The sequence below is a fragment of the Amycolatopsis sp. NPDC049691 genome (assembly GCF_040675005.1).
Taxonomy (GTDB): domain Bacteria; phylum Actinomycetota; class Actinomycetes; order Mycobacteriales; family Pseudonocardiaceae; genus Amycolatopsis.
Genome location: NZ_JBFANX010000033.1, coordinates 1 through 56,243 on the forward strand (window position 1 = coordinate 1; position 56,243 = coordinate 56,243).

Consider the following 56,243-nt stretch of genomic DNA (forward strand, 5'->3'; position numbering starts at 1 on the left):
GCCCGGTCCCATTCCGAACCCGGAAGCTAAGCCTGACAGCGCCGATGGTACTGCAACCGAAGGGTTGTGGGAGAGTAGGACACCGCCGAACTTACTTAGGGAAAGAGCCCCGGTTGAGACGGAAACGTCTCCCGGGGCTTTTTCGCATGCCCGCGGCAAGCGAGACGTCCAGGGGAGGGCACAGATCGCCGCGGCCCGGCGAGGTGCGGGTATGGCTGCCGCCCGGCAAGACTCGAGCATGGCGGTCGGCCGCGGCGGCGCCCTCGCCGCGGCTACTCCGCCGGGCGGCGCAGCAGGTACGTGTCCATGATCCAGCCGTGCCGTTCCCTCGCCTCGGCGCGAACGCGGCGGATCTCGCCGGCCAGCTCCGGCGTGAGCGGGCCCGACACCAGCACCTCGTCCGGCGTTCCCACATACGCGCCCCAGAAGATGTGCAACCCCGAATCCGTGAACCGGTCGAACGTCGTGTGCGCGTCCAGCAGCACGAACACGTCGTCCACCTCCGAAGGCCAGCCCTCGGCCAGGCGGCGGCCCGTCGTCAGCTGGACCGGCCGGCCGATCTGGTTCATCGTCGTCCGGTGGCGGGCCACCAGCGCCGAAATGCTGCTGATCCCCGGCACCACCTCGTAGTCGAACTCGACGTTCCCCCGTGCCAGCACCGCCTCGATCAACGCGATCGTGCTGTCGTACAGCGACGGGTCGCCCCACACCAGGAACGCTCCCACCGAGTCGGGCCCGAGTTCCGACAGCAGCAGCTGCTCGTACACCGCGGCCCGTGCCGCGTGCCAGTCCGCCACCGCCGCTCGGTAGTCGGCGGGCGTGCGGTCGCGCGGCGGGTCCGAAGCCAGCACCACGCGGTAGTCCGGCCGCGTCACGAACCGGTCGAGGATCTCCTGGCGCAACCGGACCAGGTCCGCTTTCTCCGCGCCCTTGTCGAGCACGAAGAACACGTCGACGCGGTTGAGGCGGTCGATCGCCTGGACCGTCAGGTGCTCCGGGTCGCCGGCGCCGATCCCGATTGCGTAGAGCTTGCGCATACCGCGAGTCTGCTGGGGGCCGCGAGTGAACCCCTACCCCCGATGGGTATAAAGGAAGGAGAACGAAAGGACCCCGAAATGACCGAAGCGAGCTACACCGTCGAGGGCATGACCTGCGGACATTGCGCCACGTCGGTCCGCGAGGAGGTCTCCGAACTCGAAGGCGTCCAGAGCGTGGACGTCGACGTCGAGAGCGGCCGCGTGACCGTGACCAGCGACACGCCGCTGACGACCGACGCCGTCGCCGCGGCCGTCACCGAGGCCGGATACCGCCTGGTCGCCTGAGCCATGACCACCGCGACCCGCGTCGAACTCGCCATCGGCGGCATGACGTGCGCGTCCTGCGCCGCCCGGGTCGAGCGCAAGCTCAACAAGGTCGACGGCGTGACCGCGACGGTCAACTACGCCACCGAGAAAGCGCAGGTCAGCTACCCGAGTGAGCTCTCCGTCGACGACCTCAAGGCCGTCGTCGAGGCCGCCGGGTACTCCGCGAAGCTGCCCGAGCCCGAAGCCCCCGACGAGACACCCACGCTGCGCAAGCGTTTGCTCCTTTCGGTGGCCCTGACCGTCCCCCTGGTCGTCCTCGCGATGCTCCCGGCCTGGCGGGTGGACCCGTGGATCATGCTGGTCCTCGCCGCCCCGGTCGTGACCTGGGGCGCGTGGCCGTTCCACCGCGCCGCCGCGGTCAACCTGCGGCACGCGACCGCCACCATGGACACGCTGATCTCGCTGGGCGTCATCGCGTCGGTGGGCTGGTCGCTTTACGCGCTCTTCTTCGGGATGGCGGAGCACGGCCTCTACTTCGAGGTCGCCGCCGCGATCACCACGTTCATCCTGGCCGGCCGCTACTTCGAGGCCCGCGCCAAGCGCCGCGCCGGAGCTGCCCTCCGCGCGCTGATGGACCTCGGCGCGAAGGACGTCACCGTCCTGCGCGACGGCGAAGAGCACCTGATCCCCGTCGAAGAACTGCAGGTGAACGACGTCTTCGTGGCCCGGCCCGGCGAGAAGATCGCCACCGACGGCGTCGTCACCGAAGGCGGCTCCGCGGTCGACACCAGCATGCTCACCGGCGAGCCGGTGCCGGTCGAGGTCGGGCCGGGGGACGCCGTCACCGGCGCCACCGTCAACGTCGGCGGGCGGCTGTTCGTGCGCGCCACCCGCGTCGGCGACGGCACCCGGCTGGCGCAGATGGCCCGGCTCGTCGAGGCCGCGCAGAACGGCAAGGCCGAGGTCCAGCGGCTCGCCGACCGGGTCTCCGCGGTGTTCGTCCCGCTGGTCGTCCTCGCCTCGCTCGCCACGCTGGTGGTCTGGCTCGCGACCGGCGGCCGGCCCGACCAGGCGTTCACCGCCGCCGTCGCGGTGCTGATCATCGCCTGCCCGTGCGCGCTCGGCCTCGCGACGCCGACGGCGCTGCTCGTCGGCACCGGCCGCGGCGCGCAGCTCGGCATCCTCATCAAGGGCCCCGAGGTGCTCGAGAACACGCGCCGCGTCGACACCGTCGTCCTGGACAAGACCGGCACCGTCACCACCGGCCGGATGACGCTGGTCGAGGGTGACGGCGAGCCGCTGCGGCTGGCGGGCGCCGTCGAGGCCGCGTCCGAGCACCCGATCGGCCGTGCCATCGCGGACGCGGCGAAAGAGCGCTTCGGCACGCTCCCGGCCGTCACGGAGTTCCGCAGCACCCCGGGCGTCGGCGTGACCGGCGTGGTCGAAGGACGCACCGTCAGCGTCGGGCGAGCCGACGGCGCCATCGGCGTCACCTGGGACGGCGAGGTCCGCGGGCACCTGGTCGTCGCCGACACGATCAAGCCGACGTCCGCGCGGGCGGTCGCCGAGCTGCGCGAACTCGGCCTGACGCCGATCCTGCTGACCGGCGACCACGCCGCCGCGGCCCGGGCGATCGCGGCCGAAGCGGGGATCGACGAGGTCGTCGCCGAGGTGCTGCCGGAGGGCAAGGTCGACGTCGTCAAGCGGCTGCAGGCCGAGGGCCGCGTGGTCGCGATGGTCGGCGACGGCGTCAACGACGCGGCCGCCCTCGCCCAGGCCGACCTGGGCCTGGCCATGGGCACCGGCACCGACGCGGCCATCGAGGCGAGCGACCTGACGCTGGTGCGCGGCGACCTGCGCGTGGCCGCCGACGCGATCCGCCTCGCCCGCCGGACGCTGGCCACCATCAAGGGCAACCTGTTCTGGGCGTTCGCGTACAACGTCGCGGCGCTGCCGCTGGCCGCGCTCGGCCTGCTCAACCCGATGATCGCGGGCGCGGCGATGGCGTGCTCGTCGGCCTTCGTGGTGAGCAACAGCCTCCGGTTGCGCCGCTTCCGCTAACCCCCGGAGGGTATAGTCGGTGGTCAGGGACGGGCGACGACGGGGACAGGTGGGCGATGACGGGTTACGGCACCGAGCGGGAGGCGTACCTCAAGCGCCTGCGCCGGATCGAGGGGCAGATCCGCGGGCTGCAGCGGATGGTCGAGCAGGACAAGTACTGCATCGACATCCTGACGCAGGTCTCGGCGGCGACGAAGGCCCTGCAGTCGTTCTCGCTCGAGCTGCTCGACGAGCACCTGGCGACCTGCGTGGTCCAGGCCGCCGCAGCCGGCGGTGAAGAGGCCGACCTGAAGGTGCGAGAAGCCTCGGACGCGATCGCGCGGCTGGTGCGTTCCTAGCGCACCAGCACCGCCAGGGTGAGGCCGCCGGCGTTGGTCGTGAAGTGCACGATGACCGACGCCGGCACGCCCCGGCCCGCGTGCCGCCACCAGTGCAGGAAGATCCCCGCGACGCCCGCCGCGGCCATCGCCAGCACCTGCAGCACCACCACCGGCGTCGCGCCGAACACCGCGTGGACCGCCGCGTTGCGCCCGATCGCGAGCGCCGGGAGCGCGTGCCACAGCCCGAACAGCGCCGCCGCCCCGAGGATCGGCGGCCAGCGCCAGCGGTCGTCCGTCGCGCCCAGCAGAGCCGGCAGCACGCCGCGGAACGCCACCTCCTCGATCAGCACCGTGCCGAACAGGATGCGGCCGCACGTCAGCCAGAGCAGCTGCCCGAAGTCGGGGTCGCCGACGCGGCCGTCCTGGTACACCGTGCGCAGCGCCGGCACCGCCAGCGCGATCCCGAAGACCACCGCGATCAGCGCGGCCCCGGCCAGGCCGACCAGCGCGGGACGGCGGAGGGTGCCCAGCCCGAGTTCCGTCCACGTGCACCCGGCGGCCCGGCCCAGCGCGACCAGGATCGCCGCCGCGACCAGACCGCACACCGGGTAGGCCCAGCCCGGCAGCACGCGGTTGGCGAGCGTCGTGGACGCGGCCAGCACGACGACCGACGTGACCAGGGCGAACGTCCGCGTCAAGGGATGATGTCCCGCGGGTACGTGCTGACCGAGAAGGTGAAGCCTGCTTGGCGGACCTCGTCCTCCTCCTGCGCGAGTTTCGGGGGCTTCACCCGACGATCATCGGGGCTGGCCGGCCGGCGGGCAAGCGTCAGCCCACGGCGTCGGTGAGGTCGGCGGGTGAGCGCCGCTGGACGGGCACTCTCTTCGACATCGGCAGGGTGGCCTCGGGGTCGAACGGCGCGGGCCGGTCGTCGAGAGCGACGGCCGCGTCGGCGAGCAGGGACCGGCAGCCGGTGAGGCTCGCCTGGAGCCGGTCGCGGACCTCGGTGAGGGCGGTGACCCGGCGTTGCGCCGCTTCGACCAGGCGTTCCGCTTCGGCTTCCGCGGTGGCGACCTGCTTCTTCGCTTTGGCTTCGGCGGTCATGACCAGCCGTTCGGCCTTGCTTTCGGCGGTCGTGACCAGGCGTTCGGACTTGGTCCTGGCCGTCTTGACCAGCTTGGCCGCCTTGGCCTCCGCCGTCTCGACCTGCGTCTTCGCCTCCGCTCGCGCGGTGCTGAGCAGCCGTTCGACCTTCGCCCTCGCCGCCGCTTCTTCCTCGGCCAGCGCGCGCATCGCGTCGGCGCGGCGGACCGTCATCGCGCGGGTGTGATCCTCTTCCTGCTGGGCACGGCGGTGCGCCGCGGCTTCGTCGAGCTCGCGGCGGCGCTGCTCGGCCGCCCGGAGGAATTCCTCGTGCTCGACGCGCCGGCGTTCCGCCTCGGCCTCGGCTTCGGCGACCAGGCGGCGTTCCTTCTCGGTGAGCCGGACCGCCTCCTGCTCGGCTTCGCGGACCAGGCGCTCGGCCGTTTCCGTTGCCCGAGCGGTGATTTCGGCCGCTTCCTCGCGGGTCAGCTCGATCATCCGGCGGGACCGCTCCTGCAGCGCGTCCGGCTCGATCGGGGTGCGGCTGATCCGGTCGATCTTCAGCCGGAGCTCGCGGTTGTCCTCGGCGAGCGCGGCCACGCGCTGCCGGGCCGAGTCGCGTTCGGCGGCGATTCTGCGCAGCTCTTCTTCGGCCCACGCGACGTACTCCGCGACTTGCGCGCGGTGAAAACCGCGCCACGCCAGGTCGAATCCGGGCTGCGTGCGCTCCACGTCCTCGCCACCGCCGGGGGCCATGCCTCACCTCCGAATTGGATGGTTTCTCCTCGGCCGCACGTTTTCCTTGCGGTACCGGGAATTTCCGCGTCCACCCCAGTGTGCCGCAAACCCGCCCCCGCGCGCCGCCCGGGCGGGCGATCATTCGTCGAGCGGTTCTCCGGGACCGGTGGACGTGCTCCGGACGCCGGGCAGCTCGGCGAGTTCGGCGGCCAGGTCGTAGAGATCACCGCGGCCGTCGAGGCGCAGCGTCACGACCGCGATCCGTTGCCCCTCCTCGGAAAGCGACTCGTGGTCGACGTCGACGTGGTGCACGCTCCAGCCCCGCCCGGTGCAGACCGCGAGCGCCGCGCGCAGCACGCCGTGGCCGTCGAGGTAGCTCAGCCGCACGACCGGGGGTTCGCGCCGGTGCCGCGCGACGAACCGCTGCAGCGGCGGGAAGCCGCGGGTCACCACGAAGTGCCCGATCGTCGTGCCGACGGCGAGCACCGGCAGCCCGGCACCGCACGCCGTGCCGACCGCGGCGGTGAGCCAGATCGTCGCCGCCGTGGTCAGGCCGCGCACGGCGTCGCGGCGGACGAAGATCAGGCCGCCGCCGATGAAGCCGATGCCGGAGACGATCTGCGCGGCGATCCGCGACGGGTCGAGCGCGACGTGGTCGGTGCCCAGCAGGTCCGCGAAGCCGTACTTCGACACGAGCATGAACACCGCCGAGCCGACGCCGACCAGGCTGTGCGTCCGCAGGCCCGCGGCCTTCATGCCGGCTTCGCGTTCGAGCCCGATCGCGACACTGAGCACCAGCGCCAGCAGGACCGGCGGCAGCAGGTCCCACTGCGCCGGCGTGGACCACAGAGTGGGCAAGGTCACTACCTCCCGGGGTCGTCGGTGTCGGCACGCGAGGAGACTCGCCGAGGCCGTCACCTGGGGATACTGGGCCGGAAGCCCCGATAGTGCCAGGTGAGGTGGGACCCGTGACAGCGAGCCGGCCGGCCCCCGACTACGTGGGCTACCCGGAGGTGCGCCGCGGCGTCCGCGCCCTGCTCGGTGCCCGCGCCGACGTCCACCGGCGGCGGGTGCCGGCGTGTCCGGAGTGGACCGTCGCCGACCTGCTGGGCCACCTCACCGGGATCGCCGAGCGGGTGCTCGAGCGCCACGGCGGCGCGGTGCCGGTCTCGGCGGCGGCGACGGTGCCGGAGCTGCTCGACCACTGGGACGACGTCGGCGAGGACCTCGACCGGCGCCTCGCGCAGGCGGGCGGCCGCAGCGGCGAGGTCATGGTGATGGACGCCTACACCCACGAGCTGGACCTGCGCGCGGCGCTGGGCGTGCCGCCGCCGGTCGAGCACGCGGCCTGGGCGCCGAGCTTCGAGGTGCTGGTCCGCGGGTTCTCGGGCTCGGTCGCGGGCCGCGGCCTCCCGGCGCTGCGCCTGCGCACCGCGGGTGGCTCGCAGTGGACGGCGGGCGCGGGCCGTCCGGCGGCGACGCTGACGGCCCCGGCGCACGAGCTGTACCGGGCGCTGGCCGGCCGCCGGTCGCTCGCCCAGCTGGCGGCGCTGGAGTGGGACGCGGCGCCGTCGACGTGGCTGCCCGCGTTCACCTGGGGCCCGTTCAGTCCGCCCCGGTCACCCGGCGGCTGAAGGTCAGCCGCCGGGCGGGGTGGCCGACAGCACCGCCGCCAGGGCCAGGACCACCGAGGCCAGCGCGACCTCGGTCGTCACGGCCAGCCGCAGCCGGCGCAGCTCCGTCGTCAGCACCGCCGTGCCGCCCTCGCCGCCCGCAACGCCCTTCAGCACCGCCCGGCGCGCCACGTTCGCCACCAGGAGCAGCACCGCGAAGCCCGCGATCTTGCCCAGCAGGAGGAGCCCGTAGGTCGTCGTCCACAGCGCGGGCACCGACGGCACGATCCGCAACGCCAGCACCCCGCCGCTGATCGCGATCAGCGCCACGCAGTTCATCGCGAGCCGGGAGAACCTCGTCACCACCGGTCCGAGGTCCGGCGTCCGCCGGACCAGGCACAGCGCCAGCTGGACCAGCCCGCCCGCCCACACCGCGATCGCACCCCAGTGGACCAGGTCGGCCGCCACCGAGAAGTACATCACCCGGTCGGTCACCGGGTGCCCGCTCGCCGAGAAGCTCAGCAGCACGGCGAACCCGGTGATCATCGCCAGGTTCTCCAGCCGGCCACGGCGGGCCGACGACGGCGGCGCCGCCAGCACGCGCGGGAGCACCACCGCCAGCACCCCGGCCGCGACCAGCCGGACCAGCAGCAGCTTGCCGTAGGACAGCCGGAACGTGTCGGCGAGCAGGCCGGGCTCCGGCAGCGCGCCCAGGCCGCGCCCGGCGGCGTACGGGCCCTGCAGCAGGAACGTCGCCACCGCCGTGCCCGCCGTCAGCCAGACGCCCGCCTTCAGCAGCCGCCGGGCCCGCGGGTCCGCCCGCCCGGCCGGGTGGCACGTCAGCAGGAAGACCAGGCCGCCGAGCAGGACGACGCCGGCGAAGGACAGCCAGCGCACGACCGTGGACACGACGTCGACCACCGGGTCCGTGCCGGTGGCCGCCGCGACCGCGCCCGCCGAGGTGATCAGCGGGCCGGCGCCGACGACGAAGGCGAACGTGCCGCGCACCGGGTGGGAGTCGGTCGAGATGAACGCGTACTCGACGAGGTAGCTGCCGTCGGGCAGGTCCGGTTTCAACCGGACGGCCACCTGCTCCGCGACGTCGCCGGGCTGGAACACCGGGCCGGTGTCGACGGCGGTGCCCTGCGTGTCGACGACCTTGAGCGAGCCGGGCTGGATGCCGACGTTCTCCGACAGCGTCACCGACACCTGCGCCGGCGCCGCCGTCAGCCGCGAGCCGTCGCCGGGGGTGGTGGAGACGATCTCGACGTGCGCCGACGCCGGTGCGGCGGTGAGCACCAGCCAGCCGGCCAGGAAGGCCAGCAGGGCCAGTGCCCGCCGCGCGGCCCGGCGGCTCACGACGCGGCGAGCGCGGGTGGGCGCAGCCCGCAGGTGCAGCCGGTCAGCTCGTGCTCGGCCACCGACGCGCGCCGGTGCAGCACGACCGCGACGATCATCGGGATGGTGACGATCGTGTTGTAGAACAGGTGCAGCTCGACCCGGGGCACGAGCAGCTGGATGATGCTCGTCGGCACCTTCTGCCCGGCCAGCCGCCAGCCGCTCTGCGCCTGGATGAACAGCAGCAGGTGCTCGATGTGGTGCCAGAACTGGATGGCCAGCGCGAGGTTCCACCACTGCCGCGAGCGGCCGGCGAACCCGTGCCGCAGGGTCCACAGGAACACCAGCATCACGAGCGCGTAGCCGTAGTGCAGCCACTCCTGCGAAATCAGCCACGGGAACGGCATCCCGAGGACGCCGCGGGCCCGTGACGTGGGCCAGCCGAACCCGTAGATCTGGACGGCCTGGACGATGTGCTCGGCCCAGTGGCCGAGCACGATCACCATGAACACCGCGAGCGCGCGGTGGTGCCAGCGGCTGTTGAGCGGGCCGAGGAACCCGGACGGACGGGCGAGTTCGGACGTCGACATGCAGACCCCAGTTCACCAAGACGACGATGTGCGTCGACGATAACCGTTCCCGGAGCGCCTTCCGTTACTCCGGATTGCCGATCCCGCAAGGGGAGTTGCGACGCCCGGCGGATTGCGTACCGCCGGGTGCCGGGTTCAGCGCATGGTGAGCCCGGTCGGGCGCTCCGGGGCCGGCGGGATCTGGAAGAGCCGGGCGAACAGCTCGAAGTGCGCCGGGTCGCCCTCGACCCGGACCTTGCCGGAGGAGAGGGCGTCCTGGGCGGACAGCTTCCCCCGGAGCACGTCGAACAGCGCCGGTCCCTGCGGGTGGATCACCAGGTCGGGCGCGGGCAGCGCACCGGTGGACACCTTGAGCGAGCCGTCGTCGACCAGGGCGTGCACGATCATCTCGCCGTCGAGGTGGTGCAGCTCGTAGTTGACGTGCACGCCCGCGGCGGCCTCCTCCTTGAAGGTCGTGTAGAGCGAGAGGATCGCGATGTCGACGGTGATGATCTGGTCCGGCTGCGGGTAGTTCAGCGAGCGGGAGCCCCACAGGCCGAGGTCGAGCACGATCTGGTCGAGCTCGGCGCCGTACTCGGTGAGCTCGTAGACGACGCCGGCGTCCAGCTGCGACAGCACGCGGCGGCGGACCACGCCGGCCTCCTCGAGCTCGTTGAGCCGGGAAGTGAGGATGCTGACCGGGATCCGCGGCAGGGTCTGCTGCAGGTCGGTGAACCGCTTCGGGCCGAGCATGAGGTCCCGGACGACCAGCATCGACCAGCGCTCGCCGACGATCTCGAGTGCCCGGGCCAGGCCGCAGAACTGTCCGTAGGTGCGAGTAGAGGTAGGCATACTCGGGTCCTCACTTGTCTCGGGTGCCAGGCCGGGCACCGCCGGGGTTCGCGCGCGAGGCGCGAGTTCGGTTACGGTGCCCCCGACGCACCGTGCTGCCCGGGCGTCGCTGTCTACGGTGACGGTTCCCCGTGGCGTGCGGCCAGTGAGCGACGCACCGGTGCCCCATGCGTTTTCCACGTCGGACCATGCGTTTCGCACGACTTGCCCGTGCTTACCGCACTGGCTGAGTAGACCGCCCGTGGAGCAGGATTTCCTTCTCTCGTCCCGCCCAGCCCGAGACCGGCAGGAGGGCCCATGCGCACGACAGCGGTGGACGCGCACGGCGGTGGCACCACGGACGCCCCGGTGCCGGCGCGCGCTCCGGCGTTCCGGCGGCACCTGCGCGCGGAGGTCCGGAAAGGCAAGGGCGCGTACCTGTTCTCCGAGCAGGGCGTGATCGCGATGCGCGGCGCGAAGATCGAGTCGCTCGCCGCGTTGCTCGACGGCACCCACGACCTCGACCGGCTGCTGCGCGGCCGGCCCGGCGGGATGGCGCCGGAGGAGGTCGCGGCGCTGCTGACCCAGCTCGTCGACGCCGGGCTCGTGACACTGCGCAGCCCCGGCACCGACGAGGTGCCGGGCGACGAACGCGCGCTGGCCTACTGGGACGCCTGCGGGGTGGACGCCGACGTGGTCGCCGCGCGGCGGGGCACCGTGCGGCTGACCGCGGTCGGCGACAGCGCCGACGGCGTCGACCCCGGCGCCGTCGAACGGGCGCTGGCCGGCGCCGGGCTCGAGGTGGTCCGCACGGACACCGGCACCGCCGACCTGTCGGTCGTGCTGTGCGCCGACTACCTCGACCCGCGGCTGGCCGTGATCGACGCGGAGCACCGGCGCGCCGGGCGGCCGTGGCTGCTGGCCCGTCCGTCCGGGGCCCAGGTGTGGATCGGCCCGGTGCTGCAGCCCGACGGTGCCTGCTGGCACTGCCTGACCCACCGGCTGTGGGGCCACCGCCACGCCGAGGCGTGCGTGCAGGAGGAGCTGGGCCACGCCGGCCCGGCACGCCGCCCGGTGCCCGCGCTGCCGCCGCTCACCTCGGCCGCGGCGCACCTGGTCGCGCTGGAGGCGGCCAAGTGGGTGGCCGGGTACCGCCACCACGGCCAGCAGTGCGTGTGGACGCTCGACACGCTCGACCTGCAGGGCAGGCTGCACGAGCTGCACCGCCGCCCGCAGTGCCCCCGCTGCGGCGACCGGTGGCTGGTGACGTGGCGCTCGGTGCGCCCGGTCGAGCTCCGGCCCGCGAAGAAGGCGACCACCGGGGGCGGCGGGCACCGCACGGCGACGCCGTCGCAGATGCTCGAGCGGCACCGCCACCTGGTCAGCCCGGTCACCGGCATCATCAAGGAGATCCGGCGGGACCCGGACGCGCCCTGGTTCGCCAACGCCTACCGCTCCGGGCCCAACGTCGCCCGCGGCATCACCGCGATGGCGGCGCTGCGGGCCGGCCTGCGCTGCGAGAACGGCGGCAAGGGCGTCAGCCCGCTCGACGCCGAGGTCAGCGCTCTCTGCGAGGCGGCGGAACGGTTTTCCGGCAACTTCCAGGGCGACGAGCTGCGCATCCGCGCCTCCTTCGCCGAGCTGGGCGAGGAAGCCGTCCACCCCAACGCGTGCATGCTCTTCGCCGACCGCCAGTACGCCGTCCGCGCGGAGTGGAACGCCGAGCACGCGGCCTTCCAGCACGTCCCGGAGCCGTTCGACCCGGCCGCGGTCGTCGACTGGACGCCGGTGTGGACGCCGGCCGGGCGCCGCCGCCTGCTGCCGACCTCCTACCTGTACTACGGGATCCCGCGCGAGAGCACGGCCCGCGGGGTGCGCGCGGACTCGAACGGCACCGCGGCGGGCAGCAGCCTGGAGGACGCGATCCTGCAGGGCGCGCTGGAGCTCGTCGAGCGCGACGCCGTGGCGCTGTGGTGGTACAACCGCACGCCGGTGCCGGGCGTGGACCTCGCGTCCTTCGCCGACCCGTGGCTGGACGAGATGGCCGCCGGGTACGCCGGGATCGGCCGCGAGATGTGGGTCCTCGACGTGACATCGGACCTGGGGATCCCGGTGACCGTCGCGGTTTCGCGGCGAACCGACGGTCCGCACGAGGACGTCATGATGGGCTTCGGCGCGCACCTCGACCCGCGGATCGCGGTGCGCCGCGCGGTGACCGAGCTCAACCAGATGCTGCCCGCCGTGCGGGCCGCGGGCCACGAGGTCGACGACCCGGACGCGCGGCGCTGGCTCACCTGCGCCACCGTCGCGAACCAGCCGTACCTGCGGCCGGTGGCGGGCGAGCGGATGCGGGCCGCCGCGGACTTCCGGTTCGTCAACCGCGCCGACGTCCGGGACGACGTCGAGGCGCTGACCCGGGTGTTCGACCACGCCGGCGTGGAACTGCTGGTGCTCGACCAGACCCGGCCGGACGTCGGGATCCCGGTGGCCAAGGTGCTCGCGCCCGGCCTGCGGCCGTTCTGGGCCCGGTTCGCGCCCGGCCGGCTCTTCGACGTCCCGGTCCGGCTGGGCAGGCTCGCCGAGCCGACCCCGTACGAACGGCTCAACCCGTTCCCGATGTTCCTCTGAGCGCCGCCACGGGCTCGGTTTCGCTGTTCGCTTGAGGAGTTGGCCGTGCCTGCTTACCCACCGGAGGGGATCCCGGAGACCGTCCGGCTCTGGTCCCTCACCGAAGACACCCTGCTGGAGGCGGGGGACGACGACACGCTCGTCGCGATCACGTGGTGGGGTGAGTACGAACTGGCGGACGTCCCCCGGCCGGTTCGCGAATCGCTGGGCCGGATGGCGCTCGGCCCGATCTCGATGGGGAACCTCGCGACCTCCGCGGGCAACGGCGCCGAGGCGTGGGCCGGAACGCTGCGCAAGGTCCTCAACCAGCTGTCCGGCTCGGTCGTCCACTCGCTGGCGCTCAACGACGGCCGCGGGCCGCTGCTCTCGGCCATCCCGGTGACCCAGGCGCCGGTCTTCCCGGCCGACGCCGTGCCGCCGGGCAGACTGATCAAGCTGTCGCGGTACTCGGCGATGCGCCCGGACGACGACGGCGGCCTGCTGCTGGAGTCGCCGCGCGCCCGGTACCGCGTCGCGCTGCTGCGGCCGCCCGCGGTGACCGTGGCCTCGTCGCTGGCCGGGCCGGTGACCGTCGCGCGGGTCGCCGAGACCAGCGGGCTGACCGAAGCGGTCGTGGCCGACGTCGTCGCGTTCCTGGTGGCCGCGGGCGTCGTGCTGATGGCCGACGACTGGGCCGGGTTCGCCGAGGACACCGACGCCGACCTCGCCGTCTGGTCCCCGGACGACCTGATGTTCCACGCCCGCAGCCGGACGTGGCTGAAAAGCCGCCCGCCCGCCCACCCACCGGACCCCGAGGCGCACCGGACGGGCCCCGAGCCGCCGGTGGTCAAGCAGATCACCGCCGGCCCGACCTTCCCGCTGCACCGCCCCGACCCGGCGGTGCTGAAGGCGACCGACCCGACGCTCGCGACGCTGCTCGAACACGACCACGCCTGCCCCGAGGTCACCGAGCGCGCGCTGTCGGCCGAGCAGGTCGGGGAGTTCCTCTTCCGCGCCGCGCGGGTGCGGTCGATCGGGCCGGCGTACCTGCCCGGCGGGCCGGGCCACGAAGCGTCGCAGCGGCCGTACTTCAGCGTCGCCTGCCTGTACGAGCTGGAGATCTACGTCGGGATCAACCGGTGCGCGGACCTCGCGCGGGGGATCTACCACTACGACCCGCTGTGGCACACGCTGACGTTGATCAACGACGACCCCGGCGTCCTGGACGGCATGCTGGACCTGGCGATGGTCGGGGCGGGCAGCCACCGGCGGCCCTCGGTGCTGCTGACGATGACCGCGCGGATGTCGCGGATCGCGTGGGTGCTCGGCAGCGCGGCGTACGCGACGACGCTGGTGCACGTCGGCGCGCTGCAGCAGGTGCTCTACCTGGCGGCGAAGGCGATGGGGCTCGCCGCGCACGCCGTGCCGGTCGACGCGGGCGACCGGGTGGACCGGTCGCTGAAGCTGGAGTGGCCCGCCGAGGTCAGCGTCGGCGAGTGCGTGCTCGACTTCCCGCTCGGCAACGGCGTCGGCTGACCGGGCGAAGCCGCCAACGCGGCTGTTCCCCCTGTTACCGTTGGGGATCTGGGGTGCGGCTGAGGTGGGAGGCGCCGTGGCAGATCCGGTTCGGCTGCGGGGGAAGTTCCGAATGCGGGCAGGGGTGCCGGCGAAGGGTCGGCCGGACTTCCACGCGCTCGTCGCGGCCGGCCCGGCGGCGGCCGCCGCCGCGGTCGCGCTGACGGCGTTGCTGCCCGTGCTGGCCGAGCGGGAATCCTGGGCTCCGCGGCTGCTCGCGCTGGCCTGCGCGGCGGCGCTGGCGGGCGTGCACCTGACCGCGTTCGCGCACGGCCGCGTCCGCCGTCCCGGTCTGGCGCTGGTCGCGCAGGCCCTGCTGGGGTATGGGCCGATGGTGCAGCTGGGTGCCCTGTGGAGCGCGGCGGGCGGGTTCCTCGCCGGCGGGCTGCTGCTGGTCGTCCGGCCGGCCAGGGCGGTGCCCGCGGCGGGGCTCGTGTCCGTCGGCGCGGGGCTCCTCGCCGCCTGGGCGGCGGGTTCGGTGGACGCCGGGCTGGCGGGTGCGGTGTCCGCCGCGATCGCCGCGCTGGCGCTGTCCGGGGCGGGCGCGGCCGTGCGGCTGACCGCCGAGCGCGACGAGGAACGCCGTGAGCTGAAGCGGAGCGCGATCGCCGAGGAGCGCGAGCGGTTCTCCCGCGACGTCCACGACCTGCTCGGCCTCAGCCTGTCGGCGATCACCCTCAAGGGTGAACTCGTGGACCGGTTGGTGATCGGCCAGCCGGACCGCGCGAAGGAGGAGCTGGCCGAGCTGCTGATCATGTCGCGGCGCGCGCTGGCCGACGTCCGCGCGGTCGCCGCGGGTTACCGCGAGCTGTCGCTGGACGACGAGTGCCGGGCCGCGGCCGCGGTGCTGAGCGCGGCCGGAACCCGGGTGACCGTCGCCCGTTCGGGTACTTCGGACCTGCCTCCGGAGGTGGCGACCGCGCTGGCGGCGGTGCTGCGCGAAGGGGTGACGAACGTGGTGCGGCACAGCACCGCGAGCTGGTGCGCGTTCTCGGTGAGCCAGGAGGACGGCACGGCCTGGCTGGAGATCGTCAACGACGGCGCGGGCGGGCCCGCGGACAGCGGTGCGGGTTCGGGATCGGGGCTGCGCAACCTGGTCGACCGCGTGGAGTCGCTGGGCGGGACGCTGGCGGCGGAGTCCGGCGCGGACGGCACGCACCGGCTGCTGGCGGCGGTCCCGGTCGGGTGCGCCGGAGTGCGCCGGCGCCGGGCGGCGGACGAGCTGACGGCGTAAGCGCTTTCCGGCGCGGGTCACCCGTTGGGGCTAAAGCCATTCCGCTTCGGTCGCGATGCGGATCGCGTGGACCCGGTTGCGGGCGTTGAGCTTCGTGACCACGGCGGCCAGGTAGTTGCGGACGGTGCCGGCCGAGAGGAACAGCTCCGCCGCGATGTCGGCGACGTTGCGGCCGCGCGCGGCCAGCGACAGGATCTCGATTTCGCGCGGCGTGAGCGGGCAGTCGTCGGTTTCCCAGGCGGCCAGCGCCAGCTCGCTGTCGATGACGCGGCGGCCGATCGCGACCGAGCGGACGGCGTTCGCCAGCTTGTCCGACGGCGAATCCTTGAGCAGGAAGCCGTTCACCTTCGCGTCCAGCGCGCGGCGGACCGTGCCCGGGCGGCCGAGGCTGGTCAGGATCAGCGTGTGCACGTCCGGGAGGCTCTCGTGGATCTCGACCGCCGCCGACAGCCCGTCCTTGCCCGGCAGGTCGATGTCGATGACCGCGACGTCGGGCTGGGCCGCCTTCGCGGCGGGCAGGATCTGGTCGCCGCTGGACACCTCGGCGACCACTTCGATGTCGGACTCCAGGTTGAGGAGGGCGACCAGGGCGCCGCGGACCATGTGCATGTCCTCGGCCAGCAACACCTTGATCACGACGGTACCTCGCACCCCAGTCCGTTGACTCCGAACCGCAATTGTACGCCATTGCCCGGCCGCAACGGTGTTTCGTGACAAGCGTTCCGCAGTGAATGGTCCGCCGCCCGCAGATACTGTGCCGTTCGTTACCAATCCGGCTACAGTCACGGCCGATGGCCTTTGCAGCAACGGTTCAGCGCCGCTCGGGGGCCGGCCTACTTCCGGCCGGATTGGTAACAGACGACGGATTCGGTGCCGTGGAATTGCACGCTCTCAGACCGCCATCGGGCGGGCCACCGCGGGACGGCGCAGGTCGGGCAGCGCGAGCAGGACCGGCGGGTCGAAGCCGTGGCGCGGGCGCAGCCGGACGTCGGCCAGGCTGGCCGTGACGCCGCGGTGGACGGTCACCGGCCCGGTCAGGCCGGTGTAGGGCCGCAGGGTGTGGCCGTCGATCTCGCCGCAGCCGTAGGCGTGGGTGAGCACGTACCACGAGCCCAGCGGGACGTCTGCCAGCGCGTATGGCCCCGGGCCGGGCAGGACGGCGAACCGGGCCGGCGCGCCCTCGGCGATCCGGGCCGCGAACAGCCCGACGAACACCGGCCCGACCTCGGCCGACGGCGCGGCGCGCAGCTGGCCGCGCACGGTCGTCCCGGAGCCCGGCTGGGCCTGCAGGCCGGCGATCCGCGGTGCCATCCCGCGCAGCTGCCGGTAGCCCGAAGGCGAAACGCCCACGCTGCCGCTGAACCGCGCGCTGAACGTGCCGACGCTGTTGTAGCCGACCTGGTGGCTGATGTCGGCCACCGAGACGACCGTCGTCGCGAGCAGGCGTTTCGCCTCCGCGAGCCGCAGGGCCGACAGGAACCGGCCCGGCGACAGCCCGGTGACCCGCAGGAACACCCGGGTGAAGTGGAACTTGCTGAACATGGCCGCGCGGGCGAGGTCGTCGATCGTGAGCCGCTCGCCCAGGTTGTCTCGCATGGTCACGATGGCGCGTGCCACGGCTTGCCGGACGATCTCATCCATGGTGGCCGTCCCTCCCGGTCGACAATGCGGATGTGATTTCGACCAAAACTGTAGGTCCGCGGGCGTCTACTTCTTAAGTGCTCTGTGCACTGGTCTGCGTGGATTTCACCGGCCCCGGACATGCGTTTTGCACATCGGGTGTGAACCGGGCCGGGAACGGGAACTCCGCCGGTGGAAGCACATGCGTTTCTCACACCCGCGGTAGCGCGCGGGATGTGTGCGAGTGCGCAAAGTGACGAAAACCGGGGTGTTCGACGGGTTTCGACACCCTTGCTAGCCCGTTCGGACTCTTCTCCGAAACCGCACGGACCATGTGTAAGCCACATCACGCCGATGATGCGAACACTGGTTGATGTTGCGTCCGTTGGCGACGATTTATGGCACGTGAAGCATTCATCTTCGCCACTGGGAGCAGAGCATGTCCGCACAGGTTTCCGCCGACGTCCGCGCGCTTTTCACCGATTTGGGGATCGAGTTCGAAAAGGTGGGGTCGGACCTTGTGATCGACCGTTTCGAACAATTCAGCATCGAGGCCGGCGTGGGGACCGTCCGGGGCTGCGGGACCAGCTGCTACTGCCGGGCCGACGTCCTCGAAGCGGCCTGATGCGCGTTTGCGCAGTTCTCGCCGTCGACGAGCCGGCCACGCCGGGCGCTCCGCGCGCCCGCCGCGGCCGGCTCGTCGCGCGTGGACCGGCGGGACCGGCCACGAATGGCGTGGCCGGAAAATTTCCGACACGAGTGACGAGAACTCCGCGGCGCTCGTGACGGCTGGTAGCCGCCCGGGCGCGACTGGGCGTTTTTAACCTGGTCCTAACCTGTGCATGTGCATTTCGTGGCATCGCCGCAAAGTGGTGCCCGAATGGTGCAACCGATTCGTCAAGCAGAATGTTTAACTGAGCTTCTGGGGAATCGTGAGTGCGGAGGCACCCGTGATCAGAGTGCTGGTGGCCGAGGACATGCACATCGTGCGGGGAGCACTGGTGGCGCTGCTGCGCCTCGAACCCGACATCGAAGTGGTCGCGGAGGTCGCCTCCGGGCTCGAGATCCTGCCCGCCGCGCGCGCCAAGCAGGCGCAGGTGGCCGTCATCGACATCGACCTGCCCGGCAAGGACGGCCTCACCGCGGCCGGTGAGCTGCACGAACACCTGCCGGACTGCCGAACGCTCATCCTGACCAGCCTGGGCCGCCCCGGCACGCTGAGGCGGGCGCTGGACGCCAAGGTGGGCGGGTTCCTGCTCAAGGACGCGCCGCCCGACAAGCTGGCGAACGCGGTGCGCGGCGTGCTCGCCGGCCGCCGCATGGTCGACGGCGACCTGGCGCTGGCCGCGTGGGACACGGTCGACTGCCCGCTGACCGCCCGCGAGCTGGACGTGCTGCGGATGACCGCGCAGGGCTACGGGACGGTCGAAGTCGCGGCCCGGCTGTACCTTTCCGCCGGGACAGTACGGAACTATCTCACGACGGTGGTGGCGAAACTCAACGCCCGCAACCGGGTCGACGCGATCCGGATCGCGGAGGAGGCCGGCTGGCTGTGAGCCACCGGCAGAGGTTCAGACCAGAGTGGTCCGGACCTCGTCAGGCGGGGACGACCGCGCGCAGCCGGAAGCGGCCGTCCGGCTCGACTCCCGCCGTCAGCTCGCCCCCGAGGTCGGCGACCCGGTGCGACAGGTTGCCGATCCCGCTGCCGGGCGAGGAATCCCGCGGCACCGCGACCGCCCGCGGTTCCGGGACCACCGGCTCCGCTTCCCCGTCGCGCTCCACGCCGTCGTTCACGATGTCGAGGCAGATGCCACCGTCCGTGCGGCGCATCGCGATCTCGCAGCTCTCCACCTTGCTGTGCCGCAGCACGTTCGTGACGCCCTCGCGCAGGACCACCGCCAGCACCGTGCGCACCGGGGTCGGCAGCTCATCGCCGAGCATCTCCATGCGGACGCGGACGTCGGCGGCCGCCAGCACCGACTTCGCCGTGCGGGACTCGCTGTCCAGCGACAGCTCGCGGTAGCCGCTCGCCACGGAGCGGACGTCCGACAGCGCCTGGCGGGTCAGGCCGAGGACCTCGTTCAGCTCCTCCGCCGCGCGGTCGCGGTCGAGGGGCAGCACCCGGGCGGTCAGTTCGCTCTTCAGCGCGATCGCCGACAGGCTCATGCCGAGCAGGTCGTGCAGGTCACGGGCGAACCGCAGGCGCTCCTCGGCCAGCGCCATCTCGGCCAGCCGGCGGCGGGTGCTGGCGAGCTCGGTGACCAGCCGGACCAGCCACAGCAGCCCGAACACCGCCAGGCTGGTCATCACGGTCGCGGCGGTGTAGAAGATCGTGGACGTGAGGTCCGCGCCCGACAGCCGCTGGATCTCCGCGAAGGCGGCGATGTTGAGGACGAAGAACGCCCAGCCCGCGACCGGCGGCAGCACCAGCAGCGCGTTGCCGATCAGCAGGCCGGGCAAGCTGACCCAGTTGGCCCCGAGCGGCAGCAGCGGCAGGTAGATCAGGCAGACCTGGACCAGGAGCATCCCGTAGCTCTGGGCGGACCGCAGCTGGGTCGAGGGCCGGTTGAAGTACGAGAACTGCAGCGCCAGCAGCGCCACGATCGAGCCGATGGCCAGCGCGATCTCCCACGGCCGCGGGGCCAGCTGCACCAGGTGCGCCGTCGCGCCGATGCCCATCAGCACCATGACCACCGGCAGCAGGCGGCGGATCTCTTTCGACGCGCTCTCCGAGCGCTCGCCGGTGTCCTCCGCCGCCGCGGCGCCCAGGCCGCTGGGCAGGGGGAGCTCGACGTGCAGCCGGAACCGGCCGTCCCCGCCGGTCTTCGCCGTGGCCGCGCCGCCGAGCGCGGCGACCTCGTCGGGCAGCGCCGTCAGCGCGCTGCCCGGGGCGAGCGCCGGGTCGTCCGCCGCGACGCCGTCGTTCACGATCTCGAGGACGACCTTGCCGTCCTGGTGCCGGACGTCGATCTCGCAGTGCTCGACGTCGCTGTAGCGCAGGACGTTCGTGACGCCTTCGCGCAGCACCTTGGCCAGCAGCGTCCGGACCTGGACCGGCAGGTCGCCCTGGTCGAGGTGGATCCGCACGGCGATCTCGGACGCCGACAGCAGCGATTCGGCGGTCCGGGACTCCTTCTCCAGCGAGAGGTCGCGGTAGCCGTGGGACACGGCGCGCACGTCGGAAAGCGTGCGCTGGGCGGTGGCGGTGATCTCGCCGAGCTCGGCCTTGGCGCGCTCGGCGGACTTGCGCATCAGGCGCGACACGAGCTCGCCCTTCAGCGCGATCGCCGACAGGCTCAGCCCGAGCAGGTCGTGCAAGTCGCGGGCGAACGCCAGGCGCTGCTCGGCGACCGCCCGCTGGGCCAGCTCGGTGCGCGCCGCGTGCAGCTCGTGGACCATCCGGGCAAGCCGCGACAGCAGGTAGAAGACCAGGATGTAGAAGAGCGTCCCGAACACGTTGTAAAAGGTGTTCGTCGGCTTCACCCCGAACACCTGGTAGATCCCGGCGGTGCTGAGCAGGGCCACGACGACCGCCACCCAGCCGTAGCGCCGGGGGAAGACCAGGAGGCCGGCGCTGCCGACGTACACGAGCATGGACACCCACGGCAGCCCGAAGGTCAGCAGCGGCACGTAAGCGAGCGCGGCCATGACCGCGAACAGCGCCCGGCCGGCCGGGGAGTGGAGGCGGGTCGACGGGCGGCTGAACCACAGCAGCTGGATCGCCAGCAGCGCGGCGGCGGCCAGAACGGCGTACCCGGCGTGGAAGGCGTCGACCGACCTCGGCAGCAGGTTGACGACGCCGATCACGCTGAACCCGCTGATGACCACGACGATGATGGCCGCGGAGAGGTACGCGGCCAGCCGCGGGCGCCGGTCCGCCGCGGTGGTGCCGCGGGGTTCGGCCGTGGCGGACAGCTCCGCGGCCGGCTCGAGCGCGGCGACCGGCGACATCAGTGCGGAACCCCCGGGGTCTCGGCGGTGGCCGGAGCGCCCCAGGTAGCCCGGCCAGGGCGCGGTGTGCAATCTGCAGCCACCTGATCGTAACCCACCCGACGTCCGATTCCCCGCTCCGAAAGAACGGGATGCGGGGACCCGGGAGGGCGGCACGACGGCGGCGGGGCGGGCTCAGCGCCTGCCGGACGCGGACCGCAGGCGGTCCGGGACGCCGAGCAGGCTCAGGAAGTCCAGCCGGGACAGGGCGACCGACCCGGTGTGCAGCACGCACCCGCGCTCGTACCGGAAGAAGCCCAGTGCCGACTCGAGGTCGTCCCAGAACTCGCCGCCCGTGGTCTCCGGCAGGCGCCGGGTCACCGGGAAGTCGGCGGTGAACGCGCGGCCAGCCGAGTAGGTGGGCAGGTCCCGGCCGAAGTGCCGCCGGTACCGCTCGAGCTCGGTGTAGGGCGCGGTGGAGACCAGCACCAGCCGCAGGTCGGGGTCGTGCAGCGCGGCGGCGACGTCGGCGGCGGAGGCGTCGGCGAAGGGGCCGCTGTGGCCCGGCATGGTGTGGTGCACCGCGAGCCGCGGGCGCCCGTCGAAGAGGTCGGCCAGCGAGATCCGGCCCTGCGGGCCTTCGAACAGGTACTTCGCCGCGTTGACGGCCTGGGGCCGGTCCAGCTCCGGCACGATCGGCTTCGTCATGGCTCGCCCTCCCTGGATGTGGTCCCCGATCGGAGTGTGGCCCGGGGGCACGGGCGGGTCCCAGCGTTCGGGCCGGGAACCGCAAGCTGGGAGACGCGGCCGCCCTCGCCGCGCCCGCCGGCGGCCCGGACCCTAGGCTCTGCGGGCATGGCACGTTATTTCGACCTGCACCCGGAGAACCCGCAGCGCCGGTCGCTGGGCCAGGTCGTCGAGCTCCTCCGCGCCGACGGGCTGATCGCGTACCCGACCGACTCGTGCTTCGCGCTCGGGTGCCGGCCGGGCAACCGCGACGGGCTCGACCGGATCCGCTCGATCCGCAAGCTGGACCACCGGCACCACTTCACGCTGGTGTGCCAGGACTTCGCCCAGCTGGGCCAGTTCGTCCACATCGACAACGCGGTGTTCCGCGCGATCAAGGCGGCCACGCCGGGCAGCTACACGTTCATCCTGCCCGCCACCAAGGAGGTGCCGCGGCGGCTGATGCACGAAAAGAAGAAGACGGTCGGCGTGCGCATCCCCGACCACCGCGTCACCCAGGCGCTGCTGGCCGAACTCGGCGAGCCGCTGCTGTCGAGCACGTTGCTGCTGCCGGACCAGGCGGAGCCGATGACGCAGGGCTGGGAGATCAAGGAGGAGCTGGACCACCAGCTCGACGCGGTCCTGGACTCCGGCGACTGCGGGGTCGAGCCGACGACCGTCGTCGACTTCTCTTCCGGGGAACCGGAGATCCTGCGGGTCGGCGCGGGTGATCCTGCGCCGTTCGAGTGACGCCGGTCAGCTCTCGAGCAGTTCCAGCCATTCGGCGGTGTGGCCGCCGCTGAACGTCAGGGCGAGCTCCTCCGCGTGGCGGCGCCCGGTCACCAGCAGGCAGAAGTCCTCGGCCGGGCCCGCGATCCGGCCGGCGGCCTCCGCCGGCCCGAAGTCCCACCGGGTCCCGGACGGTGCCCGCAGCTCGAAGCGGAACGGCCCCGGCGGCGTCCGCTGGTGCCGTCGGTACGCGCGGTCCCTGGTCCGGACGCCGTAGTAGGCCACGTGCCCGATCGCGTCGCCGCGCCGGGGGCGGACGCCGAGCGCGTCGGCGATGTCCTGGCCGCAGGCGAACAGCTCGGTCAGCGCCGCCGCGGCCAGCACCGACGGGCGCAGCGGTCCGTCGCTCCAGGGCAGTTCCGCCTTCGCGGCGGCCGACTCGAGCAGGGCGTTGGCCTTCCGCTGCTCGATCAGCCACGTCACGATCGCCTCTTCGAGCGAGTCGTAGGAGATCTGCGGGGTGACGCCGAAGGCCTCCGGGTTCTCGGCGCTCAGCCGGACCAGCCGCGCGGTCGACGTCAGCCGGGCGAAGGGCCCGGTGATGTCGGGGCCGGGGCCGTACCCGTGGCGCTCGGCCAGCTCGGCCAGCGCCTCGGTCTCGGTCCGCAGGTCCGTGAACACGTCGGCCATCGGTGCCACCCTCCTGGGTCCGGGTAACCGGGACTGCCCGGGGATCCAGGCTGGCAGCCGGCCCCGCGGCGGCTCCACTCCGCGCGTGCGACGTCGCGCCCACGAGCGGCGGCGGGGTCGGCTATGTTCATGCCCACCGACGATGGGAGGGCGGGCGTGAAGTACCTGCTGGCGATGTACCTCAACCCCGACGTGATGGCCGGCCTGTCCCAGCAGGACATGGACGCCATCATGAGCGGGCACCAGGACTTCATCCGCACGATCCGGGAGTCCGGCGAGATGATCGGCACGCAGGCGCTCGCCCCGGTCGCCGACACCACCGTCGTGCGGGTGCGCGGCGGACTGCCCGCCGTCACCGACGGCCCGTTCCTCGAGTCGAAGGAGTTCCTGGCCGGCTACTACCTCGTGGACTGCGCGAGCAAGGAGCGCGCGGTCGAGCTGGCCGCGATGATCCCGGACGCCGCGTACGACGGCATGGGCGTCGAGGTGCGGGAGATCGTCTTCTTCGCCGACGCCGAAACCGAGATCCCCGGTTCGTGACGTGACCGCGCCCGCCCCGGTCGCCGAGGTCCTGCGCCCGCTGGTGCCGCAGGTGCTGGGCGTGCTGGTGCGCCGGTACGGCCAGTTCGACGCGTGCGAGGACGCCGTCCAGGAGGCCCTGCTGGCGGCGAGCGAGCAGTGGCCCGCCGAAGGCGTCCCGGACAACCCGCGCAGCTGGCTGGTCACGGTCGCCACCCGGCGGCTCACCGACCACTGGCGCAGCGAGAGCGCGCGGCGGCGGCGCGAGGAGTCGGTCGCCGTGCGGGAACCGGTGAGCGTCGTGGCCGGGCCGGGCGAGGACCAGCCCCCGGACTCCGACGACACGCTGAAGCTGCTGTTCCTGTGCTGCCACCCGGCGGTGTCACCGCCTTCGCAGGTCGCGCTGACGCTGCGCGCGGTCGGCGGCCTGACCACGGCGCAGATCGCGAGCGCGTTCCTGGTGCCCGAGGCGACGATGACCCGGCGCATCACCCGCGCGAAGGAAAGCATCGCCGCCGCGGGATCGACGTTCAGCGAGCCGTCACCGGCCGACTTCGGCGACCGGCTGCGCGTGGTCCTCCAGGTGCTGTACCTGATCTTCAACGAGGGGTACACGGCGACGTCGGGGGAGAACCTGCTGCGCGACGAGCTGGCCGCGGAGGCGATCCGGCTGACCCGCGCGGTGCACGCGCTGATCCCGGACGAGGGCGAGGTGGCGGGCCTGCTCGCGCTGATGCTCCTGACCGACGCGCGGCGCGAGGCGCGCACGGGCCCGGACGGCGAGCTGGTGCCGCTGCCGGACCAGGACCGCGGCCGCTGGGACGCGGCGCTGATCGCCGAGGGCGAAGCGCTGGTGGACGCGACGATCGGCCACGCGGCGCTCGGGCCGTACCAGGTCCAGGCCGCGATCGCGGCGTTGCACGCGACCGCGCCGAGCACGGAGGAGACGGACTGGCCGCAGATCGTCGAGCTGTACCACGTGCTGCAGGCGCTGATGCCGAGCCCGGTGGTGACGATCAACCAGGCGGTGGCGGTGGCCCAGGCTTCCGGCCCGGCACGCGGCCTCGAGCTGCTGGACACGGTCGACGCGAAGCTGGACGTCGGCCGCCGGCTGGATGCGGTTCGCGCGCATCTGCTGGAGCTGGCGGGGGATCTGCCGGGAGCGCGTGAGCATTATCTGAAGGCGGCGCGGCGGACGGCGAGTTTGCCCGAGCGGCGGTATTTGCTGCAGCGGGCGGGGCGGATCGCGCCGGCGGATTCCGCGCAGAACTGACCGGGGCCCGCCCGGGACCGAGCCGGGCGGGCCCTCGGGAACTCAGCGGACCACGATGCCCGACGGGGGCTCCGGTGCCGCCGGGACGTGGAACAGCCGGGCGAACAGCTCCAGGTCGGCCAGCTCGCCCTCGATCGCCAGCTTGCCCGTGCGGATCGACTCGGGGGCCGTCACGTGGCCGCTCATCAGGTCCAGCAGCCCCGAGCCGCTCGCGGCCTTGATCACCAGGTCCGCGCCCGCGAAACGGCCTTCGCCGACCTTGACCGCGCCGTCCTCGACCAGCGCGTGGACGATCATGCGGTCGTCGTAGCGGATCTCGTAGGTGATCTGGACGCCGTCGGCGACGTCCGGGCGGAACGTCGTGTACAGCGAGAGGATCGCCGAGTCGAGGGTGAACACGTCGTCCGGGTTCGGCTGGTGCAGCGAGCGCGCGCCCCACAGCCCGAGGTCGAGCAGGATCTGGTCGAGCTCGCTGCCGTACTGGGTCAGCTCGTAGACCAGGCCCGCGTCGAGCTCGGCGCGGACGCGGCGGCGCAGCACGCCGGTCGCCTCGAGCTCGTTGAGGCGGGCCGACAGGATCGACGGCGGGATCTTGGGCAGGCCGGCCTGCAGCTCGTCGTAGCGCTTCGGGCCGAGCACCAGGTCACGGACGATCAGCAGCGACCAGCGCTCGCCGACGATCTCGAGCGCGCGGGCGAGGCCGCAGAACTGGCCGTAGGCGCGGGTGATGGGAGCGGGCATCGAACTTCCTCACTTCTTTCTCGGGCGGAGCGGGGTGGTCGGCCGGAGCCGGGGAAGCAGTTGATCAGCGGTGGTCCCCTTCGGAGATCAGCTCGCGGTGCAGCACCTGGAGGTCGTCGCACGGTTCGACGCCCAGCTCGCCCGCCAGCCGCGACCGGAGCCTGCGGTAGACGGCCATCGCGTCGGAGCGCCGTCCGCTGCGGCCGAGCACGCGCATCAGCTGACCGTGCAGGGCTTCGTCGAGCGGGCTGCCGGTGGCCAGCGAACGCAGCTCGCCGATCAGCTCGCGGTGCTTGCCGCTGGTGATCTCGGCTTCGATCCGCAGGTGCAGCACGCTGCGGCGCTGCTCCAGCAGCTCGGTGCGGTACGCGGACAGCACCGGTCCACAGTGGACGTTCGCGAGCGGCGGGCCGGACCAGAGGTCGAGCGCCGCGCGGTAGGCGTCGGCGGCCCCGGCGTTGTCGCCGGCGTCCTGGTGCTCGTGGCCTCGCTGCTGCAGCCGGACGAACCGGTGGACGTCCACTTGGGACGGATCGATGTAGAAGGTGTAGCCGGACTGCTTGGTGGCCAGCATCTTCTCACCGTCGGCGGCCAGCCGGTTCTGGTCGATGCACCGGCGCAGGTGGTAGACGTAGGTGTGCAACGTCGTCCGCACCGTCCGGGGCGGGTTGTCCGACCACAGCTCCCGGATCAGGGTGTCGATGTGTACCATCTTGCCCGGGCGCATCACCAGGACGGCGAGCAGCTGGAGCACCTTCGGCGTGGTCGGCGCGTAGTCGACCCCGGCGCGCAGCACTTCCAGCGGGCCCAGGACGGTGAACGTCACACCGCCCTCGTCGGGTGCTTCCGTGGGCGGCTTTTCGGAGTACATGGCAGGCCTCCAGCGTCGTCAATGCGTCCTCGCGCTCCCCAGTGGTGCCGCGCGGGTCGGGGGACGGCCGACTCCGGGCTTCTATCCGAATGTGACAGAGCGTCCTTCCGGCGACCAGTGAGTCACCCACCAGAGTCAACGTGCGTTTTCCCCCTGGCCCCGTGAGTTCCGCAGCTTCGCCACGTGCGTTCCGCATGGTCCGCCATCCGGCCCAACCTGCGGCCGGGCGGCCGGCCGGGTCGCTGGAACGGACCAAGCGGGCGTCCGGCGGGACCCGCCGCGGCGCCCGCGGGCGGGTGCTCCGCACGTCCGTGCCGTGCGTTTCGCACGGACCGTCCGGTGTGGATCTCCGGCGGCCGGGCGGGCTTCCCGCGAGCGGGTGCGTTTCGCCCGGTGACCCTCCATCGCGCGTCGACCGTCCTGCAAGGACCGGCGTCTTCCCTGACACCAGGAGAACTGACGTCCTGGGAATTCGAGGTTGGGTTGATCATGTTGCGCTCTGTTGCGGCTGCCGGCTACGGCAGCGAGTTCGGCGACCTGCTCCGCGAACCGGCGCTCGAGCGAGTGGAAAAGTCGGTCCGGCCCGCGGTACTACAGGCGATTTCTTCGATCCAGGAACGGTACTTCGAGCCGATCACGCTCGCGGAACTGGCGTCGGAGGTGTTCGTCAGCCGGTTCCACTTCTCCCGGATGTTCGCCGACGCCACCGGGGTCACGCCCGGCCGGTTCCTCACCGCCGTGCGCCTGTTCGAAGCGAAACGGCTGCTGCTGACGACGTCGCTGAACGTCTCCGACATCGTGTGCAGCGTCGGCTACAGCAGCGTCGGCACGTTCACCAGCCGGTTCTCGCGCGCGGTCGGGATGACGCCGACGCAGTACCGCGAGCCGCAGGTCGCCGAGCTGCTCGTGGCGGTCTCCTCGACGTTCCAGCGGCTTCCCCCGCTGCGCACGCTGCGCGCCGCCGGCCGCAGCTGCGCGTCGCTGCAGACCGGCAACGGCGTGCTGTCGATGCGGCTGGAGATGCCGCGCGGCTCCGCGCCCGCGGACACCCTCGTCGGGCTCTTCGCCGACCCGGTGCCGCAGTGCGGCCCGGTCGCCTTCGGCGGGATGGCCAACATGAGCTCCGGTGAGCTGACCATCCACGGCGTGCCCGCCGGGCGGTGGACGGCGATCGCGGTCTCGCAGCACCAGCCGGGCGCGGGCGGCCCGCGCTTCTCGATCGGCTACCAGGGGGTGACCGTGGCGCCCTACGGCCAGTCCACCGCGCGGGTGGGCCTGCGCGCGCCGGCCGCGACCGACGCGCCGATCGCGATCACGCTGGCGTCGAAGCAGTCGCCGTTCACCCAGCGCATGCTCGCCGCCCAGCGGCCGCACCTGCGCGCCGTCGCCTGATCCCCCGACGAACGAAGGACTACTACGACGATGTCCACGGTTATCGGAGTGCTCCGCAAGCGCTTCCTCGCACCTTCCCTGGCTTCGGTCGGGTTCGCCGAACGCGGCTTTCCCGTCGTCCACACCGACGCGACGGCCCGGCTGGAAGCCGTGCCGCAGGCGGTCGTGTGCGGCTTCGAGTGGGCCATCGAAGGCGCCTCCCTGTGGGAGATCGAGCGCCGGCTCGCGCTGATCGAGCCCGAGCAGCGCGGGTTCGCCTACGAGGGCGCGACGATGGGGTACACGATCCTCGACGCGATGCCCGGCGGCGGCCGCGACCGTACCCGCGAGCTCCTGGAAGGGCCGGGGCGCCCGCACATCTTCCTGACCTACATCGGGATCGGCTTCGCGATGGCGCGGCTGCCGCGTCCACTGTGGAAGAACATCCTGCCCGAGCTGACCGGGGTGGCCTACCACCCGGTGATGAGCTGGCTGGCCGTCGACGGCTTCGGCTTCGACCGCGCCTACTTCGACACGAAGAAGTGGGTCGGCGAGCAGGCCGAGCCGGAGCCCTACCCGTGGGCCGGCCGCGCGGAGTACTTCGGCCGGGCGTTCGACCAGGGGGTCGGCCGCGCGCTGTGGTTCATCAACGGCGGCAACCCGGACGCCGTCGCCGCGGCGGTCGGGCGGTTCGCCGAGCACCGCCGCGCGGACCTGTGGAGCGGGGTCGGGCTGGCCGCGACGTTCGCCGGCGGCAGCGACCAGGGCGGGCTGGGCCGGCTGCGCCGGGCGTCCGGGGAATTCTACGACGAGCTCGCGCTGGGCGTGGTCTTCGCCGTGAAGGCCCGCACGTACTCCTCTTACGTCCCGGCCCACACCCACCTCGCGGCCGGCGTGCTCACCGACCTTTCCGTGCAGGGCGCGCAGAACCTCGCCGACCGCACCGAGCGGGCCGACGGTGACGACGGCCCGGTGCCGCCCTACGAGCTGTGGCGGCAGCGGATCCGGGCGGAGTTCGGCACGGCCGCGCGGCGGCGCGCGGGCTGAACCGGTGATCGCGGGCAAGCGCGGAGTAGAGCGCTGACCAGGGAATCTGTGACCGTAGAGGAAACAAGCCTGTCGACCCTAAGGGGGAGAGTGCGTTGGGCAATGGTTGGCGCACGCTGAGACGCCGCGTCCTGACACCGGACGTCTCGGAAACCTTGCTGGAGAAGCGGGGCTTCCACCGGAAGAGCCCAGCCGCACAGGAACGGCTCGAGACCGTCGGGGAGAAGTTCCTGCTCGGGTACGCGCACGCCGTCGAAGCGAAGTCGGTCGAGCAGGCCGAGGAGTGGCTCGAGCGGATTCCCCCGCAGTTCCGCGGATTCGCCTACGAAGGCGCGGGGATGGGGTACGGCGTGCTGGACGGGCTGCCGTTCGGCAAGAGCACGAACATCGCCGAGTTCCTGGCGGGTCCCGGCGAAAAGCACGACTACATCATCTACGTCGGGGTCGGCTGGGCGATGTGCCGGCTCCCGCGGTTCGCGTGGCCGAAGGCCTCGGCGTTCGACCCGCTGCTGCGCTGGCTGGTGCTCGACGGCTACGGCTTCCACCAGGCGTACTTCAAGACCGACTCCTACATCCGGAACCAGTACCAGGAGCCGGGCTTCTCCTGGCCGGACAAGCGCTACGACGGCTATGCGCTGCGGGCGATCGACCAGGGCATCGGCCGGGCGCTGTGGTTCATCTGCGGTACGGACGTCGAACTGGTGACCAAGACGATCGAGGGGTTCCCCGAGTCGCGCCACGGCGACCTGTACGCCGGGGTGGGGCTGGCCTCGACCTACGCGTGCGGCGTCACCGCCGACGAGCTGGCGGAACTGGTCGACCGCGCCGGGATCCACCACGGGCCGCTGGCCCAGGGCAGCGCATTCGCCGCCGAATGCCGCGTGCGGTCGGGCCTGCTGATCCCGGAGACCGAGATGGCGGCCCGGGCGATCTGCGGGCTGTCCGCCGAACGCGCCGCGGCCATCACGCAGGAGGTGCGCCCGGCCGTCGTCGTCGACGGTGACGACGTCCCGGCGTTCGAAACCTGGCGGCAGCGGATCGCCGAAGAAGTGCTGACCCACGGAGGGAAGAAGAAATGACCGCGACCTTCGGCTGGCTGCGCAAGCAGCTGGCGGGCATCGTGGCGCTGGTGCTGATCCTCGGCCTGTTCCTGGTCGCCCGGCTGCCCACCGTTTCCGCCGCCGAGCAAGACGCGATGGCGGGCAAGTTCCACTTCACCCCGATGACGATCGCGCTGCCGGCGGCCAAGAAGTCGCAGTCGATCCGGACGGTGAACAAGGAGTACGAGCACATCGCCGCGTGGATCTCCTCGGTCGGCGCCGCGATCGCGATCAACGACATCAGCGGCAGCGGCAAGGCCAACGACCTCTGCCTGGTCGACCCGCGCAGCGACCAGGTCGTCATCACCCCGGCGCCGGACTCCGGCCCGCGGTACGCGCCCTTCGCGCTCGACCCCGCCCCGGCGCTGCCGACGTGGGACTACATGGCGCCGATGGGCTGCGTGCCCGGTGACTACAACGAAGACGGCCGGACCGACGTCCTCGTCTACTACTGGGGCCGGTCGCCGGTCCTGTTCCTGCAGAAGTCCACCGCGACGAAGTTCGACGCCTCGGCCTTCCAGCCCACCGAGCTGCTGCCGGGCGACCACCGCGGCCCGGACGGCAAGTACGACGGTCCACTGTGGAACACCGACTCGGTCACCATCGGCGACTTCGACGGCGACGGCCACGTCGACGTCTTCGTGGGCAACTACTTCCCGGACAGCCGGGTCCTCGACCCGAACGCCGACGGCGGCATCACGCTGAACCAGTCGATGTCGCACGCGGAGAACTCCGGCGCCAAGTACATCTTCCGCTGGACCGGCGCCACGGCCGGGGCGAACCCGACCGCGAAGTTCGTCGACGCGTCGCAGGGCATCCCCGAGTCCGCGCGGCTGGGCTGGACGCTGGCCTCCAGCGCGACCGACGTCAACGGCGACAACCTGCCGGAGCTCTACATCGCCAACGACTTCGGGCACGACCACTTCCTGTACAACAAGTCCACGCCCGGCCACATCGAGCTCGCCGAGGTCACCGGGGTCCGCGGGATCGCCGACCCGAAGTCGAAGGTGCTGGGCCACGACTCCTTCAAGGGGATGGGCGTCGACTTCGGCGACCTGAACCACGACGGCCTCTACGACCTGTTCGTCAGCAACATCACGACGTCGTGGGGCATCGAGGAGTCGAACTTCCAGTTCATGAACGAGGCCAAGGACAACGCCGACCTGACCAGGCAGTTCCAGAACGGTGTCGCGCCCTTCCACGACGACAGCGCCGAGAAGGGCACGGCGTGGTCCGGCTGGGGCTGGGACGTCAAGATCCAGGACTTCAACAACAGCGGCGAGAACCAGATCGCCCAGGCGACCGGGTTCGTCAAGGGCCAGGTCAACCGCTGGCCGAACCTGCAGGAGATCGCCACGGCCCACGACGGCCTGCTGTCCAACCCGTTCTGGTGGCCGAACGCGCGCGCCGGTGACGACATCGGCGGCGACCAGACGCTGCACTTCTTCGTGAAGAGCCCGGACGGCCGCTACGCCGACCTCGCGCCGAAGCTCGGCCTGGCGGTGCCGGTGCCCACCCGCGGCATCGCGGTCGGTGACACCGACGGCGACGGCCTGCCCGAGTTCGCGGTGGCGCGGCAGTGGGAAGAGCCGATCTTCTACCACAACGACAGCCCGAACCCCGGCAAGTACCTGCAGCTGAAGCTGACCACCGACGCCCCGGTGGCGCCGGGCCCGCTGCCCGCGGCCGGCGTGCCCGCGATCGGCGCCCAGGTGACCGTGACGACCTCGGACGGCAAGAAGTACCTCGGCCGGGTCGACGGCAGCAGCGGCGAGGCGGGCCGGCGCAGCTTCGACATCCAGATCGGCCTCGGCCAGAACGTCAGCGGACCGCTCGACGTGCACCTGCAGTGGCGGGACCGGACCGGGCAGCTGCGGACGCAGGACCTGAAGCTGCAACCCGGTTGCCACATGTATCAGCTGGGCACCACGGCGAAGGAAGCGATGTGACATGACCAGCCCGACTCTGACCAAGGTGGACAGTGCGCCACCGAAGCGGACCAACAAGGTCATCACCGCGCTGCGGCGCTTCGCGATCTCGATCACGATCTTCAACATCATCGGCTACACCGTGCTCGGCTTCGAGCAGCCGTGGCTGTACCCGTTCGTCGCGCTGGCGACCGCGTACACCACGGAGATCGTCCTCGAGATCGTCAACGCCCGCGTGACCCACCGCGACGTCCGGTTCCGGGGCAACGGGTTCAAGGGGCTGGTGGAGTTCCTCCTGCCGGCGCACATCACCGGTCTCGCCCTCAACATGCTGACCTACGTCAACGACCAGATCCTCGTGATGATGTTCGGTGTCGTCGTGGCCGTCGGCGCGAAGTGGGTGCTGCAGGCGCCGGTGTACGGCCGCATGCGGCACTACATGAACCCGTCGAACTTCGGCATCACGATCATCCTGCTCGTGTTCCCGTGGGCCAGCATCGCCCCGCCGTACCACTTCACCGAGCAGATCCCGACCTGGGGCGGCTGGCTGATCGTCGGCATCATCCTCGCGTCGGGCACGGTGCTCAACGCGCTGCTGACCAACCGCATGTGGCTGATCGCGGGCTGGCTGAGCTTCTTCGTCGTCCAGGCCTTCGTCCGCGGCTGGCTCTTCGGCACGTCGATCCCCGGCGCGCTGGCGATGGGCACCGGCGTCGCGTTCGTGCTCTACACGAACTACATGGTCACCGACCCGGGCACGTCGCCGTCGAAGAAGGGCTCGCAGTTCCTCTTCGGGGCCGGGGTGGCGCTCGCGTACGGCTTCTTCACCGCCGTGCACGTGGCCTACGGGCTGTTCCTGGCCACCGCGACCGTCTGCCTGATCCGCGGCATGTTCCTGTGGGGCCTGCACTTCTCGAACAAGGCGCGGATCCGGTTCGAGACCGACCAGGCTGCGCAGAAGGCGAAGCTGGAACTCGCCTCGGCCCCGCCGGCCGACGACGAGAAGCCGGGAGCCATCGCGGCATGACCGGTCCTTCGGACAACGCCCGGGCGGCGCGCACCGCGCCGCCCGGGCCGCCGCGCCGGGCGACGTTCCGGTTGCTGAAGCAGCTCTTCACCGACCGGCTCGCGCTCATGGGCGACAACGCCGAGACCTACGGCGACGTCGTCCGCATCGCCATCGGCCCGAAGGCGATGTACCTGGTCAACCACCCCGATCTCGCCAAGCACGTGCTCGCGGACAACGCCGCGAACTACCACAAGGGCATCGGCCTGCAGGAGGCCCGCCGGGCGCTCGGCGACGGCCTGCTCACCAGCGACGGCGAGACCTGGAAGAAGCAGCGCCGGACCATCCAGCCGGTGTTCCAGCCCAAGCGGATCTCGCGGCAGGCCGCCGTGGTCGCGTCCGAAGTGGACGCGCTGGTCAAGCGGCTGGCCACGCACGACGGGCCGGTCGAGATCCTGCACGAGATGACCGGGCTGACGCTCGGCGTGCTCGGCAAGACGCTGCTCGACGCCGAGCTCGGCGGGTACGAGACGCTGGGGCACTCGTTCGAGGCCGTGCAGGACCAGGCCATGTTCGAGGCCGTCACGCTCAGCATGGTCCCGCAGTGGGTGCCGCTGAAGAAGCAACTGGAGTTCCGGACCGCGCGCGACGACCTGCGCCGGATCGCCGACGAGCTCGTCGAGCAGCGGCTGGCGAACCCGGTCGAGAACGGCGAGGACGTGCTGTCCCGGCTGATCGCGTCCGGGTCCGGCGAGGGTGCGTCGCGCGAGCGGATGCGCGACGAGCTGATCACGCTGCTGCTGGCGGGCCACGAGACCACGGCGAGCACGCTCGGCTGGGCGTTCCACCTGATCGACGAGCACCCCGAGGTCGGCGAGCGGCTGCACGCCGAGGCCGCCCGAGTGCTCGGCGACCGGCGGCCCGAGTACGAGGACCTGCGGCGGCTGACGTTCACCGTCGCGGTCGTCGAGGAGGTCATGCGGCTGTACCCGCCGGTGTGGCTGCTGCCGCGGATCGCCCAGGCCGACGACGAGATCGGCGGGTACCACGTGCCTGCCGGGTCCGACGTCGTCGTGGTGCCCTACACGCTGCACCGGCACCCGGAGTTCTGGGCCGACCCGGAACGCTTCGACCCGGGCCGGTTCACCGCCGCGGAACGGCCGCCGCGCTACGCCTACCTGCCCTTCGGGGCCGGCCCGAGGTTCTGTATCGGCAACAGCCTCGGCGTGATGGAGGCGGTGTTCGTGCTCGCGACGGCCGCGCGGGACCTGCGGCTGCGCAAGGTGCCGGGCAAGGTCGTCGAACCCGAGGCGATGCTGTCGCTGCGGGTGCGCGGCGGCCTGCCGATGACCGTGCACCGCCGGCAGCGGCGGCGGCTGACCGACGCAGCCTGACGTCTACTCAGGACATTCGATGAGGAGGTAGGCCGGTGCAACCCGAGGCCACCGAAGAAGAACGCGTCCAGAACATGACTCTCGAGGCCTACGCGGACACGATCGTGCCGGGGGAGAAGCGGTTCCCCGAAGACCGCGCGATCGCCGGGGCCGCGCCCGGCCCGGGTTCGGTGGCGGCCGGCGCGCTCGAGCTGCTGAACTTCGACGCGACCGGCGTCACGGCCGGCCTGCCCTACCTGGCGCAGTCGCTCAACGACCACGCGAAGGTCTACGCGGGCGAGGTGGAGCTGGAGCTCGACCACGACGTCCCGCCGTTCGTCGCGCTGGCGTACGAGCACCGCCGCGAGCTCGTGCGCCGGCTGACCACGCCCGGGCACCCGGAGAAGGACGGCTGGGTCAGCCTGGCGCTGTTCTGCAACATGGCCTTCGACAGCGCCGCGCACAAGCACACCGCCGAGGCCATCCGCGAGGGGCACCCCGGCCTGCTGGCGCTGGGGTACACCGAGCCGGACGCCGACGGGTTCTGGCGGTTCCCGAAGTACGGCTACGGCCGCAAGCTCGCCGAACTCCACCCCGACACCACGCCTTCCGGGAGCCCCGCATGACTGTCATCGACAAGACCGACGTCGTCATCGTCGGCAGCGGTTTCGGCGGGTCCATCCCGGCCTACCACCTCGCCGCCGGCGGGGCCAAGGTCACGGTGCTGGAACGCGGGCCGTGGCTGGCGGCCGACGACTTCGAGCACGACTACCTGCTCGGCTCGTCCTACACCCGCGCGTTCGACTTCGTCGTCGGCGACGGGATGAGCGTGCTGGGGGGCAACTGCGTCGGCGGCGGCAGCGTCGTGTACTTCGCGGCGATGCCGCGGGCGCCGAAGTTCGTCTTCGACCGCCACGGCAGCATCGGGCGCCGGATGTGGCCTTCGGTCGTGTCCCGCGACTCGCTCGAGCCGTGGTACGACCGCGTCGACGAGTCGATCCCGGTGTCCAAACAGGACTGGAGCGACGTCTCCTACGCCGGCGGGCTGTGGGCCGCCGCCTGCAACCACTCGGGCCGCACGGCCAACCCGGCGCCGGTCGCGGTCGACAACGCCACCTGCGTCAACTGCAACTTCATGATGGCGGGCTGCAAGTTCGACGCCAAGCGCTCGATGCTGACCAACTACCTGCCCGCGGCCCTCGCGCACGGCGCGGAGATCCGGCCGCTGCACGAGGTCCAGCGGCTCGAGCGGACCGAGGACGGCGGCTACCGCGTCCACTTCGACATCGTCGACGAAGAGGACTACCGGATCCACACCGGCACCGGCGTGATCGAGGCGAAGGTCGTCGTCATCGCCGCCGGCGCCGGGGCGACGCCGGTGATCCTGCAGCGCTCGGAAGCCGCGCTCGGCGCGATGCCGCACGCCGTCGGCCGGTACTTCTCCGGCAACGGCGAGCGGCTCAACACCGCGATCATCGACGAGGACCGCGTCCGCGAGGTGCTCGGGCTGTCCCGTGAGGACGGTCCCGTCTACTCCGCCAACCACATCGGCAAGGGCCCGACCGTCGCGAACTGGGACAAGCTCGACGGCTCGCTGCCGGAGTACGAGCGGTACTCGCTGGAGCAGCTGTACTTTCCTCCCGGGCTGGGAACGATTCTCGCCCAGGTGCCCGGCGGGGACGAGCCGCGGTGGTACGGGGCGCAGAAGAAGGAGCTCCTCAAGCAGTGGGCCAACTGGCTGACGATCTTCCTGATGACCGAGGACGACAACGAAGGCGTGTTCGGCACCCCGCCGCCCACCGGCAACGCCTACCGGATCTCGCAGCAGATGCTCGGCCGCGGCCCGCTGCGCTACGAGCCGACCACGAACACCCGCCGCGGCTGGGCGCTCGCGGACGCCGACTGCAAGTCGATCATCGAGAAGGACGGCCTGGCGAAGGTCTCGCCGTGGACCAACGACGTCGTCGGCGCGTACACCGTGCACCCGCTGGCGTCCTGCCGGATCGGTGACGACCCGGCGACGTCGGCGCTGTACCCGAACCACGAGCTGCGCAACCACCCCGGCATCTTCGTCACCGACAGCGCCGCGGTGCCGGGCGCGCTGACGGTGAACCCGGCGATGACGATCGCCGCGCTCGCCGAGCGGTCGGTCCCGAGCATCGTCCGGGCCGCGCAGGCCCGCGGCGTCGACGTCAAGTACGGCGCGCCCGCCCCCGACGGCTCGATCACGGGACGGCGCGCGGTGTCCAAACTGGACCTCGTCGCGGGCAGCTGATGCACGGGTACTTCGAACTCGCGCTCCTGGGGGCCTGGGAGCGCGGGTCCGCCGGTTCTGGAGGAGGAACGATGGCGCCCGGACTGGTGCGGTTCGCCCTGCGGCGGACGCTGCGGGACGTGCAGCACGTCGACGTCGTGCGGCCGAGGCGGGCGCGGGGGCTCGTGCGGGACGTCTACCGGCAGGTCGAACGGGACTTCGGGATGCTCGCCCCGCCGATCGCGCTGCACTCGCCGGCGCCGGACGTCCTCGCCGCGGCGTGGCTGGTGCTGCGGGAGTCGCTGGTCGCGGCCGGGACGGCGAGCCGGGCCGACAAGGAGGTCGTCGCGGCCGCGGTGTCGGCGGCGAACTCGTGCCCCTACTGCGTCGAGGTGCACGGCATGGCGCTCGGTTCGCTGGGCGAGCCGGGCGCCGCGGCGGCCATCGAAGCCGGCGACCCCGGGGCCATCGCGGACCGGGACACGCGCGCGCTGGCGGAGTGGGCGAGGGGCGGGGGACGGCTGCCCGCCGACGTCCCCGGCGACACCGCCGCCGAGTTCACCGCCGTGGCCGTCGCGTTCCACTACCTCAACCGGATGGTGAGCGTGTTCCTCGGCTCGTCCCCGCTGCCGGAGGCCGTGCCGCCCTCGGCGCGGGCGAAGGCCAGGGCGGTACTGGGGTACCTGCTCAGACCGGGTGCCGCGCCGCCGGCCGGGGAAGCACTGGACCTGCTGCCCCCGAGCGCCACGGACGGCCCGGGCTGGGCACCGCCGGACGGCGTCGTGGCCGACGCCTTCGCCCGTGCCACGGCGGCGATCGAGGCCGCCGGGGAACGCTCGGTGCCGCCGCGGGTGCGGGAGCTCGTCCGCCGCGAAGTCAAGTCCTGGGACGGAAAACCGCCCGGGCTCGGCCGCGCGTGGGTCGAGCCGGTGCTCGCCGAACTGCCCGGCCCCGAACGCGCGGCGGGCCGGCTCGCCCTGCTCACGGCCAAGGCCGCCTACCAGGTGACCCCGGCCGACGTCCGTCCGAAGAGGACGAACGATCGCGCGCTGGTGGAGCTGGTGTCGTGGGCGGCTCTCACAGCGGCCGTGGCGGCCGGTGACCGGCTGGCGCACCGCCCGCGAAGAGAAGACTCCCCAGGTCGGCGCGGGTGATGATCGAACGGTCAGATCGCCCGCCGGGGCGCGCAGAACCGGGGCACACCGATTTCCTGGCCCGTGACGCAGCACCGGCGGAGCCCGATCTGGCGGACGGCGGTCGCCGCGGCGGTGGCTCCCCTTACCCCGCCGCCCCCGCGGCGGCCGCCGTCCCCCTACCCAGCCGTCGCACCGCCGAAGGGACAGACAGGTGACTGACACCACGGGCGTGATCGCCGACCTGACCGCCGAGGCCGCCGAGGTGGACGCGCTCGTCGCCGGCCTCCCCGAAGCGGGGTGGGACACCCCGACCCCGGCACCGGGCTGGGCGGTGAAGCACCAGATCGCGCACCTCGCGTTCATCTTCCGGATCGCCGGTCTCGCGGCCGCGCAGCCGGAGACGTTCACCGAGACGATCAAGGCGGTCGAGGCGGTCGGCTTCGAGAACGCCGTCGAAGGCGCGCTGCAGGAGTTCATCCACGACCCGGCCGAGGTGCTGCTGTCCCGCTGGCGCGCCGAGCGCGACGCGGGCCTCAAGGCCCTCGCCGCCGTGCCCGGCGACCAGCTGGTGCCGTGGCTGGTGCACCCGCTGCCGCCGTACGTGCTGGCCTGCGCCGGGCTGATGGAGCTGTTCGGCCACGGCCAGGACATCGCCGACGCGCTGGGCGTGCGCCGCGAGCGCACCGACCGGATCAAGCACCTGGTCGGCTTCGCCGTGCGCGTGCGCGATTTCGGCTACGAGGCGCGCAACCTGACGCCGCCGGACGAGGAGTTCCGGTTCGAGCTGACCGGGCCTTCGGGCGCGCTCTGGACGTTCGGGCCGGCGGACGCGGCCCAGCGGGTCAGCGGCAGCGCCGAGGACTTCTGCCTGCTCGTCACCCGGCGGCGGCACCGCTACGACCTCGACATCCGGGCGAAGGGCACCTTGGCGGACCAGTGGCTCGACATCGCCCAGGCCTATCGCGGGCCGGCGGGCCAGGGCCGCCGGCCCGGCCAGTTCGACGCCTGAAGTGTCCACAACGGACAGTTCGGTTCGGTTGTCCCAGCGTGCTCAGGTGTGAGCCGGGGCAGTGAGAAAGAAGACGGTCCGCCTCCGCCCGGAGAAGCTGGACTCCGGCAGCCCGGCGGACCGGGCGGACCGGGCAGCGGCGCCGTCGCCGCCCGAGGACGACGACAGACCGGCGCGGGACCCCGTTCCCGTGCCGGAGGACAGCGGGGACCTGACGGTTCCGGTGATACGGGGCTCGAGAGCCAGTGGGAGTGCGGTGGCATGAGCGTAGAGCGGATTTCGATCGTCGGTATCGGTCTCCGGTACCCCGATGCGAGTTCTCCGGAGGAGCTCTGGGAAAACGTGCTGGCCGGGCGCCGGGCGTTCCGCAGGCTGCCGGACGAGCGGATGAACCGGGCGGACTACTACTCGCCCGACCCGAAGGCACCGGACCGCTTCTACGCGCAGAAGGCGGCCGTGCTGCGGGACTACGAGTTCGACCGGGTGGCGCACAAGGTCGCCGGCAGCACGTTCCGGGCGACCGACACGACGCACTGGCTCGCCCTGGACGTCGCCGCCGCGGCTCTGGCCGACGCCGGCTTCGGCGAGGGTGAGGGCGCGCCGCGGCAGAGCACCGGTGTCGTCATCGGCAACAGCCTCACCGGCGAGTTCTCCCGCGCCAACATCATGCGGCTGCGCTGGCCGTACGTGCGCCGCACGGTCGCGGCCGCGCTGACCGCCCGTGGCTGGGAGGACGAGGAGACCGCGAACTTCCTGCGGGAACTGGAGATCCAGTACAAGGAGCCGTTCCCCGAGATCAACGAGGACACCCTCGCCGGCGGCCTGGCCAACACCATCGCCGGCCGCGTCTGCAACCACTTCGACTTCGCCGGCGGCGGCTACACCGTCGACGGCGCCTGCTCGTCTTCGCTGCTGTCCGTGGTGACCGCGGCCAACGCGCTCGTCCAGGGCGACCTCGACCTCGCCGTCGCCGGCGGGGTCGATCTCTCGATCGACCCGTTCGAGGTGATCGGGTTCGCGAAGACCGGCGCGCTGGCCAAGCGCGAGATGAAGGTCTACGACGCCGACTCCAACGGCTTCTGGCCCGGCGAGGGCTCGGGCATGCTCGTCCTGATGCGCGAGAGCGACGCGCTGGAGCAGGGCAAGCGGATCTACGCGTCGATCGGCGGCTGGGGCGTCTCCTCCGACGGCAAGGGCGGCATCACCCGGCCCGAGGCCGCCGGGCACCGGCTCGCCCTCAAACGCGCCTACGACCGCGCCGGCTACGGCGTCGAGACCGTCTCCTACTTCGAGGGCCACGGCACCGGCACCGCGCTGGGCGACGCCACCGAGATCGAGGCGCTCTCGACCGCCCGGCGCGACGCCGACCCGCTGGCCAAGCCGGCCGCGCTGTCGACGATCAAGGGCAACATCGGGCACACCAAGGCCGCGGCCGGGGTCGCCGGCCTGATCAAGGCGACGCTGGCGGTGTACCACCAGGTCATCCCGCCCGCCACCGGGCACTACGAGCCGCACGAGTCGCTGACCGGGTCGTCGGCGCGCATGTACGTCCCGCGTGACCCGGCGCTCTGGCCCGAGGACCAGCCGGTCCGCGCCGGCGTCTCGGCGATGGGCTTCGGCGGGATCAACTCCCACGTCACCGTCACCGAAGCGCCGACCGCGGCCCGCCGCCGCGAGCTCGACGAGCGGGCGCGTGCGCTGACGGCCGGCCGGCAGGACGCCGAACTGCTGCTGTTCGACGCCGACGACGTCGCGACCCTGCGCGGGAACATCGCCGCCACGCTGGAGGTCGTGCCGAAGCTCTCGTTCGCCGAGCTGACCGACCTCGCCGGAACGCTGGCGAAGGACCTGTCGGGCAAGCCGGTGCGCGCCGCGGTCGTCGCGGCCAACCCGGAGCACGCCGAGCGGAAGCTGACCAAGCTCCTGGAGCAGCTGGAGTCCGGCGACTCGGTCTTCGACGCCGCCGACGGCATCTTCGCGAGCACCCGCGGTTCCGCGCCGAAGATCGGCTACCTGTTCCCCGGCCAGGGATCCGGGCGGGGCGGGGAAAGCGCACTGCGCCGCCGGTTCGCGGTGGCCGAGGAGATCTTCCGCGCCGCGGCGCTGCCGGTCGCCGGCGACCAGGTCGCCACCGAGGTGGCCCAGCCGCGGATCGTGACCGGTTCGCTGGCCGCCCTGCGGGTGCTGCGTTCGTTCGGCATCGAGGCGTCGTCGGCCACCGGGCACAGCCTCGGCGAGCTGACCGCACTGCACTGGGGCGGCGCGCTCGACGAGCGCGGCCTGCTCGCGCTGGCCAAGGTCCGCGGCAAGGTGATGGCCTCGACGACCGGCGACGGCACCGGCGCCATGGCGGGCATCGCCGCCTCGCCCGGCCGGGTCGAGGAGCTCGGCCTGGGCGACGACGTCGTCATCGCCGGGTACAACGCGCCCGAGCAGACCGTGATCTCCGGGCCCGCCGGGTCGATCGACCGCATCGTCGCCCGGGCCAAGGCCCAGGGCGTCGGCGCGACCCGGATCAAGGTCTCGCACGCCTTCCACTCGCCGGCCGTCGAGCCGGCCGCGAACGCCATGACCGAGCGGCTGGGCGAGTTCACCTTCGCCCGGCTGGAGCGGCCCGTGGTGTCCACGGTCAGCGGGGACGTGCTGCACACCGCCGAGAACCTGCCCGAGCTGCTGCGCGACCAGATCGTGCTGCCGGTCCGCTTCCGCGAGGCCGCCGCCAAGGTGGCCGAGCGCAGCGACCTGGTGGTCGAGGTCGGCCCCGGCCGGGTGCTGACCGGGCTCTTCGAAGAGATCGCGCCGGAGACTCCGGTGCTCGCGCTCGACTCGGACAACGCGTCGTTGCAGGCCGTGCTGCGCGTGGTCGGCGCGGCGTTCGCGCTCGGCGCGCCGGTCTCGGTGGACGCGCTGTTCGAGGGCCGCGTCGTGCGCGCCCTGCCCGCCGACGGCGAGTTCGGCTTCCTCGCGAGCCCCTGCGAGGCGGCACCGTCGATCGACAGCGAGCTGGCCGCCGAACTGGCCGCGGAGAAGGCACAGGCTGCCGAGGCCGACGCCACGACGGCCGAGTCCGACTCGGGCTCGACGCTGGACCTGCTGCGCAAGCTCGCCGCCGAGCGCGTCGAGCTGCCCCTGGAAGCCGTCACCGCCGACACACACCCGCTCGACGACCTGCACCTGTCGTCGATCACGGTCGGGCAGCTGGTCAACGACGTCACCCGGGCGCTGGGCCGGCCCGCGCTGGAGGGCATGCCGAACTTCGCGACGGTGTGCCTCGGTGAGCTCGCCGAGATGATCGACGAGCTCGCGCAGACGGCGAAGCCGGCGGACTCCGGCAAGGGCGAAGCCCCGGGTGTCGGGCCGTGGGTCCGGCCGTTCGCGGTCGAGTACGTGCCCGCGCCGCGGCCTTCGGCGGACCTGACGCCGGGAACCGGCCGCGCCGAATGGCAGGTCTTCTCGACGCCGCGGCACCCGTTGGCCGAACCACTGCGGGCCGCGCTCGCGGCGTCCGGTGCCGGCGACGGCGTGCTGCTCTGTCTGCCCGCGGACTGCGACTCCAGCCACGTCGGCCTGTTCCTCGACGCCGGCCGCGCGGTCATGGCCGCCCCCAACGGCACGCGCTTCGTGGTCGTGCACCACGGCTACGGCGCCGCCGGCCTGGCCCGCACGCTGCGCCTCGAGGACCCGTCGGCGAAGACGACGATCATCGACTTCGCCGACCCGGCACCGTCCGATGTGGACGCGGTCGCCGAAGCCGTGCACACGGTGGTGGCCGAGGTCGCCGCGACCACGGACTTCACCGAAGCGCGCTACGGCGCCGACGGCGGCCGCACGGTGCCGCGGCTGTCCGCGCTGGCCGCGCCGAAGCCCGGCCCGATCCGCGACTCGCTGGACTCGTCCGACGTCCTGCTCGTCACCGGTGGCGGCAAGGGCATCACCGCGGAAAGCGCGCTGGCGCTGGCCAAGGACTCCGGCGCCAAGCTGGCGCTGCTCGGCCGGTCGGACCCGGAGTCCGACACCGAGCTGGCGGAGAACCTCGACCGCATGGAGGCGGCGGGCATCCGCTACCGCTACGAGCGCGCCGACGTCACCAGCGCTCCGCAGGTCGCCGAGGCGATCGCGCGGGCCGAGGCCGAGCTCGGCCCGGTCACGGCGATCCTCCACGGCGCGGGCCGCAACGAGCCGGCCGCCCTCTTCAGCCTCACCGAAGACACCTTCCGCAAGACGCTCGCCCCGAAGATCGGCGGGCTCAACGCGGTGCTCGCCGCGGTCGACCAGGACCGCATCAAGCTCCTGGTCACCTTCGGCAGCATCATCGGCCGGGCGGGCCTGCGCGGGGAAGCGCACTACGCCACGGCGAACGACTGGATGACCGAGCTGACCCTGCGCTTCGGCCAGGAGCACCCGAAGGCGCGGGCGATCGCGCTGGAGTGGTCGGTCTGGTCGGGCACCGGCATGGGCGAGAAGCTCGGCGTGGTCAGCGCCCTGATGCGCGACGGCATCACGCCGATCCCGACCGAGGAGGGCATCACCATCCTCCGCCAGGTGCTGGCCGACCCGGCCGCGCCGCCGGTGCTGGTGGTCTGCGGCCGCACGTCGGGCCTGGCCACGCTGCCGATCCAGAAGCGGGAGCTGCCGCTGAGCCGGTTCGTCGACCGCGCGGTCGTGCACTACCCGGGTGTCGAGCTGATCACCGAGGCCGACCTCTCCGACGGGGCCGACCCGTACCTGACCGACCACCTGCTGGACGGGCAGCTGTTGTTCCCGGCGGTGCTCGGCATGGAGGCCATGACGCAGGCCGCGTCGGCGACGCTGGACCGCGTCGGCACCCCGGTGCTGTCGGACGTCGAGTTCCTCCGGCCGATCATCGTCTCGCCGGGTGGGTCGACCACGGTCCGGCTGGCCACGCTGGCGCGCGACGCGGACACCGTGGACGTCGTGATCCGCAGTGACGAGACCGGCTTCAGCGCCGACCACTTCCGGGCGCGGCTGAGCTTCGCGCGGCCGGCGGAGCTGGGCGAGCAGGTACCCCGCGACGTCGCGCTGCCGCCGGTCCCGGTGGAGCCGATCAGCGAGCTGTACGGCTCGGTCCTGTTCCAGGGCAAGCGGTTCCAGCGCGTGCTCGGCTACCGGCGGGCGAGCGCCCGGCACGCGGTCGCCGAGATCGCGACCAGCGCCGACCACCAGTGGTTCGCCCCGTTCCTCCCGCAGGAGCGGCTGCTGGCCGACCCGGGCACCCGGGACGCGATGATGCACGCGATCCAGTGCTGCGTCCCGGACGCGACGCTGCTGCCGCAGGGCATCGAGAAGCTGTACCTGGCCGAACCGGGCCGTCAGCACGACGAGTACGTGCTGCTGGACGCGAAGGAACGCTCCCAGGACGGCGACAGCTACGTCTACGACCTCGACGTGCGCAACCCGGACGGGACGCTGGTCGAGCGCTGGGAAGGCCTGAAGCTGCGCGCGGTCCGCAAGCGCGACGGCGCGGGGCCGTGGGTCCCCTCGATGCTCGGGTCCTATGTGGAGCGTGCCTGTGAACGGCTGCTCGGCGGGACGCGGGCGGTGGTGCTGGAACCCGACCCCGCGGGGCGCCCGGCCGAAGGCATCGCCGAGCGGAGGGCGCAGACGGCGCTCGCCGCGGGCCGCGCGCTCGACCGGCCGGTCGAGGTGCGCTACCGCCCCGACGGCAAGCCCGAATGCGACGGCGTGCAGGTGAACGCGTCGCACACCGCGCAGCTGACCCTCGTGGTCGCCGGCGCCGACCAGGTCGCCTGCGACATCGAGACGGCGATCGAACGCACCGGCGAGGACTGGGCCGGGCTGCTGGGCGAAGAGCTGCTCGCCCTCGGCCGGCTGCTGGCCGCGGACACCGGCGAACCGATCAGCGTGGCCAACACGCGGGTCTGGAGCGCGCTGGAGTGCGTCCGCAAGACCGGCTCGATGACCCAGGCGCTGACCGTGCGCCAGGTCGACGCCGACGGGTGGGCGCTGCTCGCCTCCGGCACCGCGCGGATCGCCACCTGGGCGACCACCGTCAACGACCGGACCGATCCGATCGTCTTCGCCGTGCTGCACGCAGAGGGGAACTGAAGATGGCCGACTACTACGAGATCCGTCACACGGTCGGCTTCGAAGAGACCAACCTGGTGGGCAACGTCTACTACGTGAACTACGTGCGCTGGCAGGGCCGGTGCCGCGAGATGTTCCTCAAGGAGAAGGCCCCGGCGGTACTCGAAGAGGTCCGCCACGACCTCAAGCTGTTCACCCTCAAGGTGGAGTGCGAGTTCTTCGCCGAGATCACCGCGTTCGACGAGCTGTCCATCCGGCTGCGGCTGGAAGAGCTCACCTCGACGCAGATCCAGTTCGCGTTCGACTACGTCCACCTCACCCCCGAGGGCGACGAGCGGCTGGTGGCCAGGGGACGGCAGCGGATCGCCTGCATGCGCGGGCCCAACACGGCCACCGTGCCGTCCCGGGTGCCCGAGCAGCTGCGCGAGGCGCTGGTGCCCTACTGGACGGCCGCGGTCAACGGCAAGGGAGTCTGACTGTGGCCCACGAATCGGAGCCTCCCGTGCTGAAGCGGCTGCCGAGGTCGCCGGCGCGCCGGGTCCTCTCGCCCCAGCCGGGACTGCGGCAGGTGATGGCGCAGTTCGCCACCGGCGTGACGGTGCTGACGGCGGGCGGGGAGGACGCGCACGGCATGACCGCCAACGCGTTCTCGTCCGTCTCGCTGGAACCGCCGATGGTGCTGTGCTGCGTGTCCAAGGCCGCGCGGATGCACACCGCGATCGTCAACGCCGGCTCGTTCGGGGTGAACATCCTCGCGGCGGACCAGCAGGACACGTCGAAGTACTTCGCCGACTGGCGCCGTCCCGACGGCATGGCCCAGTTCGAAGCCGTCGGCTACACGGCCGGCGGCAAGACCGGGGCCCCGCTGCTGAACGGGGCGCTGGCCTGGCTGGAGTGCGAGCTGGCACAGGTGCTGGAAGGCGGTGACCACTCGATCTTCCTGGGCCGGGTGGTCGCCACCAGCCGCGGCACCGGCGAACACGCGTTGGTCTTCTACGGCGGCAGCTACCACCACGTCGACGGGAAGGCCCGCGCGGCCTGAGGGGAGGACGTCATGCTGATCGCGGTCACCGGCGGCACCGGCTTCCTCGGTGCCCACACGGTCGCGGCGCTGCGGCGGCGGGGGCACCGGGTTCGGCTGCTCGCCCGTGACCCGGTCGGCGTGGCCCGGCCCGGCGTCGAGGTCGTCGGCGGCGACGTCACGGACGTCGTGGCCGTCCGGCGGCTGGTCGCCGGGGCGGACGCGGTGCTGCACGCGGCCGGCGTCTACACGTTCGACAGCCGTCGTCGCGACGAGCTGTGGCGGGTGAACGTCCGCGGCACCGAGGTGGTGCTGGCCGCCGCGCGCCGGGCGGGTGCCGGGCGGATCGTGCACGTGTCGACCGTCGGGGCGCTGTACCCGGCGACCGCGCCGTCGATCGGGGCGTCGAGCCCGCTCGGCGGGTCGCGGGAGCCCTACCTGGCGTCGAAGGCGGCCGCGGAGCGGATCGCGCGGCAGCACCGGTCGGTGGGCGTACCCGTCGTCGTCACCTACCCGCCGGCCCTGCTCGGGCCGGACGACCCGCGCCTGGGCGACCAGAACGCGCGGCTGCGCGACGTCCTGCGCGGGCTGACGCCGATCTGGCCGGGTGGCGGGCTCCCCATCGGGGACGTCCGCGACTCGGCGGAGCTGCACGCGCGGATCCTGGACGGTTCGGTGTCCGGGCCGGCGTTCTTCGGCCCGGGCCACTTCTTGACGACCCGCGAATACCTGGCGGCCGCCCGGGAAGCGACCGGGCGCGCGTTGCCGGCGGTGGTCCTGCCGGCGCGGGCGTTGTACCCGGTGGGGCGCTTCGCCGACCGGCTGCAGCGGGTGTGGCCGCGGGCGCTGCCGGTGCAGTACGGCGCGATCCACGTCTGCGCGACGGCGGTGCCGGTCGCCCCGGACGCGCCCGGCGGCGGCGTGCTCGCGCGGCCGGTGCTCGAGACCGTGCGCGACACGGTGGCCTGGCTGCACGCCACCGGCCGGATCACCGGCGGGCGGGCGGGCCGTGCTTTGTCCACAGCGGACGTCAGGCGTCCAGCAGTTCGCACCGGCCCCGGACCCGGGGCCGGCCAGACCGAGGAGGTCCTGCCATGACCACCAGCGACGCCGCGCACCCGGACACCGGCGACCGGCGGCCCGTGACGATCCCGCCCGCGTCGGCGGCCGCCGACGCCGTGGTCCGTCCGATGCCCCGGCTGGGCCGCGGCATCGTGTGGTCCGACATCGTCGCCGAGATCGAGCGGGACCACCGGGCCCGGATGAGGGATGCCGCGTGAGCGGAAGCCAGGAGTCCGGCGCGGCGCGCGCGGACGACGCGGAGGTGGTGCCGGTCCCCGACGGGGTCCGGCGCCGCCGTCTCGGCCGCCCGGCGCCGTCCGGGGACGCGCAGGTCATCGAGCTGGCCCGCGCCGCCGACCTGGCGCGGCCGGCGCCGCCCGACATGCCGCTGCTGCGCAAGCGCCGCGAGGAGCTGCGCGCGCACATCCACGAGGGCAAGCTCGACGCCGTCCGCCGCCAGCACTCGCTGGGCAAGCTGACCGCGCGCGAACGGCTCGCCCTGCTGCTCGACGACGGCTCGTTCACCGAGATCGAGCCCTACCGGCGCCACCAGGCGACCGGGCCGGGCCTGGCGGGCCACCGCCCGCACACCGACGGCGTCGTCGCCGGCTCCGGCACGATCGACGGGCGCCGGGTGTTCGTCTACGCCCAGGACTTCACGCTCTTCGGCGGCTCGCTCGGCGAGGCGCACGCGGCGAAGATCCACAAGGTGCTCGACCTCGCGGTGGCCAACGGCGCCCCGGTGATCGGGCTCAACGACAGCGGCGGCGCCCGGATCCAGGAGGGCGTCCTCGCGCTCAACGGCTACGGCGGCATCTTCCGCCGCCAGGTCGAGGCGTCCGGGGTGATCCCGCAGATCAGCGTCATCCTCGGCCCGTGCGCGGGCGGTGCGGCGTACTCGCCGGCGCTCGCGGACTTCACGTTCATGGTGCGCGACACCGCGCGGATGTACCTGACCGGACCCGACGTGGTGGAGGCCGTCAGCGGCCAGCGCGTCACGCACGAGGAGCTCGGCGGCGCCGACGTCCACGGCAGCGCTTCCGGTGTCGCGACGGTGGTCCACGACGACGAGGAGAGCTGCCTCGCCGACGTCCGGTACCTGGTTTCGCTGCTGCCGTCGAACTACCTCGACCCGCCGCCGGCGACCGCGCCGACGAGCGCGGCGGACGACTACCGGCCGCGGCTGGCCGAGCTGGTCCCGGTCGAGCCGAACCAGCCGTACGACATGCGCGACGTCTTCGCCGAGCTCGCCGACGACGGCGAGTTCTTCGAGCTGCACGAGGGCTGGGCGCGCAACGTGCTCTGCGCGCTGGCGCGGATCGACGGCCGCGTGGTCGGCCTGGTCGGCAACCAGCCGGTGGTGTTCGCCGGCGTGCTCGACGGGCCGGCGTCCCAGAAGGCGGCGCGGTTCGTGCGGTTCTGCGACGCGTTCGGCATCCCGCTGGTGAGCCTGGTCGACGTGCCGGGGTTCCTGCCGGGGGTGGAGCAGGAGCGCGGCGGCATCATCCGCCAGGGAGCGCAGCTGCTGCACGCGTACTGCGAAGCGACGGTGCCGCGGATCCAGGTGATCCTGCGCAAGGCCTACGGCGGCGCGTACATCGTGATGGACTCGCGGTCGATCGGCTGCGACCTGTCCCTGGCGTGGCCGACGAACCAGATCGCGGTGATGGGCGCGGAGGGCGCGGTCAACGTGCTGTACCGCCGCGACCTGGCGGCGTCCGCGGACCCGGCGGCCCTGCGCGCGAAGCTGGTGGCGGAGTACACGGAGGAGTACCTGAACCCGCAGTACGCGGCGGAGCGCGGGCTGGTGGACGACATCATCGACCCGGCGGAGACCCGCGCGGCGGTGGCGCGCGGGCTGGCGATGCTGCGCGACAAGCGCAAGCCGGCACCGGGGCGCAAGCACGGCAACCTGCCGATCTGAGGGGGTGCATCCGGATGTCCGCGATCCGCGTGGTGCGAGGCGCTCCGGACGACGGCGAGCTGGCGGCCCTGGTGGCGGCGCTTTCGCTTTCGGCGGTCCGGCCGCCGGAGCGGCCGCGTCCGTCGGTGTGGGGCGATCCGGCTCGGCCGGCCAGGGAGCCGCGGGCCGCGGCGGGCGCCTGGCGGTTGTCGGGCCTGCCGCGCTGACCCCGGTGGGAAGCGCCCCAATGTGGCCTTCGGTGCTCCGTCCATGCCCCCGCCGCCACCCTCAACGGAGGCGCTTCGCGCCGCGGCGCTGATTCAACGCACCCAAGGCCACATTGGGGCGCTCGGGCGGTGCTCCTCAAGCCGCTTCGCCGCGCAGCCTTTTCGCGGCGGCGCGCTCGCGGCTCGGGGAGTGCGTCGTGTGGCCGGGGTGCACCGCCACGTACCGCACCGCGCCGTCCGAGAACACCTCGATCTCCGTGCGCTCGCCCGGCCTGAACTCCGCTCCGCACACCGCGCACGTGCGCTGCCGGTCGGCCGCGCCGCCGAGGGGCTTCCGCTCTTCCGCCATGCGTGGCACCTCACCTTCGAGTCACTCCCAGTGCACCCCTCCCACCCCTGTTCCGACCACTCAAAAGCTGCGCACGTCAGCGGATCCCATCCGATCCTCGACCCCGGTGGCGCATGGTGGACCCACATCCCGACCCACGTGGAGGAACGCCATGACAGCAGCAGCGGTCCCGGCCGACGACTGGACCCCGCCACCCGCCGAGGAACCCCGCGGGCTCCGGCTCGTGGAAGCGCCCGAACCGGCCGAAGAAGAGCACATCGTGCTCGGTTACAACTGAAGCCGCGGCGGCTCCGGCGCCGGACACGGACGGTGCCGGAGCGCACCCTCGGAGATGAGCACCCCGCCGTCCGGCCGGGAGAATCGACAGTGTCCTGGCCGGAGTGTCACCGCAGCACGGTGACCCATGCGTGACGGCGATCTGCGACGTTCGGTTGGGAGGCCGGCGGATGGCAATGCGCCTCCAGCTCACGGCGGGCATCGAAGTCCTCGAAAGCTGGGCCGAGACGGCGTCGCAGGCGGAGCGGAACGTCGTCTACGAAGCCTTGTTCGCCGTCGGTGACGGTTCCGCCTTTCTCGTTTACGACATTTTCGGCGACCCCCGCGATCCCGGCAATTTCCTCATCATGGTGAAACCGGGTCTGGTCATGAAAGTAATGGTGCAGCGCGCCGAATCCGCGTTCGAAATCCGCTACGTCGGAGCGGTCGAAGACGAGGTCGACGCGGTCGAACCCCAGGAGACCTCGGCTCCGGAGTGATCGTTCCGCGCGCGGGCGCTGGGCCGAACGGACCAATTCGCGCCAGCACCCGGCTGTTGACAATCTCCCCTGATCGGACCCTGGTCAGCGATTCGGAGAACGTGTATTCGTCACCTTGACAGTGTATCTTGCGGTATGAAAGCCTTTGTATGTTCGCTGGTCAGGCCACTATTTCTGGGGTGGGTTACGTAGGAGGCTGCAGCATGTCTTCACCCGAATTGCCAGGACTCGACGTCTCCGGTCGCGTGCGCGCCAGGGACGTGCAGATGACCGGGACCGCCGACGTCGGCCGCCGGGTCCTCATGATCACCGGCGCCATCGACACCACCGACCACGACGTCTCGGTCAGCGTCAACCTCCCCGAGCCCGGCCGCTGGCAGGTCATCAAGGCCGAAACCAACCTGACCGACCAGACGTGGGTCGCGATGCAGGCCGTGATGGACGAGGACTCGACGTTCCTCGACGACGAAATGCTGATGTCGCCGCAGTTCTCGAAGAGCTTCATGACGCCCGACCAGCGCCGCCTCACCTTTTACGAAGGCGAGGTCCGCCCCGGCGAAACCGTCCTGAAGACGTACTCGATGGAGACGAGCGGCCGCAAGCCGACGTACTTCTACTCGCGCTACAGCCCGATCGCCACCGACAGCGCCGAGCAGTCCCAGCAGACGCTGGACGAGCTCGTCACCAACGGGATGAGCCAGCGGCCGGTGGTGGAGCTGATCGTCCCCGTCACGGTGCTCTGAGCCGGCGGCGGGGCGAGCAGTGATCACGTTCGTACCGGAGCCGCACCTGCTCGACTCGCCTCGTGGCCGCGCCTGGCCGCGTCCTCCCGCGCCACCTTCCCCGGCGCGGGGGGACTCGCCGGCGGCGGCCGCCGACGTCGTGGTCGTCGGGGCCGGCCCGGCCGGGCTCGCGGTCGCCTCCGCCCTGTGGCACCACGGCGTGACCGACGTCGTCGTCGTGGACCGCACCGGGCGGCCGTGCGGGCGGTTCTTCGGCCGGATCGACCAGCTGGGCCAGCGCGTCCTGCGCTCGCCCTACGAGCACCACCCCGGCGTCGAGGGCTACCGCGACTGCGAGCTGCTCGACTTCGCGCGGCTGCACTGGGGCAGGCTGACGCCGACCGAGCGCCGCGAGATCCGGATGTCGCAGTCCGGGCACCGGTCGGTCGTCCCCGTCGACGTCTTCGAGGCCTACTGCGAACACCTGGTGACCACCCACCACGTGGGGGAGAAGACCTGGCAGGCGACCGTGCGCGAGGTCGTGCCCGCCCCCGAAGCCGTCACCGTGCGCACCGACCGCTTCTCCGTCGCCGCCCGGCACGTCGTGCTGTGCCCCGGCGAGGAACGCCGTCCCGCGCCGGAAACCTGGTGGGGTGGCGGCCATCCGCCGCGCGGAGTGTCCTTTTGGGACGAATCGGTGCCGCCGGGCGCGCGCTGCCAGGTGGTCGTCGGCGCCGGGCTCACCGCGGCGCACCTCATCACCGGCGCGCTCGCCGCCGGGCGCGAGGTGCACTGGGTGGTCCGCGAGACCGGCGAGCGCTACCAGTGCGCGGACGTCAATTCCACCTTCTTCCGGCCGGAGGGCCGCAAGCGCTTCGACGGCGTCGGCTGGGCCGAGCGGCTCGAGCTGATGGGCCGGTTCCGGCGCGCGTCGATCATGTTCGAGTTCCGGCCGTTGCTCGAGCGGGCCGAAGCCGACGGCCGGCTGGTCGTGCACCGCGGCGAAGCCGTCAAGGAGATCGCGCCGGCCGTCGGCGGGAACGTGGTGCTGCGGCTGGAGAGCGGACGGCGGGTCGTGGGCGACCACGTCGTGCTCGCGCTGGGCACGACGCCGTCGATCGGCACCGGCCTGCTGCCCGACGAGGTCGTCGACGCCAGGGACGGCTGGCCGTCGCTGGACGAACGGACGTTGTCCTACCGCCGCGAGCCGCGCGTTTCGGTGGTCGGGGCCGCGGCCGGGATGGTGCTCGGCCCGGCCGCGCGCAACATCGACGGCCACCGCGTCGCCACCACCCGGGTCGCCGCGGCGATCGCCGCGCAGCTGCGCAGCGGCGTCGCCGAGCCGGTCGAGGCGGTCGTCGGTGTCTGAGCGCCACGACGACATCCGGGGCTTCGCCCCGAGCCGGGGGCTTCGCCACCCGGACCCCCCGAAAAGCGAGGATTCCCGGTTCGCCTTGCCGGACGTCGACGCCCCCGGCACCACCGAGGCCGGGATCATCCTGCTGGGCCTGGACGCCGACCGGCTGCTCGCCGGCCTCGCGCTCGCCCGGCTCGCCGACGACCCGGCCCTGGTCACCCAGGTGGTCGACCAGGCCCGGCACGGCACGGCCGCGTTCGGCCTCGGTGGCCTCCTGGAGTCCGGGCGGGAGCACTGGCTGGCCCTGCGCGACCGGCTCGGCGAGCCGCCGTCGACCTCGTCGCCGGGCTCGCTGCGGCGGGAGTGGGAGCGCCGCCAGGACCTGGTCGCCGCGGCGGTGCCCGGCGCCGGCGCCGGGACGATCGCCTACCTGACCGCCTGCGCGCTGCGCGGCGTCGAGATCGACCAGCTCGCCGCCGGGCTGGCGGACGGAAAGGAACCCTTCGATGTCGTACCTGAGGTCCCTGCCGGCTGAGACCACGCTGCTGCAGGTGTTCCAGGCCAACCCGGATCCGGCGCGGCACCTGCTGGACCTCCACGAGGTGCTGATGCGCGGCGAGTCGCCCTTCTCGGCGGGGGAGCGCGAGCTGATCGCGGCGTACGTGTCCGGGGTGAACAGCTGCGGCTACTGCCACGGGATCCACACGATCACCGCGGAGGCGTTCGGCGTGCCCGAGGGCCTGCTGGCGGCCGCGGTCGCGGACCTGGACTCGGCGCCGGTCGACGACAAGCTCCGGCCCGTGCTGGCCTACGTCGGCAAGCTGACCCGCACCCCGTCCCGGATGACCGAGGCCGACGCCGAAGCCGTGTTCGCCGCCGGCTGGGACGAGCGGGCGCTGCACGACGCGGTGCTCGTGTGCGCGCTGTTCAACTTCATGAACCGGATGGTGGAAGGACTGGGGATCCGCGCGGACGAGGCGTATGCGACGACGTCCGGGCTGCGGTTGAAGGAAGGCGGGTACGCGGGCCTGGCCGCTTTGCTCTGAGCTTCGGGCGAAGAAGAACCCGGGCCGCGATGGGCGGCCCGGGTTATTTGCGAAGCGGTGGGATCAGACGGTGCCCGGCTTCGGCAGCTGCTGCTTGGCCGGGGTGTTCTGGTACCCGACTTGGCTCAAATCAGTGCGCACCGCGGTCGTGGATGCGGGTGAGGGCATCGCGGAGGTCGTCGGGTGGCGGGTCGACGGCGGTGAGGGTGTGCTCGCCGGCCTGGATGTTGATGGTGCGGTAGCGGCAGGTGGTGCGCACGAACTTCTTGCGACTCGCGCTCGTGGTGGTAGATCGGCCGCGCACGTAGGTCGTGTTTGGACATTCGGAACGACTTCTCGAGTCGCGCACGCCGACGGGTCGAAACCTGCCTCCTCGACCACCCACAGACTGTCCGGCTTGCTGGTCGGCTCGACGATCCGTGCCAGCACCAGTAATCGGAACAGCCGTTCACACGACGAAACGCAGCTCAACGGTCAGCACCCTACCCGAGATCAGCGATCTTGAGCCAAAGTCAGGTAAGGTGACGGAATGGTCATGCGGGTGGCGATTCCCGTGCTGCCGTGCCGAGATGTGCAGGCAGCGCGGTCGTACTTCACGGACGTGCTCGGATTCGACACCATATTCACCTGGGAGACCCCACCTAGCTACGCGGCCGTGATCCGCGACACCGCCGAGTTCCACCTGTACGCCGAAAGCAGCGTCGGCCCGGCCAGGGTGACGGTTGTCGTCGACGACGTCGATTCCTGCCACGACGAGTTGCGCGCCCGCGGCGCCGACATCGTCGAGCCACTGGCTGACCGGCCCTACGGGATGCGTGACTTCAACGTACGGACACCGGATGGGCACTCGTTGATCTTCAGCCAGCCGCTTACCGAGTCCGGGTGACCATCAGCGGACCAGCCGGAAGAATGACCGGACCTCGTCGACGAACAACGCCGGCTGCTCGAACGCCGCGAAGTGGCCGCCCTGGCCGGGCTCGTTCCAGTACCGGATGTTCGGGAACCGGCGCTCCGCCCACCGTCGAGACGGGCGCTGCAGCTCCTCGGGGAAGACCGAACAGCCGGGCGGACGAGGCACCGGTGCCGGGCAGCCAGTAGAGCATCAGGTTGTCGAGCAGCTCATCCCGGGCAATAACCCGATGCAGGTCGCCACCGGAGTCGGTCCACGACCGGAACTTCCCGACCGTCTGCGGCGACCCGATCGGGTTGCCGTTGACCGATGCTGGTGCCCCAGTCGCTGCCCTGGGCGCCGAACCGCCGGTAGCCGAGCCAGGCCATCAGCTCGCGCCACGCGTCGGATATCCGCTCGATCCCCCACCCCGGCGCGGCCGGCTTGTCGCTGAAGCCGTAACCGGGAAGCGATGGGCAGACCAGCTTCGGGCGAAAAAGGAACCCGGGCCGCGATGGCGGCCCGGGTTCTTTGCGATGCGGTGGGCTCAGACGGTGCCCGGCTTCGGCAGCTGCTGCTTGGCCGGGGTGTTCTGGTAGGACGCCAGCTGCCAGCCGCCGTCCCGCTTCACGACGGTCCACGACGCCCGGATCGACTGGGAGTCCGCGACCTCGGTTTCACCGGGGCCGAGGACACCGCCCTGGGTGATGAGCACGCCGGAGTCCGGGGTGAAGAACCGGATCTCGATCGGCCGCCCGGTGACCTGGGTGCCCTTGTAGTTGCCCTCGAACGACTCCTTCAGGAACGCGCGGATCTCTTCGCGGCCCTTCTTGAAGATGCCGGGCAGGATCATGGTGCCGTCTTCGGTGAAGACGCCGGCGAACCCGTCGGCGTCGCCGTAGGCCCACGCGGCGATGACCTTCTGGGTGAGCGCCGCGATCGCGGCCTGGTCGGCGGCGGTGCCGCTTTCGGTCGTGGTCATGGGAGTCTCCCTAGATGTAGAGCGTGTTGGGCTCGAGACCGCACAGCACCCGGCCGTACAGCTCGGTGTTGGTGTTGGGGTGCATCAGCGCGTGGAGGTTGACCGCGGCGATGTCGCGGGCGATCCGCTGGATCGGGATGCCGTGGTAGATCGAGGAACCGCCGGAGGCCGTGGCCAGGATGTCGATGGACTCCTTGGCCAGCCGGACCACCGCGCCGAGGTCGGCCCGCGCGATCGCGCGCTCGTCCAGCTTCCACGGGGTGCCGTCGGCGGTCTTCGTGTCGACCAACGTGGCCAGCCGGTGCGCGTGGAACTGGGCCTCGTCCATCTTCAACGCCGCCTCGGCCACCTGGTGGTGCGTGATCGGGGCCTCGCGCTGCGATTCGTAAGCGGTGTAGGTGATCTTGCGGTCCGGCAGCCGCTTGAGGAAGCTGTCCTGAGCCGACTTCGCCATGCCCACCAGCGTGCCGACCGACGACGCCGAGGCGATCGGCAGCAGCGGCGCCCGGTAGACCGAGCCCGCCGGGCCGCCCTGCCCTTCCAGGACCGCGGGCAGCGGGAGCACGCGCTCGGCCGGGATGAAGACGTCCTGCGCCACCGTCGACACGCTGCCGGTCCCGCGCAGGCCCGCGGTGTCCCAGTCGTCCACGACCAGCAGGTCCGACAACGGGACCAGCGCCATGATCGGGTACGGCTCGCCCTCGGGCGGGACGAGGATCGCGATGATCTCCTGCCACTGCGCGTGCAGGGCCCCGCTGATGAAGCCCCACTTGCCGTTCACCACGACGCCGCCGTCGACCGGCGCGGCCATCGCGGACGGGCTGAGCGTGCCGCACACGCGGACGTCCGGGGTCGAGAACACCTCGTCCTGCACCGCTTCCGGGAAGTGGCAGGCCATCCAGGTGGGGATCCAGTACACCGAAGCCACCCAGGAGGTCGAGCCGTCGGCGCGGCCGATCTCGGTGGCGACGTCGACGAGCGTCCGGGTGTCGGCTTCGAACCCGCCGTACCGCTTCGGGCGGCGCAGCTTGAACACCCCGGCCTCGGCGAGCGCCTCGATGGACTCGTCGTGCACCCGGCGGTTCTGCTCGGACCAGTTCGCGTGCTTCTTCAGTACGGGAGCCAGTTCGGCCACGCGGCGAACCAGTTCCTCCCGCGTCGGAACATCGGTGCTCGACACCTTGACCTCCTAGATTGTCGACCGGCCCAGCTTCGCAGCGGAGCAACGGAAAACGCGTCTTCCTGCTTGCCGGTGGGGCCCGCCGCGG

The 56,243-nt window shown here is 72.3% G+C and carries 54 protein-coding genes, 1 rRNA gene and 1 pseudogene; 37 read left to right on the top strand and 19 right to left on the bottom strand.

Annotated features, from left to right (window positions below):
• Positions 1-91 (top strand): 5S ribosomal RNA (gene rrf, locus AB0J40_RS44110); the annotation flags it as partial.
• A gap of 181 nt (positions 92-272) precedes the next feature.
• Here rrf and cobF read toward each other — a convergent pair.
• Positions 273-1,037 (bottom strand): precorrin-6A synthase (deacetylating), encoded by a 765-nt coding sequence (gene cobF / locus AB0J40_RS44115; protein ID WP_364466043.1) that lies wholly within the window; start codon positions 1,035-1,037, stop codon positions 273-275.
• A 78-nt stretch (positions 1,038-1,115) separates the two neighbouring features.
• Here cobF and AB0J40_RS44120 point away from each other — a divergent pair, with 78 nt between their 5' ends.
• Genes AB0J40_RS44120 through AB0J40_RS44130 form a run of 3 tightly spaced genes read left to right on the top strand, consistent with a single transcriptional unit; the run spans position 1,116 to position 3,703 of the window.
• Positions 1,116-1,322: a heavy-metal-associated domain-containing protein gene (locus AB0J40_RS44120; RefSeq protein WP_364466045.1), complete on the top strand. Its 207-nt coding sequence runs from the start codon at positions 1,116-1,118 to the stop codon at positions 1,320-1,322.
• Positions 1,323-1,325: 3 nt separating this feature from the next.
• A complete protein-coding gene (locus tag AB0J40_RS44125; RefSeq protein WP_364466047.1) occupies positions 1,326-3,365 on the top strand; it encodes a heavy metal translocating P-type ATPase in 2,040 nt (679 codons plus the stop codon).
• A gap of 56 nt (positions 3,366-3,421) precedes the next feature.
• On the top strand, positions 3,422-3,703 hold the full coding sequence (locus tag AB0J40_RS44130; protein ID WP_086678475.1) for a metal-sensitive transcriptional regulator: 282 nt from the start codon (positions 3,422-3,424) through the stop codon (positions 3,701-3,703).
• On the opposite strand, the gene AB0J40_RS44135 is transcribed toward AB0J40_RS44130, so the two are convergent.
• The 3 genes from AB0J40_RS44135 to AB0J40_RS44145 form a co-directional block, all read right to left on the bottom strand.
• Positions 3,700-4,383: a CPBP family intramembrane glutamic endopeptidase gene (locus AB0J40_RS44135; RefSeq protein ID WP_364466049.1), complete on the bottom strand. Its 684-nt coding sequence runs from the start codon at positions 4,381-4,383 to the stop codon at positions 3,700-3,702. The genes AB0J40_RS44130 and AB0J40_RS44135 overlap by 4 nt on opposite strands.
• A gap of 130 nt (positions 4,384-4,513) precedes the next feature.
• Entirely contained in the window at positions 4,514-5,524 is a 1,011-nt protein-coding gene (locus tag AB0J40_RS44140; RefSeq protein WP_364466051.1) for a DivIVA domain-containing protein, read from the bottom strand.
• A gap of 120 nt (positions 5,525-5,644) precedes the next feature.
• Entirely contained in the window at positions 5,645-6,364 is a 720-nt protein-coding gene (locus AB0J40_RS44145; RefSeq protein WP_364466053.1) for an MgtC/SapB family protein, read from the bottom strand.
• 110 nt (positions 6,365-6,474) lie between these two features.
• Between AB0J40_RS44145 and AB0J40_RS44150 the strand changes: the two genes are divergently transcribed.
• Positions 6,475-7,140 carry a maleylpyruvate isomerase family mycothiol-dependent enzyme gene (locus tag AB0J40_RS44150; protein WP_364466055.1) on the top strand — a complete coding sequence of 222 codons (666 nt, stop codon included), beginning with the start codon at positions 6,475-6,477 and terminating at the stop codon, positions 7,138-7,140.
• Between the two features lie 3 nt (positions 7,141-7,143).
• Here the strand turns inward: AB0J40_RS44150 and AB0J40_RS44155 are convergent, their stop codons facing one another.
• From AB0J40_RS44155 to AB0J40_RS44165, 3 genes are all read right to left on the bottom strand, one after another.
• Positions 7,144-8,478 carry a copper resistance protein CopC gene (locus AB0J40_RS44155; RefSeq protein WP_364466057.1) on the bottom strand — a complete coding sequence of 445 codons (1,335 nt, stop codon included), beginning with the start codon at positions 8,476-8,478 and terminating at the stop codon, positions 7,144-7,146.
• Positions 8,475-9,047 carry a hypothetical protein gene (locus AB0J40_RS44160; RefSeq protein WP_364466059.1) on the bottom strand — a complete coding sequence of 191 codons (573 nt, stop codon included), beginning with the start codon at positions 9,045-9,047 and terminating at the stop codon, positions 8,475-8,477. The genes AB0J40_RS44155 and AB0J40_RS44160 overlap by 4 nt, the downstream gene beginning before the upstream one ends.
• Positions 9,048-9,182: 135 nt before the next feature.
• A complete protein-coding gene (locus tag AB0J40_RS44165) occupies positions 9,183-9,878 on the bottom strand; it encodes a winged helix-turn-helix transcriptional regulator (protein WP_364466061.1) in 696 nt (231 codons plus the stop codon).
• 297 nt (positions 9,879-10,175) lie between these two features.
• On the opposite strand from AB0J40_RS44165, the gene AB0J40_RS44170 reads away from it, so the two are divergent.
• The 3 genes from AB0J40_RS44170 to AB0J40_RS44180 all read left to right on the top strand — a co-directional run bounded on the left by AB0J40_RS44170 (position 10,176) and on the right by AB0J40_RS44180 (position 15,273).
• The gene (locus AB0J40_RS44170) at positions 10,176-12,485 is read left to right on the top strand and encodes a TOMM precursor leader peptide-binding protein (protein ID WP_364466063.1); all 2,310 of its coding nucleotides are present in this window, start codon (positions 10,176-10,178) and stop codon (positions 12,483-12,485) included.
• A 45-nt stretch (positions 12,486-12,530) separates the two neighbouring features.
• Positions 12,531-14,000 carry a SagB/ThcOx family dehydrogenase gene (locus tag AB0J40_RS44175; RefSeq protein WP_364466065.1) on the top strand — a complete coding sequence of 490 codons (1,470 nt, stop codon included), beginning with the start codon at positions 12,531-12,533 and terminating at the stop codon, positions 13,998-14,000.
• Between the two features lie 112 nt (positions 14,001-14,112).
• On the top strand, positions 14,113-15,273 hold the full coding sequence (locus AB0J40_RS44180) for a histidine kinase (RefSeq protein WP_364466067.1): 1,161 nt from the start codon (positions 14,113-14,115) through the stop codon (positions 15,271-15,273).
• Between the two features lie 30 nt (positions 15,274-15,303).
• Here the strand turns inward: AB0J40_RS44180 and AB0J40_RS44185 are convergent, their stop codons facing one another.
• Positions 15,304-15,909 (bottom strand): response regulator transcription factor, encoded by a 606-nt coding sequence (locus AB0J40_RS44185; protein WP_364466069.1) that lies wholly within the window; start codon positions 15,907-15,909, stop codon positions 15,304-15,306.
• Positions 15,910-16,164: 255 nt separating this feature from the next.
• On the bottom strand, positions 16,165-16,914 hold the full coding sequence (locus AB0J40_RS44190) for an AraC family transcriptional regulator (RefSeq protein ID WP_364466071.1): 750 nt from the start codon (positions 16,912-16,914) through the stop codon (positions 16,165-16,167).
• 418 nt (positions 16,915-17,332) lie between these two features.
• Here AB0J40_RS44190 and AB0J40_RS44195 point away from each other — a divergent pair, with 418 nt between their 5' ends.
• Both AB0J40_RS44195 and AB0J40_RS44200 read left to right on the top strand, forming a co-directional pair.
• Positions 17,333-17,518 (top strand): hypothetical protein, encoded by a 186-nt coding sequence (locus AB0J40_RS44195; protein ID WP_364466073.1) that lies wholly within the window; start codon positions 17,333-17,335, stop codon positions 17,516-17,518.
• Positions 17,519-17,843: 325 nt separating this feature from the next.
• The gene (locus tag AB0J40_RS44200) at positions 17,844-18,449 is read left to right on the top strand and encodes a response regulator transcription factor (protein ID WP_364466075.1); all 606 of its coding nucleotides are present in this window, start codon (positions 17,844-17,846) and stop codon (positions 18,447-18,449) included.
• A 40-nt stretch (positions 18,450-18,489) separates the two neighbouring features.
• Here the strand turns inward: AB0J40_RS44200 and AB0J40_RS44205 are convergent, their stop codons facing one another.
• Positions 18,490-20,844, bottom strand: coding sequence for a histidine kinase (locus AB0J40_RS44205; protein WP_364466077.1), 2,355 nt, complete (start codon positions 20,842-20,844; stop codon positions 18,490-18,492).
• A 174-nt stretch (positions 20,845-21,018) separates the two neighbouring features.
• Positions 21,019-21,531 (bottom strand): DUF899 family protein, encoded by a 513-nt coding sequence (locus AB0J40_RS44210; protein WP_364466078.1) that lies wholly within the window; start codon positions 21,529-21,531, stop codon positions 21,019-21,021.
• A gap of 147 nt (positions 21,532-21,678) precedes the next feature.
• Between AB0J40_RS44210 and AB0J40_RS44215 the strand changes: the two genes are divergently transcribed.
• The gene (locus tag AB0J40_RS44215) at positions 21,679-22,299 is read left to right on the top strand and encodes an L-threonylcarbamoyladenylate synthase (RefSeq protein ID WP_364466080.1); all 621 of its coding nucleotides are present in this window, start codon (positions 21,679-21,681) and stop codon (positions 22,297-22,299) included.
• Positions 22,300-22,305: 6 nt separating this feature from the next.
• Here the strand turns inward: AB0J40_RS44215 and AB0J40_RS44220 are convergent, their stop codons facing one another.
• The gene (locus AB0J40_RS44220; RefSeq protein ID WP_364466082.1) at positions 22,306-22,968 is read right to left on the bottom strand and encodes a maleylpyruvate isomerase family mycothiol-dependent enzyme; all 663 of its coding nucleotides are present in this window, start codon (positions 22,966-22,968) and stop codon (positions 22,306-22,308) included.
• 156 nt (positions 22,969-23,124) lie between these two features.
• Between AB0J40_RS44220 and AB0J40_RS44225 the strand changes: the two genes are divergently transcribed.
• Positions 23,125-23,508, top strand: coding sequence for a YciI family protein (locus tag AB0J40_RS44225; protein WP_364466174.1), 384 nt, complete (start codon positions 23,125-23,127; stop codon positions 23,506-23,508).
• A gap of 1 nt (position 23,509) precedes the next feature.
• Positions 23,510-24,760 carry a DUF6596 domain-containing protein gene (locus AB0J40_RS44230; protein ID WP_364466084.1) on the top strand — a complete coding sequence of 417 codons (1,251 nt, stop codon included), beginning with the start codon at positions 23,510-23,512 and terminating at the stop codon, positions 24,758-24,760.
• A 42-nt stretch (positions 24,761-24,802) separates the two neighbouring features.
• Here AB0J40_RS44230 and AB0J40_RS44235 read toward each other — a convergent pair whose 3' ends face one another.
• Together AB0J40_RS44235 and AB0J40_RS44240 are read right to left on the bottom strand one after the other, a co-directional pair.
• Entirely contained in the window at positions 24,803-25,501 is a 699-nt protein-coding gene (locus AB0J40_RS44235; RefSeq protein ID WP_364466086.1) for a helix-turn-helix domain-containing protein, read from the bottom strand.
• A gap of 64 nt (positions 25,502-25,565) precedes the next feature.
• Positions 25,566-26,372, bottom strand: a complete 807-nt coding sequence (locus AB0J40_RS44240; protein WP_364466088.1) for an AfsR/SARP family transcriptional regulator — start codon at positions 26,370-26,372, stop codon at positions 25,566-25,568.
• A gap of 486 nt (positions 26,373-26,858) precedes the next feature.
• Here AB0J40_RS44240 and AB0J40_RS44245 point away from each other — a divergent pair, with 486 nt between their 5' ends.
• From AB0J40_RS44245 to AB0J40_RS44325, 17 genes are all read left to right on the top strand, one after another.
• Entirely contained in the window at positions 26,859-27,764 is a 906-nt protein-coding gene (locus AB0J40_RS44245; RefSeq protein ID WP_364466176.1) for an AraC family transcriptional regulator, read from the top strand.
• Positions 27,765-27,794: 30 nt separating this feature from the next.
• Positions 27,795-28,790: a DUF1702 family protein gene (locus tag AB0J40_RS44250; RefSeq protein ID WP_364466090.1), complete on the top strand. Its 996-nt coding sequence runs from the start codon at positions 27,795-27,797 to the stop codon at positions 28,788-28,790.
• Positions 28,791-28,885: 95 nt separating this feature from the next.
• Positions 28,886-29,869 (top strand): DUF1702 family protein, encoded by a 984-nt coding sequence (locus AB0J40_RS44255; RefSeq protein WP_364466092.1) that lies wholly within the window; start codon positions 28,886-28,888, stop codon positions 29,867-29,869.
• Positions 29,866-31,839: a CRTAC1 family protein gene (locus AB0J40_RS44260; RefSeq protein ID WP_364466094.1), complete on the top strand. Its 1,974-nt coding sequence runs from the start codon at positions 29,866-29,868 to the stop codon at positions 31,837-31,839. Before AB0J40_RS44255 ends, AB0J40_RS44260 begins: the two co-directional genes overlap by 4 nt.
• A gap of 1 nt (position 31,840) precedes the next feature.
• Positions 31,841-32,845, top strand: coding sequence for an enediyne biosynthesis protein (locus AB0J40_RS44265; RefSeq protein ID WP_364466095.1), 1,005 nt, complete (start codon positions 31,841-31,843; stop codon positions 32,843-32,845).
• Positions 32,842-34,218, top strand: coding sequence for a cytochrome P450 (locus AB0J40_RS44270; RefSeq protein ID WP_364466097.1), 1,377 nt, complete (start codon positions 32,842-32,844; stop codon positions 34,216-34,218). The genes AB0J40_RS44265 and AB0J40_RS44270 overlap by 4 nt, the downstream gene beginning before the upstream one ends.
• 35 nt (positions 34,219-34,253) lie before the next feature.
• Entirely contained in the window at positions 34,254-34,823 is a 570-nt protein-coding gene (locus AB0J40_RS44275; RefSeq protein WP_364466099.1) for a DUF5987 family protein, read from the top strand.
• A complete protein-coding gene (locus AB0J40_RS44280) occupies positions 34,820-36,472 on the top strand; it encodes a GMC family oxidoreductase (protein ID WP_364466101.1) in 1,653 nt (550 codons plus the stop codon). Before AB0J40_RS44275 ends, AB0J40_RS44280 begins: the two co-directional genes overlap by 4 nt.
• Positions 36,473-36,543: 71 nt before the next feature.
• Positions 36,544-37,605, top strand: a complete 1,062-nt coding sequence (locus AB0J40_RS44285; protein WP_364466103.1) for a carboxymuconolactone decarboxylase family protein — start codon at positions 36,544-36,546, stop codon at positions 37,603-37,605.
• Positions 37,606-37,798: 193 nt separating this feature from the next.
• Positions 37,799-38,596 (top strand): TIGR03084 family metal-binding protein, encoded by a 798-nt coding sequence (locus tag AB0J40_RS44290; protein ID WP_364466105.1) that lies wholly within the window; start codon positions 37,799-37,801, stop codon positions 38,594-38,596.
• Positions 38,597-38,857: 261 nt separating this feature from the next.
• Complete coding sequence (locus AB0J40_RS44295) at positions 38,858-44,683, top strand: type I polyketide synthase (RefSeq protein WP_364466107.1); 5,826 nt, start codon at positions 38,858-38,860, stop codon at positions 44,681-44,683.
• 2 nt (positions 44,684-44,685) lie between these two features.
• Complete coding sequence (locus AB0J40_RS44300) at positions 44,686-45,138, top strand: acyl-CoA thioesterase (protein WP_364466109.1); 453 nt, start codon at positions 44,686-44,688, stop codon at positions 45,136-45,138.
• 26 nt (positions 45,139-45,164) lie between these two features.
• Positions 45,165-45,704, top strand: coding sequence for a flavin reductase family protein (locus AB0J40_RS44305; protein WP_364466178.1), 540 nt, complete (start codon positions 45,165-45,167; stop codon positions 45,702-45,704).
• A gap of 12 nt (positions 45,705-45,716) precedes the next feature.
• Positions 45,717-46,781, top strand: a complete 1,065-nt coding sequence (locus AB0J40_RS44310) for an NAD-dependent epimerase/dehydratase family protein (protein ID WP_364466111.1) — start codon at positions 45,717-45,719, stop codon at positions 46,779-46,781.
• Positions 46,778-46,963 carry a DUF6222 family protein gene (locus AB0J40_RS44315; protein WP_364466113.1) on the top strand — a complete coding sequence of 62 codons (186 nt, stop codon included), beginning with the start codon at positions 46,778-46,780 and terminating at the stop codon, positions 46,961-46,963. The genes AB0J40_RS44310 and AB0J40_RS44315 overlap by 4 nt, the downstream gene beginning before the upstream one ends.
• Positions 46,960-48,669, top strand: a complete 1,710-nt coding sequence (locus AB0J40_RS44320) for an acyl-CoA carboxylase subunit beta (protein WP_364466115.1) — start codon at positions 46,960-46,962, stop codon at positions 48,667-48,669. Before AB0J40_RS44315 ends, AB0J40_RS44320 begins: the two co-directional genes overlap by 4 nt.
• Before the next feature lie 14 nt (positions 48,670-48,683).
• Positions 48,684-48,875: an acyl-CoA carboxylase epsilon subunit gene (locus tag AB0J40_RS44325; RefSeq protein WP_364466117.1), complete on the top strand. Its 192-nt coding sequence runs from the start codon at positions 48,684-48,686 to the stop codon at positions 48,873-48,875.
• A gap of 136 nt (positions 48,876-49,011) precedes the next feature.
• Here the strand turns inward: AB0J40_RS44325 and AB0J40_RS44330 are convergent, their stop codons facing one another.
• Entirely contained in the window at positions 49,012-49,224 is a 213-nt protein-coding gene (locus tag AB0J40_RS44330; protein WP_364466119.1) for a hypothetical protein, read from the bottom strand.
• A 151-nt stretch (positions 49,225-49,375) separates the two neighbouring features.
• Here AB0J40_RS44330 and AB0J40_RS44335 point away from each other — a divergent pair, with 151 nt between their 5' ends.
• The 6 genes from AB0J40_RS44335 to AB0J40_RS44360 all read left to right on the top strand — a co-directional run bounded on the left by AB0J40_RS44335 (position 49,376) and on the right by AB0J40_RS44360 (position 53,104).
• Positions 49,376-49,501: a hypothetical protein gene (locus AB0J40_RS44335; RefSeq protein WP_364466121.1), complete on the top strand. Its 126-nt coding sequence runs from the start codon at positions 49,376-49,378 to the stop codon at positions 49,499-49,501.
• Between the two features lie 169 nt (positions 49,502-49,670).
• Positions 49,671-49,979, top strand: a complete 309-nt coding sequence (locus AB0J40_RS44340) for a DUF6235 family protein (RefSeq protein WP_364466180.1) — start codon at positions 49,671-49,673, stop codon at positions 49,977-49,979.
• Between the two features lie 266 nt (positions 49,980-50,245).
• The gene (locus tag AB0J40_RS44345; RefSeq protein WP_364466182.1) at positions 50,246-50,722 is read left to right on the top strand and encodes a DUF6423 family protein; all 477 of its coding nucleotides are present in this window, start codon (positions 50,246-50,248) and stop codon (positions 50,720-50,722) included.
• A 19-nt stretch (positions 50,723-50,741) separates the two neighbouring features.
• Entirely contained in the window at positions 50,742-52,070 is a 1,329-nt protein-coding gene (locus AB0J40_RS44350; protein WP_364466123.1) for an FAD-dependent oxidoreductase, read from the top strand.
• Complete coding sequence (locus AB0J40_RS44355) at positions 52,063-52,593, top strand: DUF6187 family protein (protein ID WP_364466125.1); 531 nt, start codon at positions 52,063-52,065, stop codon at positions 52,591-52,593. Before AB0J40_RS44350 ends, AB0J40_RS44355 begins: the two co-directional genes overlap by 8 nt.
• Positions 52,565-53,104 carry a peroxidase-related enzyme gene (locus AB0J40_RS44360; RefSeq protein ID WP_364466127.1) on the top strand — a complete coding sequence of 180 codons (540 nt, stop codon included), beginning with the start codon at positions 52,565-52,567 and terminating at the stop codon, positions 53,102-53,104. Before AB0J40_RS44355 ends, AB0J40_RS44360 begins: the two co-directional genes overlap by 29 nt.
• Positions 53,105-53,234: 130 nt before the next feature.
• On the opposite strand, the pseudogene AB0J40_RS44365 reads toward AB0J40_RS44360, so the two are convergent.
• A pseudogene (locus tag AB0J40_RS44365) lies at positions 53,235-53,445 on the bottom strand (IS1634 family transposase); the annotation flags it as partial.
• Positions 53,446-53,633: 188 nt separating this feature from the next.
• Here AB0J40_RS44365 and AB0J40_RS44370 point away from each other — a divergent pair.
• Complete coding sequence (locus tag AB0J40_RS44370; RefSeq protein WP_364466129.1) at positions 53,634-53,990, top strand: VOC family protein; 357 nt, start codon at positions 53,634-53,636, stop codon at positions 53,988-53,990.
• A gap of 3 nt (positions 53,991-53,993) precedes the next feature.
• Here AB0J40_RS44370 and AB0J40_RS44375 read toward each other — a convergent pair whose 3' ends face one another.
• The 3 genes from AB0J40_RS44375 to AB0J40_RS44385 form a co-directional block, all read right to left on the bottom strand.
• Complete coding sequence (locus tag AB0J40_RS44375) at positions 53,994-54,182, bottom strand: hypothetical protein (RefSeq protein ID WP_364466131.1); 189 nt, start codon at positions 54,180-54,182, stop codon at positions 53,994-53,996.
• A 358-nt stretch (positions 54,183-54,540) separates the two neighbouring features.
• Positions 54,541-54,975 carry an SgcJ/EcaC family oxidoreductase gene (locus tag AB0J40_RS44380; protein ID WP_364466133.1) on the bottom strand — a complete coding sequence of 145 codons (435 nt, stop codon included), beginning with the start codon at positions 54,973-54,975 and terminating at the stop codon, positions 54,541-54,543.
• A 10-nt stretch (positions 54,976-54,985) separates the two neighbouring features.
• On the bottom strand, positions 54,986-56,155 hold the full coding sequence (locus AB0J40_RS44385; RefSeq protein ID WP_364466135.1) for an acyl-CoA dehydrogenase family protein: 1,170 nt from the start codon (positions 56,153-56,155) through the stop codon (positions 54,986-54,988).
• Positions 56,156-56,243 lie beyond the last annotated feature (88 nt).

Bases quoted from the DNA above. Each gene is read 5' to 3' on its own strand.
- AB0J40_RS44330 (WP_364466119.1), bottom strand. From the start codon at position 49,224: ATGGCGGAAGAGCGGAAGCCCCTCGGCGGCGCGGCCGACCGGCAGCGC.
- AB0J40_RS44130 (WP_086678475.1), top strand. From the start codon at position 3,422: ATGACGGGTTACGGCACCGAGCGGGAGGCGTACCTCAAGCGCCTGCGC.
- AB0J40_RS44270 (WP_364466097.1), top strand. From the start codon at position 32,842: ATGACCGGTCCTTCGGACAACGCCCGGGCGGCGCGCACCGCGCCGCCC.
- AB0J40_RS44190 (WP_364466071.1), bottom strand. From the start codon at position 16,914: ATGGATGAGATCGTCCGGCAAGCCGTGGCACGCGCCATCGTGACCATG.
- AB0J40_RS44340 (WP_364466180.1), top strand. From the start codon at position 49,671: ATGGCAATGCGCCTCCAGCTCACGGCGGGCATCGAAGTCCTCGAAAGC.
- AB0J40_RS44335 (WP_364466121.1), top strand. From the start codon at position 49,376: ATGACAGCAGCAGCGGTCCCGGCCGACGACTGGACCCCGCCACCCGCC.
- AB0J40_RS44210 (WP_364466078.1), bottom strand. From the start codon at position 21,531: ATGACGAAGCCGATCGTGCCGGAGCTGGACCGGCCCCAGGCCGTCAAC.
- AB0J40_RS44220 (WP_364466082.1), bottom strand. From the start codon at position 22,968: ATGGCCGACGTGTTCACGGACCTGCGGACCGAGACCGAGGCGCTGGCC.
- AB0J40_RS44235 (WP_364466086.1), bottom strand. From the start codon at position 25,501: ATGCCCGCTCCCATCACCCGCGCCTACGGCCAGTTCTGCGGCCTCGCC.
- AB0J40_RS44160 (WP_364466059.1), bottom strand. From the start codon at position 9,047: ATGTCGACGTCCGAACTCGCCCGTCCGTCCGGGTTCCTCGGCCCGCTC.
- AB0J40_RS44300 (WP_364466109.1), top strand. From the start codon at position 44,686: ATGGCCGACTACTACGAGATCCGTCACACGGTCGGCTTCGAAGAGACC.
- AB0J40_RS44345 (WP_364466182.1), top strand. From the start codon at position 50,246: ATGACCGGGACCGCCGACGTCGGCCGCCGGGTCCTCATGATCACCGGC.
- AB0J40_RS44310 (WP_364466111.1), top strand. From the start codon at position 45,717: ATGCTGATCGCGGTCACCGGCGGCACCGGCTTCCTCGGTGCCCACACG.
- AB0J40_RS44140 (WP_364466051.1), bottom strand. From the start codon at position 5,524: ATGGCCCCCGGCGGTGGCGAGGACGTGGAGCGCACGCAGCCCGGATTC.
- AB0J40_RS44195 (WP_364466073.1), top strand. From the start codon at position 17,333: ATGTCCGCACAGGTTTCCGCCGACGTCCGCGCGCTTTTCACCGATTTG.
- AB0J40_RS44285 (WP_364466103.1), top strand. From the start codon at position 36,544: ATGGCGCCCGGACTGGTGCGGTTCGCCCTGCGGCGGACGCTGCGGGAC.
- cobF (WP_364466043.1), bottom strand. From the start codon at position 1,037: ATGCGCAAGCTCTACGCAATCGGGATCGGCGCCGGCGACCCGGAGCAC.
- AB0J40_RS44360 (WP_364466127.1), top strand. From the start codon at position 52,565: ATGTCGTACCTGAGGTCCCTGCCGGCTGAGACCACGCTGCTGCAGGTG.
- AB0J40_RS44370 (WP_364466129.1), top strand. From the start codon at position 53,634: ATGGTCATGCGGGTGGCGATTCCCGTGCTGCCGTGCCGAGATGTGCAG.
- AB0J40_RS44260 (WP_364466094.1), top strand. From the start codon at position 29,866: ATGACCGCGACCTTCGGCTGGCTGCGCAAGCAGCTGGCGGGCATCGTG.
- AB0J40_RS44165 (WP_364466061.1), bottom strand. From the start codon at position 9,878: ATGCCTACCTCTACTCGCACCTACGGACAGTTCTGCGGCCTGGCCCGG.
- AB0J40_RS44215 (WP_364466080.1), top strand. From the start codon at position 21,679: ATGGCACGTTATTTCGACCTGCACCCGGAGAACCCGCAGCGCCGGTCG.
- AB0J40_RS44265 (WP_364466095.1), top strand. From the start codon at position 31,841: ATGACCAGCCCGACTCTGACCAAGGTGGACAGTGCGCCACCGAAGCGG.
- AB0J40_RS44125 (WP_364466047.1), top strand. From the start codon at position 1,326: ATGACCACCGCGACCCGCGTCGAACTCGCCATCGGCGGCATGACGTGC.
- AB0J40_RS44180 (WP_364466067.1), top strand. From the start codon at position 14,113: ATGCGGGCAGGGGTGCCGGCGAAGGGTCGGCCGGACTTCCACGCGCTC.
- AB0J40_RS44120 (WP_364466045.1), top strand. From the start codon at position 1,116: ATGACCGAAGCGAGCTACACCGTCGAGGGCATGACCTGCGGACATTGC.
- AB0J40_RS44280 (WP_364466101.1), top strand. From the start codon at position 34,820: ATGACTGTCATCGACAAGACCGACGTCGTCATCGTCGGCAGCGGTTTC.
- AB0J40_RS44205 (WP_364466077.1), bottom strand. From the start codon at position 20,844: ATGTCGCCGGTCGCCGCGCTCGAGCCGGCCGCGGAGCTGTCCGCCACG.
- AB0J40_RS44295 (WP_364466107.1), top strand. From the start codon at position 38,858: ATGAGCGTAGAGCGGATTTCGATCGTCGGTATCGGTCTCCGGTACCCC.
- AB0J40_RS44325 (WP_364466117.1), top strand. From the start codon at position 48,684: ATGTCCGCGATCCGCGTGGTGCGAGGCGCTCCGGACGACGGCGAGCTG.
- AB0J40_RS44170 (WP_364466063.1), top strand. From the start codon at position 10,176: ATGCGCACGACAGCGGTGGACGCGCACGGCGGTGGCACCACGGACGCC.
- AB0J40_RS44380 (WP_364466133.1), bottom strand. From the start codon at position 54,975: ATGACCACGACCGAAAGCGGCACCGCCGCCGACCAGGCCGCGATCGCG.
- AB0J40_RS44240 (WP_364466088.1), bottom strand. From the start codon at position 26,372: ATGTACTCCGAAAAGCCGCCCACGGAAGCACCCGACGAGGGCGGTGTG.
- AB0J40_RS44315 (WP_364466113.1), top strand. From the start codon at position 46,778: ATGACCACCAGCGACGCCGCGCACCCGGACACCGGCGACCGGCGGCCC.
- AB0J40_RS44250 (WP_364466090.1), top strand. From the start codon at position 27,795: ATGTCCACGGTTATCGGAGTGCTCCGCAAGCGCTTCCTCGCACCTTCC.